The organism is Cysteiniphilum halobium (assembly GCF_003574425.1).
GTDB classification, from domain to species: domain Bacteria; phylum Pseudomonadota; class Gammaproteobacteria; order Francisellales; family Francisellaceae; genus Caedibacter; species Caedibacter halobius.
On the sequence record NZ_QLIU01000004.1, the window covers coordinates 1 to 41889 of the forward strand.

Genomic DNA, 41889 nt, shown 5'->3' on the forward strand with positions numbered 1-41889 from the left:
GAAGGGCGTTGTTACCCGTGGGGGTAGTCTGGGCACATAAGGTGGGGGAAAAAAAAGAGGCAAGGTAAAGCCAATCAAACGTAAAAAACATGGTCGGTTACAGTCTAGCTATTTCCGGTATGGCTTGGATATGATTGCTAATGCTTATCAAAGAGCAGCTTTTAGCATAAGAGATTTTAAGCTCTGCCTTAAGATTTTAAATCGACCATTACAGGAGCTACTCAAATGAAAAAATCATCGTGTACAGAGTTTTAAATCATAGTGATATTGATATCCTAATTGTTCTGCTATATGCCCATATTGGAACTGGCTTGATGCGTATCGACTATTTACCCACTGACCATCTACATATTTTTGCATATATAATACATAGTCATCTTGCTCAGAAATAACATGATCAATTAAATAAGGGATATGATCCACAAGGAGCATAGAACGTTTAGCATGGAAACCTTCTGGCACCTTTGATAATCTTTGATAACTCATATCACCAAAGTGGCCGTTGTCATATGCTATTGTATATTCATCAATATTAACTCCTTCATAGTCTGTAAGCCCATATATATAAAATTTCATGGTTTCAGGAATGACTTTAACAGCATATATCAAGTCAAGTTTTTTAGGCAATAAATAGCTTATAACAGGCGTGTTTGTCTGACTTTTATGATTAAAAAGACTTATCTTAAATTGACCCTCTTTTGATGATTTATCAATGACAGCAATATGGTCGCTCTCAGCAAAGTATAGCATTGAAATTATTTCCGTCTCACTGCGGTACAAAGTACTATCTTTGTTTGTTGTCAAATCAATTTTATTTAAGCTTTTCTTCTCTATATCAACCATATAACTATTGTTATACATATCCATGACTATTTTGAGATCATTATGTTCAAATGGTGTACCTGTTGTTTGTCCAAGTTTTTGCCAAACATAGCCAAAACCTTCAGGGGTACCAATAACACTAATCAAATTTTCACCCTGATTATTTGCTAATAATACATAAATGTTTCCATGATTATCGTAACTTGCCCTGATACCTAGATAGCTATAGCTTTCGCTTGGAAAATGTAAATTAACCCATTGCATTGCGATATTTTTTAATATTTCAAGCCTCTTGACTCCACCATCATCTACTACAACAGCTAATGTCGTATGGTTATCATCATTATCAATCCAGTAATATGATTCTATTTTCCCGTTTGTATGCAAGTATGCTTTAATGTCCTCTAACATTACCTCAGAACTTTCATTTGTTGTTAAACGGTATAATGATGAATTGCTAGTTTCAGTTTCTGATGTCCCCATAAATAGATCTGTTTTTTTCAACACCGAGACAACATAATCTTTATTAAGTGCGGTTATAGTAAGCTCTGCTCCAGAAGTTGTGGTATTGCTCGGATTGTGGAAATATATATAACAGCTTTCCTGTTGTAATAAATCAAATTTGTCTGAACTTATTTGACAATAATCAGGGCAAAGCATTTCATTACACCACTGGACACCATAGTCTGAGCTACCATTTTTACCATCATATATGGTAACACTTTCCGGAAAATAAGTTCGATCTAAGCTGATGTTTCTAACATTGGTATCACCATTATTAGTCAACTTAATCGCACTCATGTTTGACTTAATTGAACCGATACTTTCTTCAAGAAGAACACTCTGATATGAAGAGTCAATGTAAAAGCTCTCTGCCACATTATCCGCCATATTATTTGCCTTCAATACAGTTAATAAATGGCCTTTTGCAGGAACTGCATTATCCGCATGAATAATAAGCTGACATGACTCTTTTGGTTTAAGTTCTGCATTTAAACATGTTGATGATTGATTAATCTCTACCCCTGTTGCAATTTGACCATCTCTTGTAATAGAAAAATTGGCTATATCTGGTAAAAAAGCATTAAACGCACCCTCATTTTTAAACGCAATGTTTGCTACTGCTCCTGGTTTAAGATGAACATTGTTTTGCATCGATATATGATTGGCTTTTAACTTAATATCAGCATGAGCTGTAAGCGTTACGCCAGTATTCGTTTCATAAGGCAATTGTAATTGCATTTCTTTTGTATAATCTACTGGATGTGCATCGATAGCAGCCTCTATATTAACTTGACACGATTCACCAGCTTTTAAAACACCTTTTGTCAAGCAATCATCACCATTGGTAACTATTGTCATTGTATTATTAGCAACATTCTCAAGTTTAGCATGATCACCAAGTGTTACTGACTCTTGCAGTTGATTAGTAAAAACAATGGCTTCTATTTTTGGAGAATCAAACATAATTCCCTTAGCCGTGACAGGTGATGAAATAACATGCGCATCTGCAATATATTGCCCATTTGCATTAGCCGCTTCTAAGGTAATCGGTATCATACTATCCTTGTGCGCTTCAAGTGTTTTAACTACTTCTTCATTCATTGGTAGTTTAAAGCTTACTGTAAAAACGCTCTGAGGAGGTAGCTCATCAATAATATTGGTGGATGTTGGCTCAGCAATACCCTCTAACCACTGTGGTATCATAACTTTAAGTGCATTAATAGCTATTGCTGCATTATTTGTAACCTGAATTTTTACTTCAATACCTGGAGCAAGATATTTTCCCATACTAACCGAAGAAGACAAATCAATTAACCGTGCATCATTTTCGGGGACAAACTTTAATGATTTGTTAATTTCTAAGTCTTCTGCATTCTCTGAAGTTCTTACAGCCAAAGTTAAACGCTTATTGGTTTCTTGGGCAACTTGTCCATTAAGTTTAGCTAAAAAAGCAATATTACACTGATCACCTGCTGGTAACATTTTGCCTTGTCCATTTTCATCAAAGCATGTATTTTGTGGCAAGCTTAAATCATAAGTCAGCTCAACACCATCTGTTACCGGCGTATCAAAGCCTTTGATCTCTACCGTACTATTATTACTTACTCGACCTATGGCTCCAATTTTTACTTGATCGACAACAGGATTTGTTACTGTATACGATAAAACGGTTGTTTTACCGGATTGAATCACTTCTGGTGCTTTGATAGCTTCTTGGGCTTTTAATTGCGCTTTTACCGGTGTTGGCGTGGGCGTATCACCTCCTGAAGCACCACCTCCACCACAGCCAATAAGTGCTAATGAAAATAATAATGATGTATGTTTTAGATTAAATTTCATAATCTCTCCTAATTCTCTTTTAATGAACAAACGGGGTTAAAACTTAATAAGATCAAAATATGAACTAAATTAGTGCCTACGTAAAATTAGATTTCCTGATATGACTATTTGAATTATTTATGTCGACTTAAAATCATGTTGTAGATAGTTTATGCTTTCTCGTAGGAACACTTCCTTTCCTTAAATTAAAGGCAGGCTACTTTTCACTGGCACATAACTGAGATTGAAAGTACCATCTCCTAGTTGACCAGCATGATTGCCCCCCCAACAGTAACTTTTATAATCATTGCCAAGAGCACAGCTATAAGCAGCACCTGTCGCAATAGAAACTAACGATACATTGTTTGGAATACTGCCTGACTTAACGGCAATAGGTGTTGTTTGTTCCCAAGTAGCAAAACCACTACCTACACCCGCATGTCCTCCCCAGCAATACGCCTTTTGATCACTTCCTAAAATACAGCTGTGCGTGAAACCTAATGACATAGCTTTAATCGTCACACCATCAGGTAAGGCACCTTGAGCAACTAAACTAGGTTTATACTCACCGTATTCATTCACCATATTATTGCCCAGTTGACCATATTTATTATGCCCCCAGCAATAAGCTTTATTATCTTCGGTTACTCCACAAGCATGATCATTACCCGTGTGGATTGACTTAAATACTAGCCCTTGCTGGTTGACTGCCACTGGAGAAGTGCTCCCTCCAGATACCTTGTTGCCAAGCTTATAGTAATCATTTATCCCCCAACAATAAGCTTGACCTGTATGATCTAATAGACAACCGAAATCTTGACCTAGGCCAATTGAAGTAATTGCTGCTGATTGTGGCAATTGCCCTTGTGGTAATTCCATCGGTGTATTTCTAAAACCACCCCCCCAGCAATAGGCTTTTTGGTTACTTGCTATGGCACAGCTAAAATTATTTCCTAAGGCAATACTAGTTAATACCACACCTTGAGGAATATCACCTGTTAAGACCTTAACTGGTGAATGACTTGATGTATTGTTACCATTGCCAAGTTGCCCGTTTCCATTTTCTCCCCAACAATATGCCTGATTTTCAGAGTCTAAAGCACAAGTATGTACATTGCCTAAAGAGATGGACATTAGCGCATAATCTTTAGGTAATTCACCTTGACTAATTTTGGTAGGATACATCGAGTTTTTATACGTCCCATTACCCAACTCCCCAGAAGCATTATACCCCCAACAATATGCTTGATTGTCAAGATCTAAAGCACAAGTATGCCGATAACCAGCTGATAATGCACTATATTTCACTGATGAGACGGCTAAATTCAATATATATTGATTTAAAGGTAAGCTTGTTGTTGACTCTGATGTGACATCAAATAGATATTCCCCACTTGAAATATCTTCTGAAATCTCTGCTATTACAGAGCATTGAGGGCTTTCCTGCGACACAGATAAAACACATTGATTACCATTAGGAAAGCTAATATGACTGTTATTACTACTGATTGAATATACCTGATCAGTAGTAGAGCTACCATGCCAATCTTGAGGTGGTGTAATAACTATATCTACACTTTCTCCTGATATCACCTGCTTAACACTGTGACCATATTGTTGTAATTGAACACTAGCAACACCATGATCAACAATACTTACCTCACCAACATCTAATGTATCTACTGCTAAATTACTTTGTCCCATTTTTAAGCTTAATTGATAATCACTTTTTATCGGTGTATGATCACTTACTTCAAGCCCAATATAGCAATAACTACCACTGGCAACAGCAGCACCATCAAAACAGCTTGGTACTTTTGCTGGTGCGTTTATCATTAAGCCTGTAACCCCATCATCATGCGTTACTACATAATCTATCATACTTGTCGATGGCAGCCATTGTATGCTTTCTTCATTATTGACAAGCTTTAAATCATAGTGTTTCTTGCCAGAAATAGGTAACTCAAGAGCAACTGCTTCTGGCTCATAAGCGATGCTATAAACATAGTTAACTTGGAAATCAACTGCCAGTGTTGTTGATTGTGAAATACTTCCTTCTTGTGGTGTCATGATGATATCTAGATGATCACCTGTATTCACATTTGCATCTGCTTTTGCCTCAAGGATTAAGGCACAGCGCTCTTTTGTCTGAAGTATGGGAAACTCACTGCAATTTGCTAAACCATTAGCACCTCCAGCTGTCACACGGGTGATAGCATGAGGAAGCGCTTCTGAAAAAGCGATGGTGTAACGATAGTCCGTCGGATTAATCAGCTCAATATATTGCTGCCCCGGTTTACCAAAAATCATTGTATCACTTAATTTTTGCGCACTTTCAATCGCTAATGACGCAATATAAGGAAAAGTATCCAATTGCATCAGCGGTCGATACTCTGCCAACGCATTATTACTGGTGAAGCGAATAACCTGTCCCCCGGTCTCATCTGAATTTGCATTGCTGATAACCGATGTCATGTTAGCTTTTAATGCTGAGGCTAAATCATCAGCCGTTTTACCTACCTGGAGCGCTAGCTCAACATTTGCTTCTTGATTGGCTGATAATGTTGTTATTTTAGAAAGATTGCTCATATCAATAATCTCTCTAAGCCACTGAGGTAATATTTCAACACGCATACCTGAGATAACTTTATTTGTTGGATTATTAAGTTTGATCACTAAACCCTTCTCATTAATATCGATATAATTAAGTGCTTTCTTTAGCTCATGAAAATTAAACAGCGCACTTGTATCGGCATCAGGAGAGTCTGGGTCAATGACCTCTACTTGAACTGGCACCTCCATTTGGGTCTCATCTTGCCAATGTATCACCAACTGTGGTTTAAACTCAGCAGTAACTGCATCCGCTGGAATATCAACTTTTAATTGACATATTTGATTAGAACTAACGGGTTTCCCCGCCGTGCAACTATTAGGATAACTCTCATCTACTGTAAATGCCGAAGCACCAAGAAGCTCTGCTTTGTTAAATGTTTTTGTCACTGACTCAGGTAGACCCACTGTAAAATATAAAGAAAGTGCTTTACCTTGAACTACTGCACTTGGATTTAATAACGCATTAGCACTAGCACCACTTTTGCTATAACTTGGTAACAGCAGACTAAATTGATTATTTGAATTTTCTATTTGAAGACTTAACAACTTATCTGACAAATCTGATAATGGTTTGATGGTTATATAGCAGTTTGCATTTTGTGCTACTGCATTTCCCGTTAAACAATTAGCCCCAACTAAACCCTCTTCAATTGCAAATTCAGAGGTAAGATCATTACCCTGTGCATCATAAATCTTATAATCACCTAGATTTTTTGAAGGATACCAATGCATAAAACCATTATTTTTAAAAGCAATTTGATTATCATAGTTTGCAATCAAAGTGTTTTGGTCACTTGCTGAAACATTAACGCTAGTGTCAACTGCAAAATTAACTTTATAGGATTCACGATTACTGTCATTAGGTGTGCTAAATTCGATTTCAAAATTCTGAAGTCCTTGCAAATCTTTAGCTATGCTTGGATCGATAGAAATTTCAGCAACGCAACTATTATTTTTTGCTAATGGCAATGAGCATTTTGACATATCAACCTCAATGGCATCAGCAAATGGCGCTAGCTTAGCATGAATATCTGTAATCGCATCTGTGCTTGTATTTAACAACGATACAGTTGCTTTGAATTGACCATCAATTTCTTTAAACTGACTGATAGTATCAGTATTCGCCACAACATTACTCAAATAAATAGTTGGCGTTAATGGGTAAGCTTGTGTTGTGGAACGTGCACTATCATAAGTAATCTGTGCTTGAGATTCATTCTTATGTAAGCTTTTTTGCCATAACTTTAATGCTTGCTGCGCTTGAGCACTATCTTCTAACTTGTACTGTAATACAACAGACTCCGCACCTTTAATCTCAAAAATATCCTCTGATATCTTAGATATATAGGGTTTAATCACCTCTGGAAAAATCAGGTTTGGGTTATTAATAGCATTTGCTGTTGCATTGTTTAGGGTAATATTAATCACCTCCCCAATTGCAATAGGTGAGATCTGGGTAATAGAAAACTTGCTTTTTTGAAACTCTGGATCATTTGATGGTTTAAAAGAAAGCTTCACTATCGATTCAATTACCCCCACGCTAGTCGTATAAATAAGTTTGCCCTCATAGGCATCACGCTCTTTTGTTGTCACTACTTCCCACTGATCCGTACAATGCTCACCAGAGGAAAGTAACATATTGACTTTACATGAAGAGGGTGTGTCCTTTTGTCTAAACTTAACACCCGTATCTGCTGGTGTTGTTGCTACTAATTCTTTTGATAAAATTTGCACTTTTGAATTATTACTTACAGCTTGTAAGCTTAATTGGTTAGATGGTGTTACTTCTACCAAAAGACCTAAAATTGCTTCCTTATCACTCATGTATGCCTTTGTGCTATCAGTAACCACCTTTGCTGAAGCCTTAAGTGAAGGAGGATTAACAGGTTCAGTGCCTGAACCACCTCCACCGCCACAAGCAGACAGTAATAAAACAGACAATAAGTATAGTGGTTTGCGGGCTATATTTTTCATACTTGATCCTTTTTTATTTGAATTTCAAATAGAATATGAATGGAAAATGATCTTTCGTAAAATTAGATTATGAAATAAGCTTATTTAGGATTTTTATATAATGGATATACATTTACGGAAATTAAAAGGTGTAAATAATATTCTTAATCAACTGCAGGTTTGGTTAGCACTGGCGTATATCGATCTACTTTAGTCCCATCTCCAAGCTGTCCATAGTTGTTATCTCCCCAGCAATAAGATTGGTTATCGCTACCAATACCACATGTATAATGATCTCCAGCTGTAATATCAATCAACGCAACATCACTTGGTATTTTACCTTTTTTGACAACAACAGCACGATATTCAGTATTATCATGGCCCACACCAAGTTGTCCTTTAGCGTTCATCCCCCAACAATAGGCTTGTCCATCATCTGCTAATGCACATGCATGATAATGCCCCGCTGTTATTTTATTCAATAGAGTACCTGACGGTATAATCGTTTGATTAACTTGCGTAGGTTTCTCTTGCTGTTCGTTTGGAAATGAGCCCAGCGTTGATTTTCGACCCCAACAATAAATATCTTGCTTGTTGTCCGATAACGCACAGGTATGTAAAGCACCTGTGGCAATCATGTTGAAGCCAATACCCGATTGACTGACTGCTCGAGGGTAAGCTGGAGAATCACTGGCTCCTCCATTACCTAATTGCCCATTCTCTCCAGATCCCCAACAATAAGCTTTCTTCTCATTTGTTAAGACACACGCATGCGCAAACCCAAGTTCAATATCTGTGATTTCTGCAGCAGATGGTATTTGTCCTTTAGAAATTTTCGTTGGCAATAAAAAGCTCTCCTGAGATGAGTTCTTAATGAGTTTATAATAGTTACGCCCCCAACAATAAATATTATTTTGGTCATCTACTGCACAAGAAACACGCTCGCCAGCGGCAATATTTTTTAACTGAGCACTAGCTGGAATATCTCCATTACTCACTTCAACAGGTACTTTAGCATTTTCTGGGTAATCTGCATTACCTAACTGTCCACTACTGTTACTTCCCCAGCAATAAGCTTTACCATTTGTTGCTAATGCGCAGGCATGCACCCAACCTTGTGATAACTTTTTAATATCTTCAACGGCGGGAAGCTGCCCTTTCTTTAATGCTGTTGGTAATAAGCTTGCCAAAACATCTGTATCATTACCTAGCTTACCACTACTGCCATTATAGCCCCAACAATATATTTTATTATCCAGTGTTTTAGCACATGCTGTGTCTGATTTAGAACCTGACATAATCTGATTATAAGCAGATTTAGCTAATACACTCATGTTTATTTGCACTTGTCCAATTGGCAAATCCGTTGTTTCATCTGGATCAATACTTATGTTATATACTCCTGAGCTTAGCTCACGATCAACCGCAATAGCAACTAAGCACTGAGTATCTTGATTAGCAACAGATAGCTTGCATGTGTTGCCATTGGGAAAACTAATAGCAGGGTTGCTTGCATTAATACTAAATATCTGATCATTTTCAGTAGAGGTATACCAATTTTCAGGCGCTATAATACCGATCTCAACCAACTCTCCAGCTTGAACACTACTAATACTTTGACCATTTTTCTGCAACTGAACACTTGCCTTACCATGATCAACAATGGATACCTCGCCTACTGCTAATGTCTCAACTGCTAAATTGCTTTGTCCCATCTGTAAACTTAATTGATAATCATTCTGTATGCCTGCATCATGACGTACTTCAAGACCAATATAGCAATAGCCTCCACTGGCCACCGTATCTCCATCCATACAGCTTGGTGCTTGTGTTGGTCCTGTTATATGTAAACCATCAATCCCTTGATGATGATGTAAAACATAATCTGTCATGTTACTTGAAGGTAACCACTGCATCGCTTCTTCATTATTGACAAGTTTTAAGTTATAAACTTTATTACCTGAAATGGGTAATTCGATTGCACTACTTTCTGGTTGATAGCCAATGCTGTACACATAATTCGTTTGAAAATCAATTTGTAAGGTCGTTGTTTGGGTGATGGCACCTTCTTCTGGTGTTAGCATAATATCTAAATGATCACCTTCACTCACATTAGCATCAGATTGCGCTTCAAAAATCACTGCACAACGCGCTTTAGGTAATAACTGATCTAACAACCCACTACAATTCACTAAACCACTTATACCACCTTCAGTCACACGATTAATACCCATAGGTAAGGCTTCCGAAAAACTTAATATGTGACGATATTCTGTTGGGTTAACAACCTCAATATACTGCAATGCTGGTTTGTCAAAAACAAGTCGCTGAGTTAATGTTTGTCTTGCATTTTCCTCTTGTGTATCAATATAAGGAAAAAGGTCTACTTCTATTGCAGGATGATAAGCCATTACAGCATTACTACTTTTAAAACGAATAACCTGACCACCCGTTTCATCTTCATTTGCATTGGCAACCACTGCCGTTAAATGATCCTTTAATGCTGCCGCTAAGTCATCTGCTGTTTTGTCTATTTGCAAGCCTAAGTGGGTGACTATCTCTTGCCCTGATGGAATGGTGATTTTGGATAAACTACTGATATCGACAATATCTCTCAACCACTGAGGTAAAATCTCAACTTCAAAACCCGATATTACTGTATCTGTTGTGTTGTTTAGCTTTATTTGTAAGCCATTTTCATTAGCATCAATGTAGGTGAGATCACCACTTAACTGCATAAAGCTAAATAACCCACTGATATCCGCATCAGGGTCTTGTGGATCAATAACCCCTATAATGGTATGAACATCTGAGCTTGTCCCATCCTTCCACTCAATCACTACAGTAGGTGCAAATTGTGATAGTACAATAGCTTCTTTGGGAATATCTAATTTTAACTGGCAGGGATTGTGAATACTTGCTATTGTCTGATCAATAATACAACTCTGCGGATAATCAGTATCTTGCACAACTCCATGAATTACCTCCCCAGAGGCATCTTTAATCGTAAAGCCTTTAACTATTTGTTCCTCAGGAGGTGCAACCGTATAAAATACTGACAACGGTTTGTTGATAATCACATACTTAGAATTCAGTGAATTATTCGCACTGATACCATTGCTACTATACCCAGGCAATGCGTGAGATGTAAGATCCGCATTACTACCCTCTAGCTTTAAAAATAAGTCATTTCCAGATTCATCTGTCTGTGCTCTTAGCAGTACAGCACAACTGTCTCCTTTCTTAAGCGGCTCACCAGACAAACAATTGCTTCCCTGTGTAGCACTCTTTATATCAAAACGACTGCTTACATCATTACCATTACCATCAATCACTTTATAATCAGCTGAATCTGTTGAAGGGACCCAATCCATAAAGCCCGTGTTCTCAAAGAATATTTGATTATCATGGTTAGCAAGAAATGTACTGTCTTGAGCCAATTCAATTTTAGAGCGTCCATCAACAGCCACTGTCAGATTTATGCTGTCTCTATTTGAAACATCTGCCGTTTGTAATGTTAATATCAGGCTTTCTTTTCCTGCTATCTCATGTGAAATACTTGGATCAATAACGACTTTAGCCATACAACTCTTATTGGGCAGCAAAGGTAAGTCACATGCTGCAACATCCAAGCTTATAGCATCGGTTTGTGGTGACACGCTTAATTGAATACCGGTAATGTTTGCATTACTAACATTCAATAATGATACATTAGCTTCTAACTTTCCATTTACTTCAGTAAACTTATCAATGTTATCTAGCGAAGATGTCAAATCACTTAAATGTATCTGTGGCTGCAATTGATAAGCTTGAGTCTTAAAACGCGCACTGCTATAAGTGATATATGACTCTGGGTTAGCTTCATCTAACTGCGCCTGCCATTTTTTAAGGGCTAACTGTGCTTCTGTGCTATCCTCAAGGATAAAGCTTAACTTGGCAGATTCACCACTTTTGATTTCAGCGATCTGAGTACTTTGTGTTATAAAAGGAGATATTACCGATGGAAAGGTAACCTTAGGGTTGTTGATGGCCTTAGCTGTCGCATTGTTAATGCTAAGGCTAAATTCATCTCCTAAACCGATTGGATCAATATGACTGATGCTAAATTTATCTTTTTCAAACTCAGGATCATCAGGCATTTTGAATATGAAATTAAGCTTTGATTCGGGTGAGCCCGCTGTTGTGGTATAAACAACTTTTCCCGTATAGTTATACTCTTGTTTTGTAGTGCTAACTTTCCAGCGATCTACACAACTTTCCCCAGTAGATAAAATATTTTTGTCCAAACAGGATTCATTTGTTTTAATTTCTGTGAACTTAACATATGTACCATCTTGTGATTCAGCAATAATCTCTCTTGATAATATTTTTAATTGGCTATTGCTACTAGCTGCTTGAATCTGCATTTTTCTTACCAATTCTGCACTTAATGCCACCTCCAATATAGCTTCTTCATCACTTTTATAGGCATTTGAAGTATCTGTTGTAATCTTAGAAACTGCAGTGATACCAGATGGAACAGGTTTAGGTTCAGTGCCTGAACCACCTCCACCGCCACAAGCAGACAATACTAAAACAGACAATAAATATAGTGGTTTGCGTGCTAACGTTCTCATTCATTTATTCCTTTTGTTTAGACTTCAAATAGAATATGAATAAAAAGAACACTATCGTAAAATTAAATTATGAAATAAGGTTATTTATCTTGCTGATAACAGCAGACAATGCCTAACAAAAAATAAAGCATAAAAACAATAAAAATAATGCGCGCCATACTGCTGATTGTTATGATAAGTATGAGATAAACTTAACACATAACCAATAATACACATGGATCTTAGCTTTACACTTATTCTTTTGGCTATTTTAATTCTGTGCTCTGCCTTTTTTTCAGGGTCTGAGACCGCAATGATGTCCTTGAATAAATACAAATTGCGCCACATGGCAAAACGTAAAAACAAAGCAGCGAAACGCAGTTTAAATCTTATCAAACGCCCTGATCGCCTATTGGGTATGATTCTTGTAGGTAATACCTTTGCCAATATCATTGCTTCGGCAATTCTAACCAGCTATGCCGAACAGCACTTTGGACATATTGGCATGATTATCTCAACAATTGGACTAACCATTATTATTCTGCTATTTGCAGAGATTATTCCGAAAACGTTGGCTGCTCTTTTTCCACAAAAACTTGCATTTCCAGCATCTTTTTTATTACTTATTTTACTGGTTTTATTTTACCCATTAGTGTGGCTTTTAAATGGTTTTGCCAGTCTCCTATTTCGCTTAGTTGGCTTAAAAATAAAACATAAAGAAACCGCAGAGCCGCTAAGTAGTGATGAGATTCACTCTGTTGTGCATGATTCTAAAAGCAAGTTAGGCCCCAGAAACAAAAATATGCTCTTGGGTGTTCTAGAGCTTGATCAAATCAAAGTTTCTGATGTGATGATTCCCCATCACAAAATCGAGTATCTTAACTTAAGTCTTGATATTGAACAAATCATTAACCAAATTGTTAACGCAAAACATTCTATTTTGATCGCCTGTTATGAAAATATTGAGAACATTGCTGGCATTATTCTTACACGCGAGGCATTAAAATTTATTGCAACAGATGACACACCAACCTATGAAGAAGTTTTGACATTACTTAAAGATCCTTACTATATTCCGGATCACCTATCTATCAAGCGCCAATTGATTAACTTCCAGCAAAAAGGAATGCGTTTTGCCACTGTGGTGAATGAATATGGTGAGATTGAAGGAATTATTACCGTTGAGGATATTATTGAAGAAATTGTTGGTGAGTTTGCTGATACCTACAACCTTGAAACACATATTAAAACTGGTAAAGATAATACTTATAGCACTACAGGAGACACAACCATTCGTGAGATCAATCGTCATTTGCATTTACATTTACCAACTCAAGGCGCTAAAACCATCTCTGGGTTTATTATCGATGAATTACGCGAAATACCCATTGGCAACTGTTGCCTTAAAATCAATGGTTTTATCATTGAGGTGAAAAAAGTTGAAAATAATATGATTAAACTGGTTAAGATCCATCAGATCAATTAAATTGTCTAAGCCATAGCTCTACGAGACAACTGAAGATATATGTAATCAAATAGCCAGTTATAGACAAAAGCATAAATCAAGAAAAATACAACAAAACCAATATCAACGATAAATGCCTGCCATAATGTCATATTAAGCCAATAAGCAACCAATGGAATGGTTACAACCAAAAGCCCCAGCTCAAATAGCAAAGCGTGCATGACACGTATTACCATACTACGCTTAAAGCGGTCTTTACCAATCTTTGCTTCATAGTAATCAAACATCCAGTTATAAATGAAATTCCATAACATCGCCATCAATGAGATAAACACCCCTAATGCTCCGACCTCAACAATGCTTTTATTTAATATCAATGCCGCTACAGGGGCAAAAATAATGATTGCAATTAACTCAAAGCCAATCATATGAATGATACGTGTTGTCAAACTAAATCCATTATTTTGTTGCATAACAAACTCTCTTTGTTTTTTGTTACTATATATACCCATCACAAACTATTTTACAGAGTTTCTTTCTTTGCAACTCAACACCGCAAAAGACTTACGATGGGTATTAATTCAATAAGTCATTAGTTTAATCAAACTACTGTTATTTTAAAATACGCACTAAATACGTACTTTGCCATATTGTTATCGTCAAATTCGCACATAAGAAAAAGTTATTATCCATTGTTATCATAACCACTTATTACTACGCTAAAATAAAGACAGAAACAGATGCTATTTACAGGGAACCATCATGTACAAATCCATTATTTTCTATACCAGCATGCTTATAACGAGCGTACTATATGCAGTCGATGCACCCACAGCAATCACTACATATAATAAATCAAGTAGCACATATGCCTCTTTATTTCCCATTCAAAAAGCTTCACTTTCAAGCCCAATGACGGGTGTTATTCAAAAAATTAACTTTCGCCCGGGAGATCAATTCAAACAAGGTGATGTGCTTGTTCAGTTTGATTGTGAGGAGGTTGATTTAAAAAGCAAGCGTGCTCAAGCAGAGCTTGATGCAGCCAGTGCACAATTAGATAGTACGACCGAGCTTATGCGCTTAAACTCCGCGAGCAAAATTGAGCTTGCCAAGGCAAAAAGTCAATTTGAAATTGCCAAGGCTGATCTTAACATCATGAAATTTCAACAAAAACAGTGTCAGGTTTTGGCTCCTTATCATGGCGAGGTAGTGCATCAATCAGCCCAAGACAATGAAACAGTTAAAACCGATGATCCATTAATTGATATCATTGATAATCGTGAACTTGAGATTAAGATGTACATCCCTTCAACCTGGCTACAACATGTCAAAATACATACACCTTTTACTTTACTTTTAGATGAGCTACCTAAAGCGCGGTTTCACGCAACTGTAACAAAGATCGTCGGACAAATTGATCCAGCCAGCCAATCTATTTTAATTTATGGCAAGCTGACAACATCAGATACAAGCAATGAGCTAACACCACAAATGCTTTTCTCTGGCATGAGTGGCATTGCCTACTTTGATCTAGATACACAAACACCGGTTAGTAAGGAGTAGGCAATATGAAAGACACATTAGCCAATCTTCTTTCTTTACAACAAGAATTAAGAGAAATTAACAAACTCAATGAGCTTGCTTTTTTTATAGCGCATCAAAGCAAAATAGTGATTGACTATCAACGCGCTCTGGTGTGGAGCTCTTGGCAAAATAAACATATTCAAATCAAGAGTGTTTCAGGCATTACTCGTTTAAACAAAACAAGCCCCTATCAGATATCAGCCATTCAATTTATTGATAAATTAATCACTTATTATGCACAAAGTACAGAGCTACAAACGATTGATAGCGAAACATCTGTTGAAGCCGTCAATAAAATCTGGCTGGAGCCCTTATCAAAATATGCAACCTTTTATTTCTTTCGTAATAACCGCAAAGAAATCATCGGTGGTGTGCTGTTATTAAACAACGCACTACCTGAGGAAAATGAGTTTAAACAATTTGATTGGATTGTCCATTCGTACAAACAAGCATGGTTTCATTTAAGCAAACCGCGTAACATCTTTGGCCAATTTGCTTATTATTTTAAAAGTCGTAAACGTCGCATTATTTGGCTGGTCATTATAGCGGCATTTCTTGCGATGTTTATTCGTGTGCCGCAAAGTGTATTAGCACCTGCTACAATTATCGCCAAAGATCCTATGATCATTACCGTACCAATGGAAGGTGTAATTGAAACTGTTTTTGTAAAACCTGAGCAATATGTCACGCAAGGTGAGGTCTTATTTGATATGGATAAGCGTGATCTTATCAATGCCAATGAGCTTGCGCAAAAAGAGCTTGCCACAGCCACTGCCAAATACAAAACAGCAATTCAAAGCAGTTATCAAGATATTGAAAAACGTGCTGAAATTCAGGTTTTACAAGCTTTAATGCAAGAAAAACAACTCGAAGTTAACTATACCGCACATTTGATTAGTGAATCAGATGTAAAAAGTCCCATTAATGGTATTGCCATTATTGATACCCCTAATCAATGGTTTGGTAAACCTGTTGTGACTGGTGAAAATGTGATGCAAGTGGCAACGCCTAGACAGGTTGAGATGGAAATTTGGCTGCCTGTAGCTGATGCCATTAGCTTTAATAAAGGTGATAAAGTGAAGTTGTTCTTGAATGCTGACCCACTTAATCCCGTTTATGGCACCATAGATTATGCAAGCTTTGAAGCAACTATTACACCATCACAAATCTTAGCCTATCAAGTAATTGCACGCATTAACTCAGATCAGGATATACCTAAGATTGGTAGCCAAGGAACTGCCAAATTAATGGGCAATAATGTCAGCTTATTTTATTACTTGTTCCGCAAACCAATCACAACCTTACGACAATTTTTCGGGTGGTAAATTATGCAGATGTCAATGAACTCAGAATTACCAGAGATTCTTCCTCCTTTACGTGAAGGTGTTGCACTGCAAAAAGGTGGTATGGACTTTAATAATAGTCCAACATGGGTTGTTCAAGACCTTTTGAATAATCGCTTTTTTCATCTTGGCTGGCGCGAGCATGAGATATTGCGCTTTTGGCAGCGCATTTCTCCTGATGAGTTAATCAACACGGTTAAAGCAAACTCACTTGCACAAGTTAGCATAGATGACATCACACACATGCTAAAATTTTTATCACAAAACTGCCTGATTGAACAACCTTTCAGCACTATGAAAACCATTAATGAAGCGCAATCATCCAAAAAAACCAATTGGTTTTTATGGCTTGCCAAAAACTATTTGTTCTTTCGTATTCCGCTGGTCAAGCCAAATCGTTTTTTAAATGCTATTTATCCTTATATGCGTTTTGCACTTGGTAAAGGTTTCGCACTTAGTATGATACTGTTAGGCATTATTGCTATTATTTTTACTCTAAGACAATGGGATCAATTTACCCACACATTTTTTGCGCTGTTCTCCATTCAATACATCTTACTTTATGGTATTGCATTAATACTTGCTAAAAGCTGTCATGAATTAGGTCATGCTTTGATGTGCAAGAAATATGCGTTGAATGTCCCGACCATGGGTATAGCATTTTTGGTGATGTTTCCGATGCTTTATACCGATACCGGAGAAAGCTGGAAAATCAATGAGCCTAAAGAGCGTGTAACCATTGCATTAGCAGGTGTGATTACTGAAACATATATTGCCATCTTTGCCTTGTGTGCCTGGCTATTAATGCCTGAAGGAGCGCTCAAAAGTATCTGCTTTTTTCTAGCAACTTATAGCTTAATGACAACCTATATTATTAATATCAGCCCTTTTCTGCGCTTTGATGGTTACCATGTGCTTTCTGATATTCTAAGCATGCGCAATCTGCAAACACGTGCCTTTGCACTGACTAAATGGAAATTACGCGAGATGCTATTTGGACTTAACATGCCTGCACCTGAGCAATTTTCTAAAGCGCGTCAACGTGTTTTGATCACTTATGCAGTATTGACCTGGATCTATCGCTTTGTGCTCTTTCTAGGAATTGCAATTATGGTCTATTACTTATTTTTTAAAGCGCTAGGTATTATCCTATTTGTCATTGAAATCGTTTATTTCATTTTACACCCCATTTATCGTGAACTAAAAGTCTGGTGGAGTATGAAAAGCAACATATCACTTAATAAAAATACCTTAATCTTATTAATTATTATGCTTATTTTAGTGGGTTTATTTTTCATTCCATGGCAATCACAGGTCTCATTGCCAGCAACCCTATCTTATCAAACCAAGCCACTTTATACCGAGATTGCAGCACGCGTTGTATCTGTCAATGTTAAAAAAGGGGATAGTGTTAAAAAAGGACAACTCTTAGCACAACTGGCGTCTGATCAACTTGATTTTCAAGTTGCACAAACTAAGGAAAAACTAAAGCAGTTAATCTGGCAACAAAGAAATAGTGTCCACTTTCAAACGAAACTAGACCAACAATCCGTGTTACAAACACAAATTAATCACACTAAAACACAACTAAGTCAATTGTTAAAACAACAAGATAAGTTAAAATTTACCGCGCCTTTTGATGGCATTGTCGAATCATTATCTGAGGATTTGCATCCTGATGCTTGGCTTAAAGCAAAACAAGCACTAATGCTCATTGTTAATAACAAAACTTTGCAGCTACGCGCCTATACAACAGCCGATGATCAGGATCAATTAAAAGTTAATCAAAAGGGCTATTTTGTTCCTGAAAATATTGATCTTACAAAAATAGCTGTTGAGATTAAGTATATTGTGAGCTCACAATCAAGCATTTTCAAAAGTCAGAATGAAAATAAAGCAAACTTAAGCTATATTCATGAGGCAGCTCCGCTAAGCGCATATCATGCTTCAAATTTTGGTGGAAGCATTGCTGTTAACCCAGATAAAGAAGGGAAACTGACACCTCAGGAAAATGTTTTTCTAATTTTATTAACACTTAATTCACCTCTGCCTTATGAATTACCCCATGTTGTCAGAGGTAAGGTGTTTATTGATATTGAACGAAAATCACTCGCGGCACGTTTATGGCAACAGGTGCTTATCCTCTGGGTGAAAGAATCTGGATTTTAAACTACATGTTGGCTGAGCTCAGGGGGCATGTGTTGGCTGAGCGTTAGTCGAAGCCATTTGCTGCCTTCCCTCTTTCCCCTTCGACCGAGCTCAGGGGACGTGCGTTGGCTGAGCGTTCGTCGAAGCCATTGCTGCCTTCCCTCTTTCCCCTTCGACCGAGCTCAGGGGACGGTCTAATTAATCGCATCAATTAATGCTTTAAAGTAACTGGGTAACACGCCACGATCATACCAGCATAATGAAATTTCATGATCGTAAAACCAATTAGGTTTCAAAATTGCTACCTTGTTCTGATCGCAATACTGCTCAAAAAACTGCTTAGTAACTACCGTGTAGCCAAGCTCAAAAGCAACTAACTGCGCTAATTGATCCGGGGAGTTGATAAAATGCCGATCTTTGTGTGCAAATGGTAATAAGTTATATTTTGCCAGATAGGCAAACGTAATATCATCACTGCTGTCAAAATCGATAATATTCTCATTAAGAACAATATCTTTAATCGCCCGTTTTTCCCATGACTTAGGCACAATAAAAACATAACGTTCAGGTGACAATGCCTTAGCACACATTTCTTTTGAGACTTGTTTATTATTGACAATGGCCAGATCAACTTGTCCTGTCTTTAATAACTCATGTCGCGCCTCAATATCTTGAATCTGCAAATGTAGTCTTAACTGTGGATATAACTTAGCGATGCCTGTCACTACTTTCACAATCCGCGTTTTCATTAAAGTTGAAGGTGATACGAGTTTTAAAGCAATAATATTATCGCCTTCACTCATATTTAAGCTATGCAAATAACTGTTTTCCAAGTTTTGCATATCATGACAATATCTAAGGAGCACCTGCCCTTCTTCGGTAAGTTGCATGCCTTTGCGTGAACGGATAAAAAGGGAGGCGCCAAGCTTTTCTTCAAGCTGCTTTATTCTTTGCGTTACCGCAGTTTGCGTCAAAAAAAGAGTCTCCGCGGCAGCATGTACTGTTTTGTTTTTCTCAACACTTAAAAAGGCTTGTAGTAAAGGGCTTAGGCGAATCATCGTTTTTACTCCAATATTTTTAAGGCGTATACAATACGCCCCTACGGTAGGCTACGGGTTTGCTGGAAAATTTCATTAATCCCTTTTTTACCCAAAGCAAGCATTTGTGCAAAATCATCCTCTGAAAAAGGTTTACCCTCAGCCGTTCCCTGAATCTCAATAATGCCACCATCATGTGTCATCACAATATTCATATCGGTATCAGCATCTGAGTCCTCATCATAATCTAAATCAAGTACTGGTGTTTCTTTATAAACCCCTACTGAAATAGCAGCAACATGCGCTTGAATTGGCTTGGCGCCTTCTTTAACTAAACCATTTGCTTGCATATATTTCACCGCATCTTCAATTGCAAGACTCGCACCTGTAATTGCAGCAGTTCTTGTACCACCATCGGCTTGTAACACATCACAGTCCACTTTAATCGTAATCCCTGGAAACTCAGTCAAGTTTACTGCAGCACGCAAAGCACGACCAATTAAACGCTGGATTTCTTGTGTTCTGCCTGATTGCTTACCTCTTGCTGCTTCCCTATCGATTCTGGAGTGGGTTGAACGTGGTAACATGCCATATTCAGCAGTTAACCAACCTTGATTAGCATCTTTTAAAAACTTAGGCACTTCTTTTAATACCGATGCATTACATAGTACTTTGGTATCACCAAAAGAAACTAATACTGAGCCTTCTGCATGTTTGGTAAATTGGTGAACCACCGTCAATTTTCTCATTTCATTTGTTTGTCGTTGACTTGGACGCATTGTTCTTTTCCTTTTATTCTTTTTTGCTCTTCTTTTATTTATTTCATAGCTACCGTAGGGGCGTATTGAATACGTCCCAAGTATGCTCATCACTCTTACTTATAACAATTTGACCAACGATAAAATAAGCGTGGCTGATTGCTTAGCTGCTTCTTCAACAAACTGTGGAAAGTCATCCACTGCCTGACCATCTGCCGTATCTGAAATAGCCCGCAATATCACACAAGGTACATTTAGCTCATGGCATACTAGATTAACACTGGCACCTTCCATCTCAATCGCTTGTGCATTAAAGTGCTGCACAATCATGTCTTTAGCTTCTTTACTATGAATAAACTGGTCCCCTGTCGCAATAACACCTTCTTTTAAAGTGATACCATACGAATTCGCAACTTCTTTTAACTTAGATGTCAAATTCTGACAAGTTTCTATAAATACTTTACTGCCTGGAATTTCGCCCTTTTGGCGGCCAAAGGCTGTGATGTCAATATCATGTTGTACTGTCTGTGTTGCAACCACGATATCCCCTACTTGCACAGCTGTCGCGCCCCCTCCGGCAACACCAGAAAATAGAAGTGCTTTAGCACCAAAATGCTCAATCATCACCGTTGCTGTCAAGGTTGAAAACACTTTGCCGATTTTGCTATAGGCGATAATTAACTCATGCCCATGATAATGTCCTAGATAATAGGTATTGTTGGCATACTTTCTAGTCTCATAGGAGTCCAACTTGCTAAGAATTGGCGTAATTTCTTCGGGCATTGCCCCCATAATCGCAATTTTCATTGTTGTTTTTTGATTTGTCTTGGTCATGATTCATGGCAGATACTATACGTAAAACATCGTTAATTGACCATAAATAACTAAAACTTAGCATCATAATCAAATGCCGGATGCTTTGATAAGTCTATCACACGATGCGGCGATGGCTTGCCTTGTTTACCGGTCGATGTCCCACCATCATAAACACGAGCGATCCCCCACTTACCACTCCACACTAAACCATCATGATTATGCCCAAACAAGAGCATATCAATCTTATGTGCCTTTAGTATTTGGCCTAAATCATCTGAATCTTTTAAGTGGTGAAATGGGCGTGGCGAAAATGGATGGTGATGCAAATAAACCACACGATACGCTGCATCTTTAACATCCTCATCATGGCATAAGTAATTATCTAAGCGTTGTAATTGCGCCACACCCAACTGCCCTTCGGCAAATAATCGATCATACCAATGAAGCTCTTCAGCCATCGAATCAAGCCCCAAAAAGGCAATGTTATCAATAATTGTTTTAATCGGATACTGTACATCAATACTGCCATAAAAAGCCTGTTTGAATGCAGCAACATAACTACTACAGCCTATTGATCCTGTACCATAATCATGATTACCGGGAATAACAAGCACATGAAATCCGGCGCGTTTCAATCGATTGATTTGCGCTAATGCTTCATCATAAGCACCGTCGTTTGTTGCATCTTCAACAATATCACCGGTGATCACAATAATATAATCATCTGCCTTTTCTTTGGTAAAGATAATACGCGTAACCAAATCACGCATAACTGAGGATAAATTTTCATAGCCTAAATGCGTATCAGTTAAGTGAATAATCCGTTTCATCATCAATCCTTTTATTTATTTTTTGACACAGTTTGATTATAGCTAAACTTTCGATATAAAAAGAAATGTATCGCTAGTCTTGTTAAAATTTCATTGATGTACCGATCGGAAATCATTTTGCAGTGCTTAGTTGCAAGTTGTCAAAAGTACTCAAAATGCAAAGCAAAAAATTCTGTAAAATGGTTTGTGATGGGTATAAAATCAGGCAACGCCGTTTGAATATGGACAGATTAATCAATATGCTTAACAAAAATCAACATAAGGTTCTACTGCTATCAAGCTTAGATGACATACTGATGAATCGCATGATTAAAAAATAAGATTTATGACAATTGTTCGCGTCCTAGTGCATGGCCCCTTTGCTGAGGGACTTGATTATCTTTACCCTGTAACACTAACTGCAATTCCCTTCACACGTGTTATCGTCCCGCTTGGCACACGCAAGGTTATCGGTGTGATTAGTGAGATTAATCCAAAAGTGAGTTTTGCTAAGAGTAAACTAAAACCAATTATTAAAGTACTTGATCATCATGCGCTATTATCAACAAAAGCGATTGATATGATTAAATGGCTAGCAAACTACTATCAATGCACTTTATATCAAAGTTTACGATTATCGTTACCAAAACACTATTTGCAAAAAGAACAGCCTGAATGTGCCAAACACATTATTTATACGTTAAATAATACTAATAGCAATGACTTTAAGCTTGCTAAAAATGCACATAAACAGCATAAAGCATTAGCCTTATTACGTAAACATGGCAGTGTTTCACATGATACTTTTATCACCCATGAGATAACATTGACGACTATTAGATCACTCATAAACAAAAAGGTAATTACCCAATCTGAGCACAAACTACCACAAAAAAAACAAGCAGATACACCAATAACATCTCGTACGCTCACTGATGCACAGCAAAGCGTTGTCAATACAATTTGTCAGCATCTTCACCACTTTAAAACCTTTTTACTTTTTGGTGTGACAGGAAGTGGTAAAACAGAAGTTTATATTGAAGCAATTAAACCTGTTATTCAAAGTGGCAAACAAGCATTGATTTTAGTCCCTGAAATCAACCTCACCCCACAAACTTTGACACGCTTTGAACAAAACTTTAATGAACCCATTGCCGCTATCCATTCGCAACTGACTGATCAGGCACGCTTTGAGCTGTTTGTTAAAGTACAAAATGCTGAAATTAATATTATTATCGCAACACGCTCTGGCCTTTTATTTGACGCACCAAATCTTGGCATGATTATTGTTGACGAAGAGCATGACGCCTCCTACAAGCAACAAAACATCCCCACCTATCACGCACGTGATATTGCGATTGTTAAAGCACAAAAGTATAATATTCCAATTATCCTAGGCAGTGGTACACCCTCTTTAGAGAGTTATTACCATGCACTAAATAACAAGTATCATTTATTAACCTTAAAAAATCGCGCACTGAATCAGACCAATAATCAAGTGCATATTATTAACTTGCAAAAAAGTAAAACACAAGCAGGCTTAAGCCCCATATTGATTGATAAAATCAAACAAACTATTGCTAACAATCAACAAGTACTACTGTTTATCAATCGTCGCGGTTTTGCTCATAGCTTAATCTGTCAGGATTGCGGCTGGTGTGCCCATTGTAATCAATGTGAAAAACCTTATACCTTACACACCAAGCCACAGCATTTGGCATGCCATTTTTGCGGTAAGGCACGTGAAATTATCCTGCAATGCCCCAACTGCCAATCACATAATTTAGCTGATATTGGTCATGGTACCGAGAAATTAGAAGACGAGCTTGCTATATTATTACCAAAGGCTAACATTGCGCGCTTAGATCGCAGTTCCACACAAAAAAAAGGCACTCTTGAAGGGATGATTAATGACATCAAATCACAGCATATTGATATTATTGTTGGCACACAGATGATTGCCAAAGGTCATGACTTTCAAAACGTAAGTCTTGCTGGCATTATCAATGCTGATGCTGGTTTTTACAGTCAAGATTTTCATGCCGTTGAGAAAACGGCACAATTAATTATCCAAGTCGCTGGTAGAACAGGGCGTGGCAATAAGCCGGGAGATGTTTATATCCAAACATATCAACCAGACAATCCTTTATTGCAACTCATTTTACAAGCAGACTATGAGAAATTTTTAACACATACCCTTGAAATACGTAAGCTTTTACACTACCCACCCTTCTCCTATCAAACATATATTTACGCCCAGGCCAGTAAGACACAGACTTGCACACATGCTTTACAGCAACTTAATCTTGCACTTTTAAAATGCAATGAACTCAAGAAACTACACTGTCAAATTTCACATGTATTACCGGCAATTAATATTAAGCAAGCAGGAAATTATCGCTTTATGTTGATGTTAACCGCTAATACACGCAAGCAATTGCAACAACTACTAAATTCCGTTAGTAGTGCCATCAATCTTGCGCGCAAGAAAGTTAAGATCACGATTGACGTTGACCCAATGGATATAAAATAACTTTTAGAAAATTGATGTCATTTAATGCATAGTCCCAGCTAAGATACAAGCTTAATAAAAATCCAAATAGGCTATAAATGGTCTCGTTTATTATGTTCTTATTTTGCCTTGTTTTACCATTTATTAAACCAAGGCATCACACTTTGGGCCGTATTGCTCATACTTTTTACCCAAGTCATTATTTGTAAACTTCTTAAAGTTTTTGACAAACATCTCAGCAAGCTTTTGATATTGTGCATCATAAGCATCTTTATCCGTCCATGTATTACGAGGGTTTAAAATATTGCTATCAACATCATGTAAGACTTGCGGAATCTCAAAACCAAATACCTCATCTTTGCGTAACTGAGCTTGATCAATCGAACTATCAAGTACTGCATCAATAATTGCACGTGTATCTTTGATCGAAATACGATGACCTTTGCCATAGCCACCACCAGTCCAGCCTGTATTAACCAAATAAGCACTTGCACCATGTTCTAGCATTTTCTTGCCTAGAATTTCAGCGTATTTTGTTGGATGAAGTAACAAAAACGGCTGACCAAAACATGATGAAAATACCGCCGTTGGCTCTTTCACACCTAGCTCAGTGCCCGCAACTTTTGCCGTATAACCCGATAAGAACTGATACATTGCCTGCTCAATCGATAGCTTTGACACTGGTGGCAATACACCATAAGCATCACAAGTTAAGAAAATAATCTTGGTTGGGTGTCCTGCTTTAGATACAGGTTTAACAATATTATCAATATGATAAATAGGATAAGAAACACGCGTATTCTCAGTTTTGGCATTAGATGAAAAATCAATGGTTTTGTCATCATTTAACACAACGTTTTCAAGTAACGCATCACGGCGAATTGCATGATAAATATCTGGCTCATTTTCTTCAGATAGATTAATGGTTTTAGCATAACAGCCACCTTCTAAATTGAAGATGCCATCATGATCCCAACCATGTTCATCATCACCAATAAGTTGACGTTTTGGATCCGCTGACAGCGTTGTCTTACCAGTACCTGACAAGCCAAAGAATAATGCTGAATCACCTTTTTTTCCAACATTTGCAGAACAATGAAAAGAACCAATTTCCTGCAATGGCAAGAAGTAATTCATCATTGAAAAAATACCCTTTTTGATCTCACCACCGTACCATGTCCCACCAATTAAAGTCATGTGCTCAGAGATATTGAATGCAACGAACGTCTCTGAATTTAGACCCCACTTTTGATAATCTTCACATTTTGTCTTACATGCATTTAAAATCGTCCAATCAGGTGTGAAGTTTTTAAGCTCATCTGCCGTTGGGCGAATAAACATATTTTTAAAAAAATGAGCCATCCATGCAACTTCTGTGACCAAGCGCACAGACAATCGTGTTTCAGGGTTAGCACCACAAAAACCATCCATGACATAAAGCTTTTTATCATTTAGCTGTGTTGTTGCCAATGTTTTTAAATGCTGCCAGCTTTCAATAGATAGTGGCTTATTATCCGAACCATCTTTTGCCCACCAGACATTTTTCTTTGCTTCAGCAGTTTCAACAATAAATTTGTCTTTTGGCGAGCGACCAGTATACTTACCAGTATCTACGGCCACAGCACCAGTAGCTGTTTCAATACCCTTTTCATACCCTTGAGCAATTGCTGAGGTTTCGTGATCATACAAGCCTTCAAAAGAAATATTGTGAAATATTTCTTTTGTTTCATTAATTCCACATTTTTTCAGCTGAAAAAGTAGCATTTTTGTAAATTCTCCATTGTTTTGTGCATAAATATAATAATATGCTAAATAAAAATGAACAACCCACACTGACCAACTTTATCGAATTTTTATTCGCTTTATCAAGCTTGCTATTGAGCTCACTGATAAAGCAATTTACAATAATCACCGTTAACCAAATTAAAATCCGAGTAACCAATGTCTGAAACTGCACATAAGACCAATTTTATACGTAATATTATCGACACAGACCTTGCTGAAAATAAAACGCACGGCAAAGTTATCACACGCTTCCCACCAGAACCAAATGGCTACCTGCACATTGGGCATGCCAAATCAATTTGCCTGAATTTTGGTTTGGCACTGGACTATCAAAAAGGGCCTTGCCATCTACGCTTTGATGACACCAATCCAGCTAATGAAGAAACAGAGTTTGTTGCAGCGATTAAAGAAGATATAAAATGGCTTGGATTTGACTGGGGAAGTCACCTCTTCTACGCCTCTGATTACTTTGAAACATTTTATGCTCTAGCAATCAAACTGATTAAAGATGGTCATGCCTATGTCTGTGATTTAACAGCTGATGAAGTACGCACCTATCGTGGTACACTTACTGAAAAAGGCAAAGATAGCCCATATCGCAACCGTAGCGTTGAAGAAAATTTACAAAAGCTTGAACAAATGCGTCAAGGACGCTTTGATGAGGGTTCTTGTACACTACGCGCCAAAATTGACATGAGCTCAGGCAATATCAATATGCGCGACCCAGCCCTTTATCGGATTAAAAAAATTACGCACCCACATACGGGGGAGCGTTGGTGTATTTATCCGATGTATGATTTTGCACACGCCGCCTCTGACGCCATTGAGAAAATCACACACTCGCTCTGCACGCTTGAGTTTCAAGACCATCGCCCATTATATGATTGGGTTGTCGAAAAATGTGGCTTTACAAACAAACCACAACAAATTGAATTCTCACGCTTGAATTTGAACTACACCATTACCAGCAAACGCAAACTAAAGTACCTTGTTGAACATAAGCTTGTTTCTGGCTGGGATGATCCAAGAATGCCAACCATTCGTGGATTGCGCCGCCGCGGTGTGACACCCTCTGCTATCCGTCGTCTTGTTGAGCTTGTTGGCATTTCAAAACAAGACTCTATTACTGATTACAGTTTATTTGAGGAGGTTATTCGTGATGATTTAAATCAAACTGCTGAGCGTCGAAATGCCGTATTGAAGCCATTATTGGTTGAAATTGATAATCTAGAAAATGAAGTACTAAATGTACCAAATCACCCACAAAATCCTGACTTTGGACGCAGAGATATCACAATATCAAATCATATTTACATTGAATATGATGATTTCATGGAGCAATTAGAGAAAGGGCATAAAAAACTATCTTTAAATGGACGCGCACGTTTATTAAATGCTTATGTTATCGAATGCTACGATCTTGAGAGAGACCACTTAGGTCATATTACTAAACTTAAATGCCGCTATTTACCCGAAACATTAGGCGGCAAAAAACCAAATGATGGCATTAAACCACAAGGAATATTGCACTGGGTTGACGCTAATCATTGCGTCAATGCTGAGATTAGACAATATGATCGGTTGTTTAAGTGTGAAAATCCAGGTGCACTAGAAAATCTAGAGCAAGGCTTAAATCCACACTCGTTGGTTATTGTGAATAATGCCAAGCTTGAAGCTTCCTTAGCACAAACTATACACGATATGCGTTTTCAATTTAATCGTTTGGGTTATTTTTGCGCTGATCAACGTGATCACAGCGCCCAGAACTTTGTATTTAACCAAATCGTTAATCTCAAAGACACTTGGGCAAATTGAAGTAAACTTACAGCCATTTCATTATTTTCGGTTGATTTTAATTATAAAAGCATTTATAAATACTGCCAGAGCGGAAGAGGTCAAACATGAAATCTAGAAAGCTGATTATAGATCAATACTTAAATTGCAAGCTATATCAGCTTTATTGATCTCTCATATAGCTTCTGACTCTTATGCCCATCGTAAATTAGTTTGTGGTGCTTAGTTGTGAAGTGGTTTGTGAGGATTTTGATTAAGTTAAATTGCAGGAAGTAGTCACGACTATTGCAAAAATTTAGCACATCAAAGCACGCAAAATGCAAAGCAACTAATTCTATAAAATAGTTTGACATGGGTAGAAATATTATATAACAACCACGGGAGAATTATTACATGTCAAATGAGGTTATTACCTCTAGAGGACTACCTAAGCCATTTTGGGTGATCTGGGGAATCGAATTATGGGAACGCTTCGGTTATTACGCAACGCAGGCTGTTTTAGCACTTTACTTTGTCAGTCATTTAGGCTTTAGTCAGGAGTTAAGTATTTATACTTTTGGCTCATTTGCAGCCTTTGTCTATGGATTTATCTGGGTTGGCGGTTATGTCGGCGATAAATACCTAGGCGCCAAACGCACTGTTGCACTCGGTGCTATTATTTTATTTATCTCATATCTAGCACTAGCAATGTCTACTAAAGGGACCATATTTTATGCGCTTGGTGGCGTTATCGTCGGTAATGCCTTGTTTAAAGCAAACCCATCGTCACTCATCTCTAAGCTATATGAAAAAGGTGATCCTGCTTTAGATGGTGCAATGACCTTATACTATATGGCGATTAATTTAGGCTCATTTGTCTCTATGCTTATCGCACCAATCGCCGCACAAGCCTATGGCTGGCAAGCTGCCTTTTGGATCAGTGCCTTTGGTTTATTACTTGGTCTTTTAAATTATTTTGTCTTTTATAAAGTCTTGGGCTCGATCTCAACTGAAGCTGGTGCAAAGCCGATGATTTTTGGTCGTTTGATTACCATTATTGTCGCCTCAATTATTGCTATTATTATCTTTGGTAAGCTGCTGCCGCATACTACTGCTTGTTATACAATAGTTTATATTGTTGTTGCCGGCGGCTTTTTATACTTCTTAAAAACCGCATTCAGCTTGAAAGGCTCTGATCGCATACGCATGCTTATTGCATTTCTTTTGATTCTTGAAGGAATTGTCTTTTTTGTGCTTTACTTTCAAATGCCAACCTCATTGACATTTTTTGCCGTACATAATATTGATAACAATGTCTTTGGTTGGACGATTCCAGCAGCTTCTTATCAGGTATTAAACCCACTGGTGATTATTATTGCTTCGCCTATTTTAGCCGTGATTTATAAAAAATTACCTGGCACACATGTCACAAAATTCTGCTTTGGTATGACCTTGTGTGGATTGGCGTTTTTAGTGCTTTTCCTACCTCGATTCACCGCTGCAGGCACTGGCTTTGCTTCACCTTGGTGGATGGTATTGACTTATGCCTTGCAGTCTACGGGAGAGTTATTAGTCTCTGGCTTAGGTGTTGCCATGGTTGCCGAGCTTTGCCCACGTGCAATGTCAGGCTTTGTTATGGGTATCTGGTTCTTGACGTCTATGCTGGCAGGACCATTAAGTGCCTTTGTTGGTAATATGACTTCTCCTCCAAAAGGTATAACCTTAAGCACATTAGAAAGCTTACATGTTTATACTGGAGTATTTGCTCAAATCGGTATTGTCACTTTGATTATTGCTGCCATCATGTGGTTATCACGCCCTATTCTGAATAAATATATTCATGATAAAAAAGACATCACTAGTGATCATCAAATCAATGAAGTAATCAACTAAATATCTTTTATACTTCTTTATATTTCTACTTGCACTATTTGCTATTTTCTGTAACTTTAACTGCATTAACAAATCTTTACTTAAAGGACTTACTTAATGGCGGTTCATACCCAAAATATTAACCAATATTTTCAATGGATTATATCCCTCATCTTAGAACATCTACCAAGTGTTATGCTTGCTGTGATTATTTTTGTTGTTGGGCTTATTCTTGCCAAAATTATTCGCTCAACCACACAAAAGTTATTGTTTAAAACCAAACTAGATAAAGCAGTAACGATGTTTTTAATGCAGATATTGCATATCTTCCTGGTTATCTTTGTCATTCTTATCGCACTAAGTGAAATGGGTATATCAACCACACCACTAACCGCTGCTATTACCGCACTTATTGTGGGTATTGGTATGTCACTTAGAACTTCTGCTAATATCATTGTTTCTGGTATTATGATTGTTTCAACACGCCCGTTTAAAATTGGTGAATTTGTCGATATGGGTGGGACAAGCGGGACTGTTGAAGCTATTAGCTTTGTCTTTTGTACACTGCGCACCACCGATGGCCGTGAAGTTAAAGTACCTAACAGTTTAGTGACTTCGCGCATTATTACTAATTTTTCTAATAACGAATTTCGTCGCAACGATTTTATTATTGGAATTGGTTATAACAGTGATCTTAAAAAAGCCAAAGTACTATTACAGGAACTGATAACAAGTAATAAAAATATCATTCAAGAGGGTGACAAAGCACCTATTATTCGTGTTGATGACTTAGCTGATAGCAGTGTTAATCTACTGGTTCGCTATTGGACGAAACGCGCTGACTTCCAAGAAACAAAATGGACATTAACTGAACAAACCAAACTGTGCTTTGATGAACATGATATTGAGATTCCCTTCCCGCAAAGATCTCTACATATCGAAAACAATCAAGCTCAACTTAGTGTAGATAAAAAATAATTTGCTAACACCAGATCGTCAGGTGTCGTTATTTTGATATTACGCTTATCTCCATCAACAATCATTGGCTGGTGATCAAGTGCTTCAATCGCCGATGCTTCATCCGTTACGACAATATTATTATGTAAACAAAAATAGTATCCCATTAATAAAGTGCGGTAGCGAAATACCTGAGGCGTCTGTGCAAGATAGATTTTTTTTCTATCGAGTGTTTTAACAATATTAAATTCTGTATCTATTGCTTTAACCGTATCATGTGCAGCAATTGCTAAAATGCCACCAATGGCATTCTCAACTCGGATTGCTGCATAAAGTCTTCGAATATCATCCAACCGCACACATGGTCTTGCTGCATCATGCACAAAAATCCAATCATCATCACTAGCCACATTTTTTAAAGCCATCAAGGCATTACGCACACTATCACTGCGCTCTTTACCACCAGCACATATCTTAATGCGTGCATTGCTAATATGAATTGAATCCTTCCAGTAACGATCTTTTGAATTCAAGGTAACAACGACCAAATCAAAAAAAGGCTCACTTAACAAACGTGAAATTGTCGTATCCAGAATTGATAAACCATTATCCAATTTAATATATTGCTTAGGCTTATCTTGGTTCATACGACTACCAACACCACTTGCAGGGATCACTAGAATTCGTTTCATCCGTTGTCTTCCTGTAATGCAAGCTTTTTATCTTGGGGAGTAACAATTTGATAGAAAATCTCACCATTTTTAATAAAGCCAAGATTAGCGCGCGCCATACCTTCAAGTACTGAGTCATTTTGACGTAAAGAGACGATCTCAGCATACCAGCGCATATTGCGTGCTAAGAGTTTATCATTTTTTTGCTGTTTGATACTTACTTGCTCATCCAATGTGCGCATTGCAAAGAAACCCGTTTTGCTCCACCAGAAATCATATTGTAAACCAACAATAGCAATAAAAAGTAGTGCAATAAACAGAGTATAACGTGAGATCATTATGCTTTTGGTTGCGTTTCTGCTGTCTTATCGTTTTGCTCAACTGTTGTCGTATTTTCTTTGCTTTGTTTAGCTTCTTTGGCGACTTTATCTTTTTCTTGACTGACGTCATCTGCGACTAAGACTTCTGTTTTCTCAACCATATGCTCTTTGACTTCAGTAGTATGATTCTTTTGATCTTCAACGATCACAAGCGTTTCTTCAACCACCGTATTTGTTTGTGCTACTTCGGCTTTTTCTGTTACTTCTGTTTCAACATTTTGCTCAGCAACCATCTCATCACTATCAACATCATCACTAAAGTTAAAGGTTTTAAGTCCTGGATAGATTGAATTATCTGCTAGGTCTTCCTCAATACGTAATAACTGGTTGTATTTAGAAACGCGATCAGAACGACATAGCGATCCTGTTTTGATTTGCCCAGCTCCCGTTGCTACTGCTAGATCTGCAATCGTGGTATCAGATGTCTCACCTGAGCGATGCGAAATAACACACGTGTAACCTGCTTCAGCTGCCATCGCCATAGCCTCAAATGTCTCACTCAACGTACCGATTTGATTTAGCTTAACTAAGATTGAGTTTGCGATCCCTTTATCAATACCTTCACGCAAAATTTTGCTATTGGTCACAAACAAGTCATCGCCAACAAGTTGCACTTTTTTACCTAAACGTTCAGTTAATAACTTCCAGCCTTCCCAATCATTTTCAGCCATACCATCTTCAATAGAAATAATTGGATAACGATTCACCCAATCTTCCAAATAATCAACAAATTCTGCTGAACTTAACGATTTATTCTCAGATGCCAATACATATTTGCTTTCTTTGTAAAACTCACTACTGGCTAGATCTAATGCAATATAAACCTCTTCACCTGCTTTGTAGCCTGCTTTTTCAATCGCTTTTAAGATCATTTCAATTGCGACAGCATTTGATGGCAAGTTAGGCGCATACCCACCCTCATCACCAACACCAGCAACACTAAAGCCAGCATCAGCTAAGACTTTTTTTAAAGTATGAAAAATTTCCGAGCCACAACGAAGTGCATCAGAAAACTTATCAAAACCAACTGGCATAATCATAAACTCTTGCATATCAACATTATTATCAGCATGCTCACCACCGTTTATCACATTCATCATTGGCACCGGCATAATATACTCTTTAGAGTTCATTAAATAACGATAAAATGGCTTTCTAAGGTGCGAAGCCGCAGCTTTTGCACATGCCAAAGACACTGCTAAAATAGCATTTGCACCCAATTTTTCTTTATTTTCTGTACCATCCAAGTCAATCATCGTCTGATCAATCAAACGTTGATCCAAGGCATCTAAACCAACTACAGCTTTTTTGATTGCTTTATTGACATTATTCACTGCTTTTTGCACGCTTTTGCCAAGATAGTTCTTCTTATCACCATCGCGTAATTCTAAGGCTTCTCTGGTACCTGTTGATGCGCCTGAAGGTACTGCTGCACGTCCAAAAGCACCTGACTCTAAAATAACATCAGCCTCAATCGTTGGATTACCACGTGAATCTAAGATTTGTCTTGCAACAACATTACTAATTTTTGCGTTCATTGTCTTACCTTTAATTTTATTCATTCCATTCCTAAAAACTGGCATAAGGATACCAATATTTGCTCTAAATGCCTAGCAGATTAAGCATTAGATTGAGTGACTAATCTCAAAGGAACAATAATATGTGGATTAACTTTTTCACCACGTAAGAATTTAATTGCAGCTTCTACACCAAGCTCGCCCATTAAATAGGGTTGCTGAGCAATGGTTGCTGTCATTTTACCGGCTTTAACCGCATTAATACCTTCTTTTGTGCCATCAAAACCTATCAAGATAATGTGTTTTTTGCCTGCTTCTTCAATCGCACGCATAGCCCCTAATGCCATCTCATCATTTTGCGCAAAGATACCATTAATATCAGGATTAGCTTGTAATAAATTCTGTGTGGCATTTAAGCCCTGTGTACGATCAAAGTTAGCAGGTTGTTTTGCAACAATCTTAATATCTGAAGTCGCTATTTCAGTATCAAAACCTTGACCGCGCTCTTTAGAAGCCGAAGCACCAGGAATACCTTGAAGCTCAATAATTTTGCCGTTGTTATTTAAGCGATCAATCATATATTGCGCTGCCATTTTGCCACCGGCAACGTTATTTGATTCAATATGTGACAACACTTTGCCTGAATCAGCTGTGCGATCTAAGGTAATGATTTCAACACCATGCGCATTAGCATATTTCACCGCATTAGAAACTGCTTGTGAGTCAGTTGGATTGATAATAATGACTTTAATATTTTTAGTCACTAAGTCCTGAACATTAGAAGACTCTTTCTCTGGGTCGTTACGCGAATCCAGCGTAATAACCTTATAACCTTCTGCTTTGGCCGTCTCTTCAGCACCATTTTTCATGCTGACAAAAAAGGGATTATCTAAGGTGGACACTACAAAACCAATTGTCTTGTTATTATCATTTGAGCTGCTACATCCAGTAATTACAAGCATTGATACAATACTAATAATGGCAGTTATATATTTTAAGATACGCATTTTCATTCTATTTCTTCTCCATGAGGTTAGTTTTTTACTTTAAAATCAAATAATACTGCAATCAGTATTACTAAAGCTTTTACAATCATCTGATAATACGAGGAAACGTCCATTAAGTTAAGTGCATTACTTAATAAACCGATAATAAGTGCCCCCATTAGCGTCCCCATAATCTTACCCTTACCACCAAAAAGACTTGTGCCGCCTAATACCACAGCAGCAATTGCATCAAGCTCATAGCCAGTACCTGCTGTTGGCTGCGCTGATGATAGCCTTGAGGTAATAATCATTGCTGCCACAGCTGATAAAGCACCAGAGATAGCATAAACGGCAAATTTAATGTGATTAACACGAATACCAGCGAGCTTCGTTGCCTCTTCATTGCCACCTGTGGCATAGACATAACGCCCAAAGCGCGTGTATTTCAACACATAAAAAGACACAGCAAAAACTACTGCCATAATATATACAGGAAATGGAACACCCAATAAACTTCCCGTGCCAATAAATGCAAAGCTCCTAGAAGTTGTTGCTATCGGATAACCATTGCTAAACACCATGGTTAACCCGCGAAACAACGTCATGGTAATCAAGGTTGCAATAAATGGCTGTACTCCGCCTTTGGTAACAATAATGCCACTAACACTGCCAAAGATAACGCCGGTTAAAATGGTTAATGGAATAACTAAATAGATCGGAATCATCCATTGCAATAAAAATGCGCAAACCACCCCGCAAAGTGCCAAGACAGATCCCACTGATAAGTCAATACCCTTAGTTAAGATTACAAAAGTCATCCCAACTGCAATCACCGCATTGACCGATGTTTGCTGCAAAATAACTAAAATATTACTCCATGTCAGAAAATATTGATTTAAAAACGACATAATAATAATCATTATAATAAGAGCTAATGCCGCCTTATACTCAATTAAAAATTGTTTGTTAATCTTACTTACTATCCTATTTTTCAGCATCACTTACCCCCTTAAGCAATTGCTAGCTTCATTATTGCTTCTTGTGAAATAGCACCCGACATAAGTTCTCCTTTTATCTCACCATCACGCATTACTAACATACGATCACTTAAACCAATTACCTCAGGCATTTCTGAAGAAATTAATAAAATTGCTAAGCCCTGTGCTTTAAGTGTGTAGATCAAACGATATATCTCACGCTTTGCCGCAACATCAATACCACGCGTCGGCTCATCTAAAATTAAGAACTTAGGCTGACATAACAGTCCCTTAGCTATCGCAATTTTCTGCTGATTGCCACCACTTAAATTAATCACTAGCTGATCTTGACTAGGTGTTTTGATATTCAGCTGAGTGATATATTGAGACACCTCTTCTTTCTCTTTGGTTTGATCAATATGTCCGATTACATTCGAAAGTTTTCTTAAAGATGCCAAGGTCATATTTTCTTTGACACTTGCGCCTAAAACAAGTCCATCTACTTTGCGATCCTCTGAGATATAAACAATCCCATAAGCTAAAGCTTGTGCTGGATTGTTAACACGAATTACTTCTTTATCTAATGTCATCTGCCCACTTTTAATGGGATAACATCCATAAATACTGCGTGCAAGCTCTGTTCTTCCTGCTCCTATTAAACCATAAACACCAAGTATTTCTCCTTGATGAATAACAAAGCTAGCAGACTTAATTTGGCTATTACTAATCTTTTCTGCTTTAAATAATTGCTGTGTAAATTGCTCTGATACCTCATGATGAGTTGATTGTAGTGATAGTGCTGCAATCTTACGCCCAACCATTTTTTCAATGATCTGTTCATGACTTAATGCATTTGTTTTACTTTCAATAATGAACTGACCATCACGCATAATGGTAATATCATCACAAATCTCAAAAATTTCCTCCATGCGATGTGAGATATAAATAATGCATTTGCCTTCAGCACAAAGTTTTTTAATGATTTCAAACAGGCGCCTGACTTCTTTTTGAGTTAGTGCATCGGTAGGCTCATCCATCACAATGATGCGCGCATCCAATGACAAGGCTTTGGCAAGCTCCAAAAGTTTCTGATCGCCAATACTCAGATTATCGGCTAAGCTTGATGCTTTTTGCTGCATATGCAACCAACTAAGTATTTGGTCAACTTTTTCATAGGTTGCTCTCCAATTTATACTAAAGCGATTACGCATGACCTCCCGGCCTAATAGAACATTCTCAGCAATCGTCAAATCTGGCAATATTTGCGGCTCTTGATGCACCATCGCAATGCCTGCTGCTTGTGCTTTGGCAATACTGTCGAATTGAACTTTTTCATCAAAGCAATAAATCTCTCCTTCATCCTTTTGATAAATGCCATTTAAAACTTTCATCAAGGTCGATTTTCCAGCACCATTTTCCCCTAAAAGTCCCATCACTTTACCACTATATGCTTTTAGATACGCTCCATCTAATGCCTTAGTCCCGGGAAAGCTTTTATGAATATTCTCTAATCGCAATACACAGTGATCTTTACGCGTTTGCACAATATTTCTCCCCCTCTTAAGATTTAGCCGCTAAATCTTTTCCAAATCAACAAATGGTAAATTATACCATTCATCTAGCTTGTGTTTTAGCTTATCCAAGCCCATTTTACTTTGTGCTGAAAACAATTGAAAACTAATATTCTCAGGTGCACGCACTTGCTTTAAATAGTCACGCAATAAATGCTCAGCTTTTGCTTTCTCCGAGTTGTTTAGCTTATCTGCCTTGGTTAATAGAACATGCAAGTTTAAATCATTCTGTACTGCAGCTTCAATCATCATACAGTCAAAACTTTTGATCGGATGACGCGAGTCCACCAGTAATACAATCCCCTTTAAGCATGCTCGTGTTGTCAGATACATCTCTAGTGTCTTCTGCCAACTTGCTTTGATCTTTTCTGAAACTTTGGCATAGCCATAGCCTGGTAAATCGACCAAACGCTTATGCTCTTCAAGCTCAAATAAATTAATCAGCTGCGTCCGCCCAGGTGTTTTACTCACACGTGCTAATTTTGTCTGTTCGGTTAATGTATTTAATGCACTGGATTTACCAGCATTGGAACGCCCAGCAAAAGCCACTTCAATACCATAATCGTGAGGAAGCTGCTCCACTAAAGATGCCCCCATCACATATTTTGCCTGACGATAATTCATTGGTTTTATCGATGACAATTCACTTGGAGAATGCACTGGTGACTGCGATTCTTTGCTTTGATTTGTTGCTTTTACTTCTTTTGCTTCCTTTACGTCTTTCACTCTTTTCTCGCTCATAAAATATCTTCTATCTTTTATCCCTATATATTCATGCTCAATGATTAGGGTATATGCAATATGCTACGATTTTGCGTTTAATTCATTTTTTAATACTTCCAGTAAGTTTCTGCATGCCGTATCAATCATTAAATACACCTGATCAAAACCATCATTATAATAAGGGTCAGGCACATTATTAATTGGTAAAGTTGGCGCATATTGCAATAATTTCGTCACTTTTTGCGTGTCACCATTTGGAGCAATCACCAGCATGTCTTTGAGGTTTTTATCGTCCATTGCAATAAGAAAATCATAATGCTTAAAATCTTCCGGCACTAACTGTCTTGAACGCAAATCACGAATATCACAATCATATCTTAACGCAGTCGCGATTGTTCTTGGATCAGATGTGTCACCTTTATGCCACTGATCAGAATGAGTGCCAGATGATTCGATCTCAAAATATGACTCAAGGCGCGCCTCAGCAACCAACTTACGAAAGATGCCATGTGCCGTAGGTGAGCGACAAATATTGCCCATGCAGACAAACATGACTTTAATCTTTTTCATATGCTTTATGACAACCACAGGGTTAATCATTACTCCTAGATGCTAGTGTATTACATTTGACTAGAGGATTAACAGCACTATTTACCCTCATTGCGTAACACTTCATACTATTTTAACTACACTTCTTTCGCATTTGTGGCAAAAAAATAAATATTGATCTACTTTAAACAATGACGCAACCAACTTTTAGAGGTGACATCATGATGAAGATAAAGAAGCTTGAAAAAGAAATCGCTGAAAGTATTGACAACCCAAAAGATAAAACCATTAATACCAAATCTGCTAACATATTTATCAGTAAATTCAAACCGATTGCTTATAACTTTGTTTTGCCTATGAAAACGCTTAAACATTAAAATCTAAACATTCACAATATATTTTTACCATCTGTATCGTAGGAGAATATTGCCTACGCCCCAATGTTAAGCTGCCTATGCAGCAGTGAACATATTTCAAGGTTTCTATTGTTGTGATAGGCATTTCTAAGCTGCCTATATCGTTTCTTCATCCAAACATAAACTACCGAAAGGCTCATTCACCCACGGGCATCACCCGTGGTGCTCTGTCTTCGACCGCATAGATAGCTTCTTTTTGTAGAAACTCTGCAAACAATACTACTGTTTTCTCAATATCTTGATCAGTATGTACAATCGACATAAAACCAGCTTCAAATGCCGATGGCGCAAAATAAATCCCTTGCTCAAGCATAAAATGAAAAAAACGATTAAAGCGCGCTAAATCACAGTCCTTAACATCATTAAAGCTTAGAATATCTTTTGAATTAGTGAAAAACACGCCAAACATACTGCCCAAAGATTTTGCCAAAAAGGGAAATTGAAGTGATTGAGCAGCTTGATTTAAACCATTAACAAGCTTTTGTGTTTTAGTAATTAATCTCTCATAGAAGCCATCTTGTGAAATTTTATCCAAGGTTACTAGTCCTGCGATCATCGCCACTGGATTGCCTGAAAGCGTGCCTGCTTGATAAACGCCACCTAATGGCGCAATAAGTTTCATGATTTCTCTCTTACCACCAAAGGCACCTACCGGCATGCCACCTCCTATAACTTTACCAAAAGTGGTTAAATCAGGTGTAATATGATATAGACCTTGTGCACCAGTTAAGCCAACACGAAATCCGGTCATCACCTCATCAAAGATAAGCAAAGCACCATGCTCATCACACAATTGACGCAAACCTTGTAAGAATTCTTTCGTTGGTTCAATCAAATTCATATTGCCAGCAATTGGCTCTAAAATAATACAAGCGATTTGCTCGGGATAAGCTTTAAATAAATTAGCGACACTCTCTAGATCATTAAATGATGCTGTTAGTGTATCTTTCACTGTATCTTTAGGCACACCCGGTGAGTTTGGTACACCAAGGGTTAATGCGCCCGATCCAGCTGCCACCAAAAACTGATCAGCATGACCATGATAGCATCCTGCGAATTTTATTATCTTTTCACGCTTAGTGTAGCCCCGTGCTAAGCGCACAGCACTCATTGTCGCCTCAGTACCAGAGCTTACAAAACGCACCATATCAATGCTATCAATCAAATCACAAATCTTCTTGGCAAGCTTCAGCTCAAGCTCGCATGGCGCGCCATAGCTTAAGCCAAGCGCTGCTTGCTTTTGTACCGCTTTAATCACATCATCATCAGCATGCCCCAAGATCATCGGTCCCCACGAACCAACATAATCAATATACTTGTTACCATCGACATCATAAACATTGGCCCCCTTTGCTTTAGCAATAAATTTAGGTATACCACCGACACTTTTAAACGCGCGGACCGGTGAGTTGACACCGCCTGGAATATATTGCTTTGCTTCGTTAAACAAATTTTCTGATTTTGTCATTGCACTTATTCCTATTTTCTTTTTATTCTTACTTACTTTCGATTCATCACTCGATCTTCAACAACATCCATCAGTATATCTGTTGCGTTAACACCACTTTCGTTAAAAATTTGTTGCGTCATCGTCGGACTCGTTATATTAATCTCAGTTAAACAATCACCAATAACATCAATGCCTGCAAATAACACGCCACTTTGTTTAAGATCTCTGCCGACAATGCTGGCGATCTCATATTCTTCAGCAGTGAGCTTTCTCACCACAGTTGAAGCGCCTCGCGCTAAATTGCCGCGACTATCATCTTTGCTGGGAATGCGCGCCACCAGATACTCCAATGGTTCACCATCAACGATGAGAATGCGTTTATCACCATCTTTGATTGCAGGTTGGTATTGCTGCACCATAATAAACTGTGATTCATATTTTGTGATTGTCTCTAGAATAACATTTTTGTTTGGATCATTTGGTTGGATGCGAAAGATTGACTCACCACCCATACCATCAAGCGGTTTAACCACCACATCCTGATAATGATCAATAAAACGTTTGATATGTTCAAATGAACGACTCACCATCGTTTTTGGTGCCAAATCAGGGTAACGCGTAATTGAAAACTTTTCATTGGCATCCCTTAAGGTTTGTGGCTTATTGATAATTAACGCGCCTTGCCTTTCAGCCATTTCCAACACATAGGTCGCATAGATAAATTCCATATTAAACGGTGGGTCTTTACGCATAAAAATCGCATCGAAATCACCTAATTTCATCTTATCCATTGGATTTAGATGATACCATTTGTTATGCTCTTTACTCGTGGTTAGTGTTAGCTCATAGCCTTCACCATAAGCGATTCCCTCTTCAACAAAAATATCCTCAAGCTCAAAAACGTACTGCTGCCAATCTTTCTTAGCAACCGATAACATCATCATATAAGCGGTATCTTTTTTGATATTAAAGGTATGTAACGGGTCAATAATAAAGGCGACTTTCATATTATTCCTTAAGGCAACACGATAAACTTATGCTAATTCTAACATCATTGTACCGCTCGTAAATCATTTTGCGGTGTTATTGATTTTTGCTCTGTACCATAAGTCTCAAAACCAAGCTGCTGGTATAACGCCAATGCTGCAGTATTATCAGTCACGCAATGTAAATGTAGTTGCGTCACATAATCAGCGGCGTATTGCATATGCCCTATATTAATATGCTTACCATTACATAATAGCTATTAAGTGATAAATTAAATTACCCCTCACCCGTGCAGCCTAAGCTGCACGACCTCTCCCGCAAGGGGAGAGGTGACAAATGGTGCAACTTGTTTATATATACCGCTCACAAACCATTCTAAAGCATTTCTGCCATTTATAGTCATTCCAGTATATAACTGATCAACCGTGATCTTGATAACCTATTGCTGATATAACGCCATGTTCAACTTTTTTAAGTAGTAGATATTGCATAGCATAA

Annotated in this window: 28 protein-coding genes and 1 pseudogene; 9 read left to right on the plus strand and 20 right to left on the minus strand. The window is 37.7% G+C overall.

The annotated features are described in order from the left end of the window. Positions 1-234: 234 nt before the first annotated feature. The 3 genes from DNK85_RS01760 to DNK85_RS01770 all read right to left on the minus strand — a co-directional run bounded on the left by DNK85_RS01760 (position 235) and on the right by DNK85_RS01770 (position 12326). The gene (locus tag DNK85_RS01760) at positions 235-3165 is read right to left on the minus strand and encodes a hypothetical protein (protein ID WP_119327865.1); all 2931 of its coding nucleotides are present in this window, start codon (positions 3163-3165) and stop codon (positions 235-237) included. 180 nt (positions 3166-3345) lie between these two features. Then, complete coding sequence (locus DNK85_RS01765; protein WP_119327866.1) at positions 3346-7731, minus strand: RCC1 domain-containing protein; 4386 nt, start codon at positions 7729-7731, stop codon at positions 3346-3348. Positions 7732-7874: 143 nt separating this feature from the next. Beyond that, positions 7875-12326 (minus strand): RCC1 domain-containing protein, encoded by a 4452-nt coding sequence (locus DNK85_RS01770; RefSeq protein ID WP_119327867.1) that lies wholly within the window; start codon positions 12324-12326, stop codon positions 7875-7877. Positions 12327-12540: 214 nt separating this feature from the next. Between DNK85_RS01770 and DNK85_RS01775 the strand changes: the two genes are divergently transcribed. Continuing rightward, the gene (locus tag DNK85_RS01775) at positions 12541-13791 is read left to right on the plus strand and encodes an HlyC/CorC family transporter (protein WP_119327868.1); all 1251 of its coding nucleotides are present in this window, start codon (positions 12541-12543) and stop codon (positions 13789-13791) included. Positions 13792-13796: 5 nt separating this feature from the next. Here the strand turns inward: DNK85_RS01775 and DNK85_RS01780 are convergent, their stop codons facing one another. Then, positions 13797-14243: a PACE efflux transporter gene (locus tag DNK85_RS01780; RefSeq protein ID WP_119327869.1), complete on the minus strand. Its 447-nt coding sequence runs from the start codon at positions 14241-14243 to the stop codon at positions 13797-13799. 289 nt (positions 14244-14532) lie between these two features. Between DNK85_RS01780 and DNK85_RS01785 the strand changes: the two genes are divergently transcribed. From DNK85_RS01785 to DNK85_RS01795, 3 genes are read left to right on the plus strand one after another with little or no spacing between them, the layout of a single operon-like run. Then, the gene (locus tag DNK85_RS01785; protein WP_119327870.1) at positions 14533-15333 is read left to right on the plus strand and encodes an efflux RND transporter periplasmic adaptor subunit; all 801 of its coding nucleotides are present in this window, start codon (positions 14533-14535) and stop codon (positions 15331-15333) included. 5 nt (positions 15334-15338) lie between these two features. Next, positions 15339-16679, plus strand: a complete 1341-nt coding sequence (locus tag DNK85_RS01790) for an efflux RND transporter periplasmic adaptor subunit (protein WP_119327871.1) — start codon at positions 15339-15341, stop codon at positions 16677-16679. Between the two features lie 15 nt (positions 16680-16694). Further along, the gene (locus DNK85_RS01795; protein WP_162896467.1) at positions 16695-18866 is read left to right on the plus strand and encodes an HlyD family efflux transporter periplasmic adaptor subunit; all 2172 of its coding nucleotides are present in this window, start codon (positions 16695-16697) and stop codon (positions 18864-18866) included. Between the two features lie 173 nt (positions 18867-19039). On the opposite strand, the gene DNK85_RS01800 is transcribed toward DNK85_RS01795, so the two are convergent. The 4 genes from DNK85_RS01800 to DNK85_RS01815 all read right to left on the minus strand — a co-directional run bounded on the left by DNK85_RS01800 (position 19040) and on the right by DNK85_RS01815 (position 22286). Continuing rightward, the gene (locus DNK85_RS01800; protein ID WP_119327873.1) at positions 19040-19903 is read right to left on the minus strand and encodes a LysR family transcriptional regulator; all 864 of its coding nucleotides are present in this window, start codon (positions 19901-19903) and stop codon (positions 19040-19042) included. Positions 19904-19944: 41 nt separating this feature from the next. Then, on the minus strand, positions 19945-20661 hold the full coding sequence (gene rph, locus DNK85_RS01805) for a ribonuclease PH (RefSeq protein ID WP_119327874.1): 717 nt from the start codon (positions 20659-20661) through the stop codon (positions 19945-19947). Between the two features lie 99 nt (positions 20662-20760). Next, a complete protein-coding gene (locus DNK85_RS01810) occupies positions 20761-21474 on the minus strand; it encodes a 5'-methylthioadenosine/adenosylhomocysteine nucleosidase (RefSeq protein WP_235842345.1) in 714 nt (237 codons plus the stop codon). A 50-nt stretch (positions 21475-21524) separates the two neighbouring features. Beyond that, positions 21525-22286: a metallophosphoesterase family protein gene (locus DNK85_RS01815; protein ID WP_162896468.1), complete on the minus strand. Its 762-nt coding sequence runs from the start codon at positions 22284-22286 to the stop codon at positions 21525-21527. A 325-nt stretch (positions 22287-22611) separates the two neighbouring features. Between DNK85_RS01815 and priA the strand changes: the two genes are divergently transcribed. Then, the gene (gene priA / locus DNK85_RS01820) at positions 22612-24798 is read left to right on the plus strand and encodes a replication restart helicase PriA (RefSeq protein ID WP_119327876.1); all 2187 of its coding nucleotides are present in this window, start codon (positions 22612-22614) and stop codon (positions 24796-24798) included. A gap of 123 nt (positions 24799-24921) precedes the next feature. Here the strand turns inward: priA and pckA are convergent, their stop codons facing one another. Further along, positions 24922-26541 carry a phosphoenolpyruvate carboxykinase (ATP) gene (gene pckA, locus DNK85_RS01825; RefSeq protein ID WP_119327887.1) on the minus strand — a complete coding sequence of 540 codons (1620 nt, stop codon included), beginning with the start codon at positions 26539-26541 and terminating at the stop codon, positions 24922-24924. 177 nt (positions 26542-26718) lie between these two features. Here pckA and DNK85_RS01830 point away from each other — a divergent pair, with 177 nt between their 5' ends. The 3 genes from DNK85_RS01830 to DNK85_RS01840 all read left to right on the plus strand — a co-directional run bounded on the left by DNK85_RS01830 (position 26719) and on the right by DNK85_RS01840 (position 31185). Then, positions 26719-28377, plus strand: a complete 1659-nt coding sequence (locus tag DNK85_RS01830; protein ID WP_119327877.1) for a glutamine--tRNA ligase/YqeY domain fusion protein — start codon at positions 26719-26721, stop codon at positions 28375-28377. A 372-nt stretch (positions 28378-28749) separates the two neighbouring features. Then, positions 28750-30228 (plus strand): oligopeptide:H+ symporter, encoded by a 1479-nt coding sequence (locus tag DNK85_RS01835; protein ID WP_119327878.1) that lies wholly within the window; start codon positions 28750-28752, stop codon positions 30226-30228. Positions 30229-30324: 96 nt separating this feature from the next. Then, a complete protein-coding gene (locus DNK85_RS01840) occupies positions 30325-31185 on the plus strand; it encodes a mechanosensitive ion channel family protein (protein ID WP_119327879.1) in 861 nt (286 codons plus the stop codon). Here DNK85_RS01840 and ispD read toward each other — a convergent pair. The 8 genes and pseudogenes from ispD to DNK85_RS01880 form a co-directional block, all read right to left on the minus strand. Beyond that, positions 31161-31856, minus strand: coding sequence for a 2-C-methyl-D-erythritol 4-phosphate cytidylyltransferase (gene ispD / locus DNK85_RS01845; RefSeq protein WP_119327880.1), 696 nt, complete (start codon positions 31854-31856; stop codon positions 31161-31163). The genes DNK85_RS01840 and ispD overlap by 25 nt on opposite strands. Then, positions 31853-32173 carry a septum formation initiator family protein gene (locus DNK85_RS01850; RefSeq protein ID WP_119327881.1) on the minus strand — a complete coding sequence of 107 codons (321 nt, stop codon included), beginning with the start codon at positions 32171-32173 and terminating at the stop codon, positions 31853-31855. Before DNK85_RS01850 ends, ispD begins: the two co-directional genes overlap by 4 nt. A gap of 224 nt (positions 32174-32397) precedes the next feature. Further along, positions 32398-33753 (minus strand): annotated as a pseudogene (gene eno / locus DNK85_RS01855) (phosphopyruvate hydratase); the annotation flags it as partial. Positions 33754-33833: 80 nt separating this feature from the next. Beyond that, the gene (rbsB, locus tag DNK85_RS01860; RefSeq protein ID WP_235842346.1) at positions 33834-34745 is read right to left on the minus strand and encodes a ribose ABC transporter substrate-binding protein RbsB; all 912 of its coding nucleotides are present in this window, start codon (positions 34743-34745) and stop codon (positions 33834-33836) included. Between the two features lie 20 nt (positions 34746-34765). Then, a complete protein-coding gene (rbsC, locus tag DNK85_RS01865) occupies positions 34766-35716 on the minus strand; it encodes a ribose ABC transporter permease (protein ID WP_119327882.1) in 951 nt (316 codons plus the stop codon). 11 nt (positions 35717-35727) lie between these two features. Beyond that, positions 35728-37239, minus strand: a complete 1512-nt coding sequence (locus DNK85_RS01870; RefSeq protein ID WP_119327883.1) for a sugar ABC transporter ATP-binding protein — start codon at positions 37237-37239, stop codon at positions 35728-35730. Between the two features lie 30 nt (positions 37240-37269). Beyond that, the gene (gene yihA, locus DNK85_RS01875; protein ID WP_119327890.1) at positions 37270-37890 is read right to left on the minus strand and encodes a ribosome biogenesis GTP-binding protein YihA/YsxC; all 621 of its coding nucleotides are present in this window, start codon (positions 37888-37890) and stop codon (positions 37270-37272) included. Positions 37891-38070: 180 nt separating this feature from the next. Next, a complete protein-coding gene (locus DNK85_RS01880; RefSeq protein WP_119327891.1) occupies positions 38071-38559 on the minus strand; it encodes a low molecular weight protein-tyrosine-phosphatase in 489 nt (162 codons plus the stop codon). A gap of 200 nt (positions 38560-38759) precedes the next feature. Here DNK85_RS01880 and DNK85_RS11485 point away from each other — a divergent pair, with 200 nt between their 5' ends. Further along, a complete protein-coding gene (locus DNK85_RS11485) occupies positions 38760-38915 on the plus strand; it encodes a hypothetical protein (RefSeq protein ID WP_162896469.1) in 156 nt (51 codons plus the stop codon). 175 nt (positions 38916-39090) lie between these two features. On the opposite strand, the gene hemL is transcribed toward DNK85_RS11485, so the two are convergent. The 3 genes from hemL to DNK85_RS11490 are packed head-to-tail and all read right to left on the minus strand — an operon-like array spanning position 39091 to position 41611. Next, on the minus strand, positions 39091-40422 hold the full coding sequence (gene hemL, locus DNK85_RS01885; protein ID WP_119327884.1) for a glutamate-1-semialdehyde 2,1-aminomutase: 1332 nt from the start codon (positions 40420-40422) through the stop codon (positions 39091-39093). Between the two features lie 32 nt (positions 40423-40454). Beyond that, the gene (gene gshB / locus DNK85_RS01890; protein ID WP_119327885.1) at positions 40455-41411 is read right to left on the minus strand and encodes a glutathione synthase; all 957 of its coding nucleotides are present in this window, start codon (positions 41409-41411) and stop codon (positions 40455-40457) included. Positions 41412-41455: 44 nt separating this feature from the next. After that, positions 41456-41611: a GNAT family N-acetyltransferase gene (locus tag DNK85_RS11490; protein ID WP_162896470.1), complete on the minus strand. Its 156-nt coding sequence runs from the start codon at positions 41609-41611 to the stop codon at positions 41456-41458. Positions 41612-41889 lie beyond the last annotated feature (278 nt).

Coding starts and splice junctions, on each gene's coding strand:
- DNK85_RS01795 (WP_162896467.1), top strand. CDS start 16,695: ATGAACTCAGAATTACCAGAGATTCTTCCTCCTTTACGTGAAGGTGTT.
- rph (WP_119327874.1), bottom strand. CDS start 20,661: ATGCGTCCAAGTCAACGACAAACAAATGAAATGAGAAAATTGACGGTG.
- DNK85_RS01770 (WP_119327867.1), bottom strand. CDS start 12,326: ATGAGAACGTTAGCACGCAAACCACTATATTTATTGTCTGTTTTAGTA.
- DNK85_RS01850 (WP_119327881.1), bottom strand. CDS start 32,173: ATGATCTCACGTTATACTCTGTTTATTGCACTACTTTTTATTGCTATT.
- DNK85_RS01810 (WP_235842345.1), bottom strand. CDS start 21,474: ATGACCAAGACAAATCAAAAAACAACAATGAAAATTGCGATTATGGGG.
- DNK85_RS01800 (WP_119327873.1), bottom strand. CDS start 19,903: ATGATTCGCCTAAGCCCTTTACTACAAGCCTTTTTAAGTGTTGAGAAA.
- yihA (WP_119327890.1), bottom strand. CDS start 37,890: ATGAATTATCGTCAGGCAAAATATGTGATGGGGGCATCTTTAGTGGAG.
- pckA (WP_119327887.1), bottom strand. CDS start 26,541: ATGCTACTTTTTCAGCTGAAAAAATGTGGAATTAATGAAACAAAAGAA.
- DNK85_RS01785 (WP_119327870.1), top strand. CDS start 14,533: ATGTACAAATCCATTATTTTCTATACCAGCATGCTTATAACGAGCGTA.
- rbsB (WP_235842346.1), bottom strand. CDS start 34,745: ATGAAAATGCGTATCTTAAAATATATAACTGCCATTATTAGTATTGTA.
- DNK85_RS01815 (WP_162896468.1), bottom strand. CDS start 22,286: ATGAAACGGATTATTCACTTAACTGATACGCATTTAGGCTATGAAAAT.
- DNK85_RS01835 (WP_119327878.1), top strand. CDS start 28,750: ATGTCAAATGAGGTTATTACCTCTAGAGGACTACCTAAGCCATTTTGG.
- DNK85_RS01880 (WP_119327891.1), bottom strand. CDS start 38,559: ATGAAAAAGATTAAAGTCATGTTTGTCTGCATGGGCAATATTTGTCGC.
- DNK85_RS11485 (WP_162896469.1), top strand. CDS start 38,760: ATGATGAAGATAAAGAAGCTTGAAAAAGAAATCGCTGAAAGTATTGAC.
- DNK85_RS01775 (WP_119327868.1), top strand. CDS start 12,541: ATGGATCTTAGCTTTACACTTATTCTTTTGGCTATTTTAATTCTGTGC.
- gshB (WP_119327885.1), bottom strand. CDS start 41,411: ATGAAAGTCGCCTTTATTATTGACCCGTTACATACCTTTAATATCAAA.
- DNK85_RS01830 (WP_119327877.1), top strand. CDS start 26,719: ATGTCTGAAACTGCACATAAGACCAATTTTATACGTAATATTATCGAC.
- DNK85_RS01840 (WP_119327879.1), top strand. CDS start 30,325: ATGGCGGTTCATACCCAAAATATTAACCAATATTTTCAATGGATTATA.
- rbsC (WP_119327882.1), bottom strand. CDS start 35,716: ATGCTGAAAAATAGGATAGTAAGTAAGATTAACAAACAATTTTTAATT.
- ispD (WP_119327880.1), bottom strand. CDS start 31,856: ATGAAACGAATTCTAGTGATCCCTGCAAGTGGTGTTGGTAGTCGTATG.
- priA (WP_119327876.1), top strand. CDS start 22,612: ATGACAATTGTTCGCGTCCTAGTGCATGGCCCCTTTGCTGAGGGACTT.
- hemL (WP_119327884.1), bottom strand. CDS start 40,422: ATGACAAAATCAGAAAATTTGTTTAACGAAGCAAAGCAATATATTCCA.
- DNK85_RS11490 (WP_162896470.1), bottom strand. CDS start 41,611: ATGCAATACGCCGCTGATTATGTGACGCAACTACATTTACATTGCGTG.
- DNK85_RS01790 (WP_119327871.1), top strand. CDS start 15,339: ATGAAAGACACATTAGCCAATCTTCTTTCTTTACAACAAGAATTAAGA.
- DNK85_RS01760 (WP_119327865.1), bottom strand. CDS start 3,165: ATGAAATTTAATCTAAAACATACATCATTATTATTTTCATTAGCACTT.
- DNK85_RS01780 (WP_119327869.1), bottom strand. CDS start 14,243: ATGCAACAAAATAATGGATTTAGTTTGACAACACGTATCATTCATATG.
- DNK85_RS01765 (WP_119327866.1), bottom strand. CDS start 7,731: ATGAAAAATATAGCCCGCAAACCACTATACTTATTGTCTGTTTTATTA.